Origin of the sequence: Paenibacillus sp. L3-i20, from assembly GCF_022180385.2 — a bacterium.
Lineage (GTDB): Bacteria > Bacillota > Bacilli > Paenibacillales > Paenibacillaceae > Pristimantibacillus.
Genome location: NZ_BQME02000001.1, coordinates 2,407,636 through 2,465,306, shown reverse-complemented (window position 1 = coordinate 2,465,306; position 57,671 = coordinate 2,407,636). Strand labels below are relative to the sequence as shown.

The following is a 57,671-nucleotide window of genomic DNA, read 5'->3' as shown; positions in this document are numbered from 1 at the left end:
CTGGAAGAAATGATCGGAAGCACTTGGCTCCGGAACGCCAAGCACAGCTCGCCATAGCTCAGATAGCACTTTTTCCGTCACGCTGCTAGGCTCTCTTCCACTTGCTGATTCAGCAAACTGCGGCTGTGGAAGTCGGTTGCGATCGGTCTTGCCGCTTGCATTAAGTGGTAGCGCCTCCATAATGACGAACAGCGATGGAACCATGTATTCGGGCAGCTTGCGCTTTAGCGAATCCTTCAGTTCTCGTTCATCTAATGAACTCCGGGTTGCAAGGTAAGCACATAATACTTCATCCCCTGCACGATCCTTGACCGCCACGACTACAGCATCAGAAATTGCATCCATCTGTAATAACTCGTGTTCGATTTCACCACATTCGATACGTAGTCCTCTGATCTTAACTTGATAGTCGAGTCTCCCCAAATATTCGATTGTGCCATCAGGAAGCCATCTTGCGCGATCCCCCGTCAAATACATGCGCTCGCCCTGTAGGAAAGGATCATCAACAAACTTCTCGTTCGTTAACTCCTCACGATTCAAATAACCTCTTGCTAGACCTACTCCAGCAATGCATAACTCTCCAGTCATGCCAATAGGCTGAAGTCTGCGCTTCTCATCCACAATATAAAGTCTTATGTTATGAATCGGTGATCCGATAGGCACAGAGCCTTCCGTATAACGAGCGCAGTCATAGTAGCTGACATCAACTGTTGCTTCCGTTGGACCATATAGATTAATAAGCTTTGTATCCGCTTCTCCATCGATGAGCAATTGATAAAACTGGGTTACATGTGCTGGCTTAAGTGCTTCTCCGCTCGTAAATATGTAACGCATGCTGCTGAATATACCCTCTGGGTTTGCTGCAGCTCTCTTCGCATTGTCCGCTTCCCCAGCGTATTGCAGAAACACGCCCAACATCGATGGAACGAAGTGCATAACGGTTACACCTTGCTCCTTCATCGCCCTCAGCATGACTTGCGGTTCCTTCTCACCATGCGGGTCTAGTAAATAAACAGAAGCACCGATGAAGCTCCACCAGAACAATTCCCATACCGATACATCGAATGTAACTGGTGTCTTTTGCAAAATGACATCCTGCTCGTCAATCGGATACGCTGTTTGCATCCAATTCAAGCGATTGATGACTGCTCCGTGCTCGATCATTACCCCTTTGGGCTTGCCCGTAGAACCAGAAGTATAAATGACATAAGCTAAATTATTCGGACCAGCAACAGGCACAAGTAGCGAGCCATTATCAGTCGTCAATGAACCATTAGCTGAATGCCCTGCTTCTCCATGCTTATCTAAATGATCAAGAACGATAAGTTCACCTTCGAACGGAAGGTTATTCTGCCACTTCTGCTCCGTACATAATAGAGTTGCACCACAATCGTCCAAAATATAGCGAATACGATCTTCCGGGAACTCTGGATCGATCGGTAAATAAGCTCCTCCGGCTTTCAAAATGCCCATAATACCGATCATCATCGAAAATGAGCGCTGCGCTGCAATTGGTACGATGGTATCTGCGCAAACTCCCTTAGACCGAAGGAGTAAAGCAAGCTGGTTCGCACGATCATTGAACTGACCGTAAGTAAGCGTCCCTTCACTTCCTCGCACAGCAATACGATCTGGTGTCTTGCTCGCCTGCAGCTCGAACCAACTATGGATCGTTTGGTCCTTCGGAAAGTCATGTGCAGTCTCATTCCATTTCGTAAGAATGAGAGACTCCTCCTGCTTCGTTAACAACGCTATCGTTGCACATTCCAAAGCGGGATCGCCCGCTGCTTGCTCTAGCAAATGTAGCCATCGCTCCGCCAGTTGCTCCATTGTGCTCTTTTGGAACAGACGGGTATTGAACTCAAGTTCGCAACGAAGCCCTCTTTCACCTAGAAGATACAGGTCTAGCTTGAAATCCAGCTTAGACGTTGTATTTCGGCCAATTGTAACTGGCTGAACTCCCCATGCTTTACCTTTATCCTCAAAATCATCTTCGAATTGGTTGTGCAGAATTAGCATCGTATCAAATAAAGCATTCCTCGAAGGATCAAACGAAAGCTGTGCCGCTTCCAACATCTTGTCGAAGGAAGCATCCTGATGCTCGTAAGCGTTTAGCAAATGATGGTGTGTTTCTTTTGCAAATTGTGCAAAGGTTGTTTCGCCATTAACGGTAAGCCGAATAGGTAGGAAGTTGTTGAACATACCTACCATTTTTTCCGTATCAGGATGAGTTCTTCCCGCCGTCAAAGCCCCAATAACTAGTTCATTCTGCTCCGAATACTTCTGCAAAAGTAAAGCATAAGAAGCAAATAATAAACTGTTTAAACTTAGTCCCATCGTATTCGACAACTCTTGTAAACGAGCTGTAAGTGCCGGGGACAACGGAAACGTAATCGTTTCTCCACCGAAAGATTGACGATCTCCCCGTGGATAATCAAGCGGCATATTTAACAATGGGAGTGGTCCAGCTAGTTGCTCACTCCAATACTGATTGCTAGCAACCATCCGTTTCGTTTCTTCTTGCGAAGCACGCCATGCCGAATAGTCCTTATATTGAACGAATGACCCCTCAATTGAGGCCCCCTTTAGAACTTGGGCTAGCTGCTCTATGATGAGTCCCATGGATATACCATCAGCAGCGATATGATGCACATTTAGAAACAGATAGCTCGTCCCCGCTACACTTCTAACGAGAAGCGCATCGAGCATGGGCGCCTTGTGTAAAGGCAACGGCTGAACAAAAGCTGCAAAGAGCTCCTTTAGGTCAGCTTCCTCATCAGCTACATCACTTACATTACTTACTTCACTGAGCTTAAAGGTAACCTCTTCATGCACAATTTGACGTACTTCACCATCAATGAGATGAATAAATGTTCTTAGCGGCTCATGGCAATTAATTATGGTTAGTAGTGCTCTCTCAAGCTCTTCATGACTAACAGGCTTAGTCAATTGCAGAGCAAGAGGAACATGGTACGCAATGCCGACATCACCAAACTGTTCAATTAAGTAGATTCTCTGCTGAGCTGGGCTAATCGGATAGGAGATGGCATTAGAAATGGGAATAATCGGCTCATAACTTTCAGTTACGGCCTTATCCATCCATTCAGCCTGTTCTCTTACTGTAGGCCGTTCGAAAATTGCCTTAATCGGCATTCTAACTCCACATTGCTTATAAAGCTCAGATACTAACACTGAAGCTTTAAGCGAATGTCCACCATGTTCGAAGAAATGATCGCAAGCTCCGACCCGCTCTACCCTCAGTACTTCTTGCCAAATTGCAGCAATCTTGACCTCTGTAGAAGTTGCAGGTACAACATAAGACGCAGACTTCCATGCACCATATGCGGCGAAATCAGGTTCTGGTAGCGCTTTCTTATCTATCTTTCCGTTCGAAGTTAGCGGAAGCTTCTCCAGCCTGACGATCGTTGCAGGTATCATAAATGACGGTAGTTTACTACCCAATTCTCCTCGCAGTTTATCCGCTGACAACTCACCATCCGCCACAATGTATGCACATAACAGCGGATCATTATCCCTATGCTTCAAAGCGACAAGCGCCTCTCTAACTCCTTCGCATTGGAGCAACTTGCTTTCAATTTCACCAAGCTCAATTCGGAAACCGCGCAGCTTCACTTGTGAATCTCTTCGGTCAAGAAACTCTAAGTTACCGTCCGGCATCCATCGCACTAGATCGCCTGTTTTGTAAATAAGCTCACCTTCCCAGAATGGGTGTGGAACGAATTTATCAGACGTCATATGTGGTAGATTTAAGTAACCAGCAGCCAAGCCATCACCAGCAATACATAACTCTCCACCTACAAGAACAGGGAGAAGCCGACCCTTATCATCCAAAATGATTGCTTCCGAATGTCCGATTGGCCTGCCGATTGGAATAACTGTGGCATCCCGATCAAGTGTCATAATAGGATAACAAGTTGCAAACACGGTTGTTTCCGTTGGACCGTAAACATGCAATAATACACCTGGGCCAAGCGCCAGAAAGGCTGTTCTAACATGGGATACAGATGCACGCTCACCGCCGAATAACACATGCCGAACGGACGACAGCTCCTGAAGACCATGATCAACTAATGTATTGAACAGCGCTGTCGTTGCAAAGAAAACAGTGACACCTTGTTTAACAATAAGCTCAAGTAAGGCATGAACATCCAGCACGTCAACCTCACCCGGCATAACAAGCTTCGCACCATTTAGCAACGCACCGAACAAATCAAATGTAGAACCATCGAAAGCATAGTTAGAAAGTTGTAGCAGTGCATCTTCTTCTGTCAGTTGAATGTAGTCTGTATCCACTGCCACTCGTATTACATTGCGATGCGTTGTAATTATCCCTTTTGGCTGTCCTGTCGAGCCTGATGTGTACATGATATAAGCCGGATCAGTAGCAACTGCCTGTGAGGGCAAATTAGAGATATCCTCCTTCAGCCATTCCTCTCGACTTGCGTCCATATCAATCACTTCAACAGATAGCGACATTCCGCTAACGAGCTCACGACATATCTCTGCTGTTGATCCGCAAGCTAGTAGAACAGCAGCACCACTATCCTGCAGCATGAAGCGAATACGCTCCGCTGGATATTGAGGAGAGATAGGCACATAAGCAGATCCTGTTTTCAAGGTGGCAATGATAGCGACAGGAATTGCTATCGATCGTGACAGCACAAGTGCAACACGTGAACTTGGATGTACACCATGACGAAGCAGCAAATGCGCCAGTCTATTCGCCTCTTCATTTAGCTCCAGATAGGTCATCACATCGTTGTTGAATACTACAGCAGGAAGATGTGGAGTCCGATTGGCTTGTTGTTCGAATAATTGACTCAGCGTTATATCCCTCGGATATCCCGTTCGAGAAGCCGTTCCTAACTCTTTAAGCAATTCCATCTCTGCTAAATCATGCAATTCAACCTCAGCAAGCGGCATTTCCGAATACCGAACGATATTTCGTGCTAATGTTACATAATGGCGAGCGAGCTGGCGTATAGTTGACGAACTATACAAGTCCAACGAGAACTCAACGGATACAGCAATTCCGTCCTCTTTCTCCACACACTCCCACGTCATGTCGAATTTAGCTGATCCCGTATCCATCGGTACAGATCGGAACGTAACATCCTTCGCTCTGAAATGAGGCAGCTCCATATTTTGCAAAGTAAATACGGTATCGAATAATGGATTGCGTCCATATTCCAACTTCGTCCCTGCAAGCTCTACAATTTCTTCATACGGAATATCCTGATTTCCAAGCGAATCCAGCACTTTAGCACTGACTTGGCTCATCCACTCGGACAAAGGCATCTCGTTATTTCCCTGTAGCCTGAGGGGAACCATGTTCACGAACAGTCCGACAATTTGTCCCATCTCTGCACGGGTTCTACGTGCTGCTGCAGTACCAATTACAACATCCTGAGCACCTGTATATTTGGACACTAATGCGTAATAGATTCCGATTAAAACCGTATATAAAGTGCCTCCAGTGCGTGAAGCGAGTTCCTTAAGCTCCGCTGTGAGGTCTCTATCCAATTCAAATCGTTCTATCTCTCCACGATAGCTGGCATTAAGTGGTCTAGAGAAATCGGAAGGTATGTTCACTACCGGCGCACCATCTTGGAACTGCTCCAGCCAATAGGAACGTTGTCGCTCCATACGATTCGAATGTTTCGTCCTTTCTTCCCAGCCGACGATATCAACGAATTGCAGCGGCAATGGTGGAAGTTTCTTGCCATCGTATAGGTCAACAAATTCACCTATGAGTAGTCCCATAGAGGTGCCGTCCGTAATGAGATGATGCATATCGAACAATATAAGGTGACGATCCTGCCCCAATGAAACCAGCTCCACTCGGAAGAGTGGAGCTTTCTCAATGTCGAATGGTTTTAGAAACGAGATCTGTCTGTCCAACAATTTATCTTCTGAACACTGACTTCCGTCAAAGTAGCCTATCGGCAACGAAACTTCCTCAGCTATCGTTTGCCGGACTCCATCCTCCGTCATCACAAATGAGGTTCTTAGAGCATCGTGGCGCTCAATTAGATTCCGCCAAGCTTGCTCAAACTTCTCCTGATCGAGTTCACCCTCTACGTGAATGGAATGCGGGAGATGATAACTTAGCAACCCGGGATTCATTTCTTCTAAAACAAACAATCTCTTCTGAGCTGAGGAAGCCATGTAGTTTTCCATAGATGGCAACTTCTCAATTCGCTGGCTTCTTAGTGGTATTGAGGTATTCTCACTTATTGACTTATCAATAAAAGCTGCCAACGTTCGGATCGTCGTATGCCTAAATAAATCCCCCAGTGTGATATCTGCTCCTAATGAGTCTTCGAGCCGAGCAGCCACGTATGCAGCTTGCAATGAATTGCCGCCAAGCTCTAGGAAGTGATCATCAATTCCAATCGATTCCTTCTTGAGCACATCTTGCCAGATTGAGTGCAGTACACGCTCGGTGGCAGTATCAGGAGGTACAAGACTTTCAGTCATAACTTGTGATACAGAAGCAGCGACAAGTTGCTCTAACTCCGAAAGTATGGAGGCAAATTCTCCTTCTCGCATACTTTCCGCAAGTGCATACCGTTGAATTTTGCCAGACGTCGTCTTCGGAATGCGCCGTACAGGAACAATAAGGCTCACTTGAAGACCTGTCTTCCGATTGAGCAGCCGCTGGATATTATCCTTGATAGATAAGAAGTTAATGAGCTTACCTCTGTACTGCACAAATACAGCAATTTCATCCTGCTTTGTCGTTTCATCTTGTACCGCACAAACTGCTGTCTTACCAATTTCAGCGCCTTTGATTTCACTAATTAAAGCTTCAAGGTCATGAGGATACACGTTCTGTCCATTAGCGAAAATAACATCCTTCATTCGCCCAGTCACATATAACCGACCCTCTTGCATGAAGCCGAGATCACCCGTATTCAACCAACCTTCCGGTGATATGATGACCTCATTAATATCAGGACGATTAAAATAACCACTCGTAACATTGCTGCCTCTTATATGCACAATGCCAACTATTCCATCGGCAACTTCTACTCCGGATTCACTACAAATCTTTAATTGGCATTCCGCTACAGGAAATCCAAGCTCCACGATTTCAATACTATCGGATTCGCCGGCTGATGCCGTTTGTATTGAATTTCCGATCCCGACACCTTTTCTGTTCAGAATCAGCGAGTGGAGCCGCTCCTCCACATGAGGGAATGTCACAGCCAAACTTGCTTCGGCTAGTCCATAAACAGGAAAAATACATTGCTCACGAAGCCCGTAACGTTCCATTTGACCCGTAAAATCTCTACAATGCACCGCAGATATTGGTTCAGCACCGTTGAAAATTAGGCGTACACAAGACAAATCCCAGTTTAAAGCTCCCTCAGGCTTAAAGTGCTGAAGAAAGTGTACATATCCAAAATTCGGCGAAGACAGACAAGTAATCCGATTTCGATTTGTTATTTCCATCCACTTCATTGGATGAAGGACAAACATCGATGTCGGCATCTGCCACTGATTCATTCCTCCAAGAATAGGTGTCAGGTGGAAGCCAATCAAGCCCATATCATGTGTAAGCGGCAGCCAGCTTAAGGACGAATCCGCTTCAGTCGAATGTGCACCTTCTATGATCGCCCGCATATTGGAGAGCAAATTTCCATGTGTTAGCACAACACCTTTAGGGTCACCTGTAGAACCTGAAGTGAACTGGATAAATGCAACATCATCTTCATTGGCATCATACATGATTCCCGGATAATTAGGGTCAACATCGCACTCCATTAGTTCTTGAATAGGCAACATATTCTGCCCGAGCTGTTCCGCAGCAGAATCCTCACCATTCTTCTTGCAATAGGTCAATATCGATTCCAATATATCCGGCTCACAGAGTAAATAAGGCTCACCAAGTTGACTCTTAACCTGCAGCAGCTTCCTCCGGCCTTCATCAGTACGACCAGCTGTCAGTGGAATAGGAATAATTCCACCTAATACGCAAGCCCAGAAAAGCACAATAAACCGTTCGTTATCTTCGGTCTGTAATATGACGAAATTCCCAGTACCCACACCTCTATATTGCAATTGGCCAAGCACCTTTTGCGCCTTTTGCAGCAACACGCTATATGACATAAATCGTTCGTTACCCGCTTCACAAAACGTAATTCCAGCTTCGCCTTCAAAACGTGCGGACAGTACTCCCGATAGATTTCGGATTCGGTTCATAATAGCTCCCCTACTTCCCGTCTCTTTTGTTAAAGCGTCGTAGAGTGCAGCTCTTGATAGGAATCTGTTACGATACGATTGTTGTCGTCCATAATGACGACATTAGGTTTATACCCTCTTGCTTCCTTCTCTTCCATCATTGCATAAGAGATAATTATTACCCGATCCCCAGGTTGTACAAGCCTTGCAGCCGCCCCATTCAAACAAATTACACCGGAACCTCTAGGTCCCGTTATTGCATATGTTTCGAGTCTAGCACCGTTGTTGATATTCACAACTTGCACCTTTTCATTTTCCAATATATTAGAAGCCTCTAATATATCCTCATCAATTGTAATACTACCTACATAGTTTAAATTTGCCTCGGTAACAACTGCACGATGGATTTTGGATTTGTGGATTTCTCTGAACATAATGACACGCTCCTCTTGGAATAGTGGTTTTTTAATAGACGAAATAAAAAAAGTAAAGAAATTTCACGCCCTTATCTTCTTAATTGTTTTTTTCATGAAATTGGAATCCAGCTGACAGGAAAGAACATAATTTGACATTTTTTTAAATCGATGTATAGTAAGTTCCATAGTTGAAAAGTTGAGTATACAAAAATGAGAGAGTTGAGAGATCTGAAAGTTTGGAAGTTTGAATGTAGTAATATCATAGGTGGGTTGAATGAGTAGTCTGACATGATGAAAACAATGATGTCTTGAGCCAAGGGGAGAAAGCAACAGTAAATCCTAAGTTTAGACGAAGTTGAAATTGGAATATTTTATACTATTCTGTTATCAAAGAACAATAATATTGGGATTGATGTCACATTTCTCTTATAGTTTATAGTAATCAATGATTGGGTCTCCTTCATATACTAGTTGGATTAACGCTTTAAAGTAAGGGAGATTATCCTACAAAAAGGGGGAAAATTTAATTTTTTTATTGCGATAGTCATTTCAAAGGGGGATCAAACATTATATTAAGAGGTCGATTATCATTCTGCATTTCACTAGAAAGTGTGCCGACATGCGTAATGTCGGTGTTATTTCTGTTTTCGTTCACATCATAGGCATTTACTTATTTATTAATAAACTTTATATAAACAACATAATTAATCTACTTTGTCTATTCCAAATCGTTCTTCCTCTCATATTGTGTTTAGCATGCCGGAAAAATTCCGGTTATTCGAAATTACCGCTACTATAAGGAGGATAAATAATGAATATAGTACAACAGGCAATTATAGCGCCGTACTTGCATGTTAAATGGTTCGTTCGCGATTCCGAGTGGACGCCTCAGTCATTAACACATGTCATTACTCCAACTTTTGTATTCTGGTTCGGCTTTACATTAGCTATTCTTCTACTGATATCGATCTGCGACCCTCTAATTAAGCGAATCGCGTTTGTTCAGAAGATTGAAGGATTTATGAGTAGGCTAGAACCCTTCCAATTTCCTATTTTACGTATCGGCTTAGGTATAGGACTACTGCTTCAGCTGGGCACAGGAACTTATTTAGCACCCGATTTAATTCCCAACGATTGGGGGACAACTGCACTGCTTGTCATTGCTACCTTAGGTCTACTGCACAAAAGAACTTTAGTTGTAAGCGGTTTCGCTCTATTAACACTGTTTATTATCGCATCTATCACATACGGACTGTTCCACTCCCTTGATTATATGTTCTATCTTGGAATCATTTATTATTTATTAGTTTCTGCAACACGGTTTCATAAAACTTCATTAACAGTATTGTATACGTTTACAGGCTTGTCACTCGCATGGCTAGCTATGGAGAAGCTTACTCTTGCAAAGCTTGCATGTTCTCTTATGCACGAATACGGTATTGCATCGCTGGGCTTCTCCGTGGAAGACTTTGTACTCATAAGTGCTTTTATCGAAGTTGGCTTAGCTTGGGCATTTATTGTAGGTATATTGAATCGCTTCACTGCACTTATGCTAACAGGTCTATTCCTCACTACAACTATGGTGTTTGGTATTACAGAAATTATCGGGCATATGATCGTTCACACTCTTCTGATCATTTTTTTAATTGGCGGGCGCAAGAACAAACCGTTTATTCTTCGCTTAAACTGGTTCCCCGTACTTCGCCATGCACTCCTACTTATCCTTTTCTGTGTCTTTTTATTTGGATTTATGCTGCTATACGTATGGATGGGTCAACCCAGTAGTGGGTTAAGTATTGGAATCACTCCACTGCTTTAAACTATATCAGTAAACCTACAATATAAACTTGCTAACCAGTTCCTTATGTTCATGTGCTTACTTGCTTTAGAGAATCCGTTGATTGATAAATCGTATCCCTCGATACGATTTGCTCGGAAGCAACCTTGGATTGCCAGCTTCTTCACTTCATTCGCCACTATGCCAAATCCAAGGCTATGCTCCCCTGCTCTAGCTGCTTCAATAGTAGCATGCAGCGCTAACAAGTACGTCGATTCTGCCACGCTGACAGATTCGATTTATGAAAATAGCGCTCGCAATAAATTGAATATTACACTTGCTCCTAATTTCTGTAAAGCGACCAAAACTACAGAAGTTTGACTGGAATTTCAACATAAATCGAAATGAAAGCGTTTAATAGAACCTCTCACATACAATACCTTCATTTTTCTACGTCTATCTTAGCTGCTCTCCTTAACTATCTCTTATTCTGAATATAGAACCTCCATTTTTGCTGTAAATATTATTAAGTTATCCCTTCACATGAATGACTTTAGAACTACTTATGAACAGAGATAAGTAGTAAAATGGACCTAAGTTTCAATTGACTTAATCTATAAACCCGACATATACTCTATGAATAAGACATTTCCATATTTAGGGGACATTGAAGTATAGCTACTATCTGGGCACTTAAGCTATATGGAGTCAGTAGTGCAACCCACCTGAAATTTCAAACATTTTAGGAGGCATTTTTCATGTTAAACAAATTGTTCAAATCAACAACTGCACTACTTACTTCTGCACTTCTTCTAACGGTCTTACTCGTTCCAGCAGCAAGCGCACAATCGACGGACAAGCTGCAAGTATCTGCAAAAGGTAAAGCATGGGGAATTGGCACAAAGTATGAAACAGCTCAATTCGATCTACAAATCAAAAATAACTACACAGATTCATCAAATGGAAACACAATTAAATCTTGGGTACTGGAATTTGACTTTGCTGGTCAAATCAAATCAGTAGCAGGCGCTGTTGTTACTAAGCAAACAGGTAACCGCTACAAACTTAAAGGAACGAATAAAACAGACCTTGCTAACGGTGAAACGTTACATTTAAAAATTGAAAGCACATTAAATGGTGCTAAATCTGCAACAATTAATAACATCACATTACGTCCAGAAATTTCAGCTAGCAAATGGGTATTATGGGATACCTATAAAGTTGATGATGTTGTTGAACATAAAGGTAAGTTTTACCGCGCCATTCAAGCACACCAAACTCATGTTGCTAACTGGACGCCTGACCAAACTCCTGCTCTTTGGAACAAAGTGAACATTGAGGGATATAACTTCTCAACTTCCATTCAATTGAATCTAGATGTGACTGATTCATGGAAACTTAACGGCACTTACAAATCAGGTCAAATTATATTCCACGCTGGTACATTTTATAGATGTGTAACTTCTCACACTGCATATGCATTCAATTGGGCTCCTGCTCCTTACACAGCAAGTCTTTGGAGCAAAACAAAACTAAAATAATCGTTTGTACACAAATAAGAGGCTGTCCCAAAGTAGATTACTCTGCTTATGGGACAACACTCTTTGCTTTATCCTTCTATCATAATCAAAGACTGATATGTCTGATCAAACAGCTTCATTCTCCAATAGTTCCTCTACTATCTGCAATAGCTGCATTGGACTAAATGGTTTCGGGATAAAGCTGTGCGCTCCCGCTTCCATCGCACCCTTCCGATCTGACTCCTGAGCTTTCGCTGTTAACATTACGATCGGCATATGAGCTTTCTGCTCTTCAGACAATCTTTGCAACACTTCCAACCCTGTAAGCTCAGGCATCATGTAATCAAGCAGCATTAAGTCATAATTAGTGTTGCTAAGCTTCTCGAGCGCAACTCGTCCATCTTCTGCAACTTCAATTTCCACATCTAAATCTTCCAATGTATCTGCGATCAACATTCTTAAAATGTCGTCGTCATCAACAATCAATACTTTTTTCATAAATCCTCCACCAATAAGTCCCTTTATTTATAAAGCTTCTGCACTAAACGCTCCACTCGTGACAATAACTCCGGTATTTGAAAAGGTTTAATAATATAGTCATCTGCTCCATGCTGAAGCGCATAAATAATGTCTGTTTGATTCGTTCTAGCCGTCAGCATAGCTACTACAATATTACGTTCTGGGTAGTCATTACGAAGTTTCGTAAGCACCTCTACCCCATCCATCGTCGGCATCGCACCATCAAGCAAAATCATATATTTATGCTGCTCCAAATACCAATCCGATTCCAGAAATTGAACACCATCCTCATAGCTCTTCACAGATACTAACAAGTTACGGTTTGGCATCCACTGTTGTAGCTGAGAGACCACTAGTTCACGAATTAATGGATCATCGTCCACAATGATGATGTTTAGTATTTGTGCTTTTCCTTCGCTATTCATGTTCGGAGTATACAACACTGTCATGTTGCGGCCAGATTCTTTACCCCAATAAAGTGCTTGATCGGCTTCTTCAACCAATTGCTCAGGATGTGCATTTTTGTTATCAATATCCGTTACACCTGCCGTAAATGTAACATTAAATGTTGTGTCCCCTGATACAAAAACATGTGATGAAAATCGTGCCCTAATCCGCTGAACGAAATCGGTTATTTGTTCTTTGCCTGTATTCGGAAGGAGCAATGCAAACTCTTCGCCTCCATAACGGCATAAAATATCCCCTTCTCTTTTCGTTTCCATGACCGTTTTGGCGAATACTCTTAAAACCTCATCACCCATAACATGACCATATGCATCATTGACCCCTTTAAAATGATCAAGATCCATTAATATAATAGTAAACCGCTGGCCTGTACGCTGGTAGGAAGCGATTAGCTCCTTCATCATACGGTTAAAGTGTTTTCGATTATATGCTCCTGTCAGCTCATCTATAATGATCGAGCGTTCCCATTGTTGTTTAGTTTGAAACCGATTTTCGATTAAGGCGAGAAACAGCTCTTGATTGATTGGCTTAGGAAAAAAGTCCATTGCACCAGTGCGATAAACATGAATCCGCTGCTCTATCGTATCTTTGGTGCTCATCACAATAATTGGCGAATGCTCTTGATGAGACTTCTCAACAATTTGTTTAAGCACGACTAAACCATTTTTATCTGGAAGAAGAATATCAAGCAATATCATATCTGGTTTCCAGTCGTAAAATAGTTTTAATCCACGCTCAGCAGTGAGGGCTATATGTACCGGATAACCACGTTCCTCCAAAATCCCTTTTAAGTAAGCAGCTAAATCAACATCATCATCAATAATTAATATCCGTTTTCCAAATGGATCGCTTGAGCCAATTGATTCTGCGGAAACTTCACTGCTTCGGGCAGAGACATTAACCGCTTCTTGATCGGAAATATATACAAACAGAGACTTCAATAACTCATACCAATCAGGAAACGTAAATGGACGAGTACTAACATCCGAAAATAAATGAAGCTTATGCTCTGCTTCTTGTTCAATTTCAATCAAACCAATCGTCCCTGCTGTACCTTTGAGATTATGCAGAAACCGATAGATTTCCCGTTCCTCTACATAAGCTTTATTCGTCCATTCGTCGAAAGAAACCTTCATCCGCTGCGTTACAAGCTGTTTATATTTGTTATTTATCAATGGCCTGCTCCTTATGGATTGACATAATATCTTCTATAGCTTCGATCAATTTGAAAGGCACATACGGCTTAATTAGGAAATGGTTAATCCCTAGCTGCGCTGCCCTTTCCTTCTCCTCGAACGCACTGGAGATAATGATCAGAATATCCTTTAACTTAGGAGAGGACTTCATTCGTTCAATAACTTCCCAACCACTCATATCTACTGCCAGCTTTAGATCCAGTATAATAATATCTGGTCGACGCGCCTCCATAGCATCAAGCGCACTCATTCCATCTGTAAATAAGGTAGTGCGATAACCTCTCTCCACTAATTCATCTTGCAGCATAACGGATAAGCTATAATCATTTTCAATAAGCATAACCTCTAATGAAGAAGCTTCCTGTGAGTCATTCATTAAGACATCTTCGCTATCTCTTACACTGGACTTTTGATGACTAGGAAGCATAATTGAAAAAGTACTTCCTACCCCTAGCTCGGTTCTCACACTGACTTGACCTTGATGTCGGTTCACGATCTCTTTGACAATGGCAAGACCTAAACCTGTCCCACCTATTTCACGTCGATCGGAATTGTCTACACGGTAAAATTTAGTGAATAAATTAGGGATCGCTTGTTCCGGAATACCTAAGCCTTCGTCTGACACATCCACACACAGATCATCACCAACATGTTGAGCAGTTATCTGTATATGTCCACCTTTTGGTGAATACTTGATTGCATTGCCAACCAAATTCACCAATACTTGCAGAAGCTTATCCTTATCACCAAACACAATTGAGTTCTCATTATTTGAATGCAATGTAATGGTGTGCTGTGCGGTAATTGCTTGTTGCAGTTCCTGCACTTCTTTAATAAGAGATATCATGTCGACTGGCTGTAAATTATAATATTGTATCCCTGTCTCCATACGTTGCAGATCAAGAAAATCGTTAACTAATTGGGTTAGACGCTGCGCCTCTTGATGAATAGTAGCCATATATTTGCGCTGACGCTCAGGCTTTAATTCGCGATGGAGCAATAACTCGGAAAATCCAAGAATGCTAGCAAGCGGCGTCCGCAATTCATGACTAACCGTGCTCACAAACTCTGACTTCATACGATCTACTTCATGCTCCTTCGTCATATCTCTATGAACAAGCAATATACCGATTTGTATATTGTTTCGGAAGATTGGCTCCCAATAAATACCGATATATCTTGTATCTTCTCCCTTTAATACATAGCTCATGCTTTGAGCTTGATCTGTTTCTCCGCTTAGTGCATGATCGATGAAAATAAATAATTCCTCTGGATCATCAACTCTCGACTTTAATAACTGTTTAAAGTTACTCAGGGACATGCTCTTAAGCTCCGAACGATCATAGGAAAGATCCATGAGCTCATATAACTTTTCATTGATCTGAAGAGATTGTCCATCCAAATTCATAAGCTGAACGCCTTCTTGAATCGTATTCAACATATCTTGAGTCATCTGCCTCTGACTTTCAATCGCTTCAAACATCTCAAGCTTCTCAAGTGATAATGAAATTTGTCCGGCTAATCCGATAATTTCTTGCTCTTCCCGCCTATGAATGACCATACCTACACGCGTCAGTACCATAAAAGCAGCAGCTTCGCCGTTGCCTTTCATAATAGGTACGAAAATATCATAAGCACTGAGCTCACCCGACAAATAGCCCTTTTCATCCGTTGTAGCGGCCCTTTCACGTACATACACCTTTTTCGTCTCTATAGCGCGAATAACTGCACTCCCGCCGATATGGTCTCGGAATTGTTGCGCTTCCTCTTGTGAGATACCATGAGCGGCATAATTATGGGACTCGTTCATTAAAACGAGTATTCCTTTTTCCGTACGGGAGATTTCTACAACGCTTCGAATAATACTGTCCAGCAACTCTTTTTTGTCGAGCGTATTCGCCAAGGATTGAGCTAATAGATTCCGTTTATTCAAATACACTTCATTTTCTTCCATCTTTCCAAGTGCCTTTTGCAATTCTTCTTGCTGTGCTTGGAGCTCATCTTGCTGTGCTTGAAGCTCCTCATTCTGGGCGAGTAGCTCCTCTTTTTTCTCTCTTATGTCATAAATCATGTTATGAAGCGACCTGGATAACAATCCGATCTCATCTTTGCGCTCCAGCATAGCTCCCTCTATACTTGAATCCCTTGTATAATTCAACGCATAATGTGATAACTCGCTTAGCGGTATTCCAATATCCTTAGCCATCTTTCGAGTTATAATAAGTGAAAATAATAGCACAAATAAGCTATAAATTACGAAATAAACACCTTGCAGCAATAATGATTTAAACAGTTTTTCGTTTTCTAAAACTAACTGCTCTCGAATAACTTCTTCCGAGTTCTGCGCATAAAGAATGATTTCATTTGTTGGATTGCTAGCTCCTAGCGTAATTAATTCGCGTAAAGACTCATAATCGCCCTTCTGTGCAAATGCTGCACCTTTAGGCAATACATCGTTTATATAATTTTCAAAATAACTTTCAATACGCCGAACAAGCTCCTGCTCATCTGCAGTTAGCGCCGTACTTTTAAATGCCGTTAATGATTTCTCCAGCTCGTCTTTTGCAACAAAAATTTGCTCATATTCGTAATTATCTAGGTAGGCAAAGTAACCTCTTACTCGCAAAATAATTTCATTTGTATGATTAACGATACTTGTAATATGCTCTTGATTTTCATTCAAATGACGTGCAGCATTGTCATAGTCCTGAACATTTCGAAATGTGCTCCACGGCATAATAATTGCACCGATCAATATGAGCAGAAGACTGCCCATCATCATTGACACCATTCTTCTTTTGATACTATGTCGAAAATATTCAAGTACTTTAACCACAACTATATCCTCCTAAACCATATCTCTTTATCTGATATAATTCGACAAAATATGTGTTTTCCCTTCGTAGTGGCACTGTTAATTTTGTATCTGGTAGAATACGGATATATGTATATAGAAAACGGATATATAGAAGCGAAATTGCGATGGTTCATATTTCTATCTACACAGAAAGTGATCATGCACAGGATAATCTGTGGATGCAAAAAAGCGGACTCTACAACCTGATTGGGCTGTGAAATCCGCTAATAAATTCGTCTCAGTCTTCATCTTATATAACAACTAATTCCCCATCACGGAAATAATAAATATCCTCTCTTTTAAAGCCGTATTGGCCATTTTTGTGCTTAATATGTGGCTCGAATGTAAAGAGCTCTACTTCGTTCAGCTTAGTCTTATTTCCTAACTCAAAATATCGTCTGTGATCCTTATTAAACTCTATCGTATGTCCCAAATTTCCAATAAAATCAAGGTTAATATAATCGTGTTGGCTTATAGCCTCATTCATGTATAAGTATACCTCTTCAAAAGTCATCTCGGGTTTGACATGATTCTTATAGATATGATGAAGTTCTACTCCTATTTTTACACCATTTATAAGTTCAGATTCGCACTCATGGTTGTTATTTACTAGTTCATCTTCCCCTATTGCCTTCCCATTTGTAACTAACAATGTTCGAGCGTAGTCTCCCCAATACGTATTAAACTCGGGACTAAGATCCACAGTCACAATGTCATTACTGCCAACTACTTGATCCGTGGGCCTGTAGAGTATACCCTTACCATCATGCGAAATAAATGGAGAGAAATGATAGAATATATAGCATGCACAACAAGGGGGAAGATTCGAATGTCAGAACGATTGGATTGGAAAAATGGTGCTAGCGGGCATTCCTTTATAGCTTCTTTTAGCGGTGGAAAGGATAGTACGCTCGCTCTATATAAAGCAATGAAGGTTGGACAAGCGATGGGACTTATCGTGATGTTAGAGGAAGAAGGGCAACGTTCCAGATCCCATGGGACGCCGCCAGCTCTCATGCGCGCCCAAGCTGAATCCATTGGTCTACCCCTGTATACTGCTGCCTCAAGCTGGGCAGATTATGAACAACATTTCGTGCGTCTACTAGAAAACGCTAAACAGCAAGGAGCAGAAGTTTTAGTAACTGGAGATTTGGATATGCCTGCTCACGGCTGCTGGCATGATGAAGTAACTCAAAAAGCTGGATTGAATCTTGCAATGCCTCTTTGGGAGATGAATCATCGTGATGCCGTAGAAGAGTTTATCAATCTAGGATTCATAACGATTGTTGTCACAGTAAACCGTTCTTTAGGCATGAGCGAAGATGATTTAGGGCGAACGTTAACTCTTGACTATGTAAAAGAGCTTGAAGATCGTGGAATTGACCCCTGCGGAGAAGGCGGAGAATTCCATACGACAGTTATCGATGGACCTATCTTCAAAAACCCAATTCCTATTCGTACTTGCGACATCCTCAGAGACGGTGACTATTCCTTTTTGCCATTAGAGCTGGATTCAATCAAGTAGATAAGCTATGGCTGTCGAAATGATCGACAGCCTTTTTCAATTTAGAAAATTTTCGCAAACAGTTTTGCTTGCTTTTTTATCACTTGAGTAGTAAAGTGATAATATACTTAAAAACAGGGGAGGCAAACGCGATGCGTAACAATACATTAGGTTCGTTGATCTGGTTACGTTTAATGCGTTTTACGAACCAAAGTAATGGCATGTCAGATGCTTTTCTAAAACGATTCGACTTAACGACTGCTCAATTTGATGTACTTGTACAAATTCATGTATATCAACCACTCACTCAAACGGAATTAGCCAATAAAGTGACGGTTACACAAGGCGGCATATCACGTATGCTCGCTCGTTTAGAAAAAGAACGTTATATCGTTCGAAAACAGGATTGGAAAACAAAAACGATCAGCCTTACAGAAAAAGCTGAATCTATTTTGGAACAAGCATTGCCCGAACAAATTGCATTTCAAACATCCTTTTTTGATGAAGTATTAAATGAAGAAGAACAAAGGATACTATATAAACTAATGACACGTCTTCACAAGCACAGTCAAATTAAAGAAATACCACCTGAGTAGTATTTTTTTACACTATCACTTGACTAGTCAACTAATAAGAGGAGGAACATAAATGTACACCATTCAAGGACATCACCATATCTCAATGCTTACAAAAAGCGGCCAACTCAATAATCACTTCTACAAAAATGTATTAGGGCTACGCAGAGTAAAAAAGACAGTCAACCAAGACAACCCGAGTATGTATCACTTATTTTACGGAGACTTAACAGGCAGTGCAGGAACTGAAATGTCCTTTTTTGAAATGCCTCGTGCAGGCAGTACAGTTCGTGGAACAAATGCTATTACTGGGATTGGCTTGCTCGTCCCCTCTTTTGAAAGTTTGGCCTATTGGAAAAACCGATTTCAGTTATTAGATGTCTCCCATGGCGAAATAACAACTTATGCGGGACGAGACGCTCTCCATTTTGAAGATCAAGAAGGACTGCGAATGATATTACTAAATAACAATGGCGAAAACATTCCTGATAACTGGGCCGCATGGGAAGATTCTGATGTCGAGCAAACACATCGTATATTAGGACTTGGTTCAGTAGAAATGACCGTGAAAAATCTGGATCGATTAACAGAAACGCTCAAAGACATTTTCGGTTATAAGGAAGTTTCTCGCTCTGAGCAGCAGGCTATTTTGCAGTCTATGTCAGGACATTCTTACGGTGAAATTGTTATCCAGCAGGAAGACGGACCTAGTGAGAAACCCGGTAAAGGAAGCGTTCATCATTTGGCAATCCGTGTTAAAGATATCGACGAGCTGCGCTATTGGGATGTAATCCTGAAGAAACGAGGATTCCACACATCAGGAATTATCGATCGCTTTTACTTCCAAAGCTTATACTTCCGGGAATCAAACGGAATTTTATTTGAAATAGCAACGGATGGTCCTGGATTCACCGCTGATTCAACCGTCGACGAACTAGGCAAAGCGCTGGACTTGCCACCATTTCTAGAAAAGAAACGTGCAGAGATTGAAGCGAATTTAATCCCGCTCGATTAATAGGTAATCCACATCATGGAAAAAGGAGAGATTAGACATGGAACAATATCGTATTAAAAAAGAAAAAGGTCTCGAATTCGGCTTATATTCAATTGGGGATCATTTGCCTAATCCGCATACAGGAACGATGATCAGTGCTGAACAACGTATTCAAGAATTAATTGAAGCTAGCAAGCTAGCAGATGAGGCAGGACTTGATGTGTTCGCGGTGGGCGAAAGTCACCAAACTCATTTTACAACTCAGGCTCATTCGGTCATATTAGGTGCAATTGCTCAAGCGACAAAAAACATTAAAATTGCCAGCTCAGCAACGGTGTTAAGCACATCCGATCCCGTTCGTGTCTATGAGGATTTCGCGACTATTGATTTAATTTCTAATGGACGTGCTGAAATTGTCGCTGGTCGTGGTTCACGTGTAGGGGCTTATAGCTTGCTTGGCTATGATGTACGTGATTATGAAGAATTATTTGAGGAAAAGTTGGAGCTTCTGATGAAGCTAAACAACGAAGACAAGGTTACGTGGGAAGGTCAATTCCGCGCACCACTTAATCAAGCCTCCATTCTACCTCAACCTCAAAACGGTCACATGCCTATCTGGCGTGCGGTTGGAGGACCGCCAGCTAGTGCGATTAAAGCCGGATATGCAGGAGTACCGATGATGCTGACAACGCTTGGCGGTCCTGCCATTAGCTTCAAAGCTTCTGTTGATGCATACAGAGATGCAGCGAAACTAACTGGATTTGACCCAGCAACGTTGCCAATCGCAACTACGAGCTTGCTCTATACAGCAGAAAATTCACAGGATGCACTAAGAGAGTACTATCCACATGCTAATTCCGGTATGCAGGCTTTACGTGGCGGAGGTTATCCTAAACAACAATTTGCACAATCTGTTGATTACCGAGATGCGTTAATGATCGGCAGCCCACAGCAACTGATCGAAAAAATGCTCTACCAATACGAGTTGTATGGTCATCAGCGCTTTATGGCACAGATCGACTTCGGCGGTGTTCCTTTTGATAAGATTGCTAAAAATATCGAGCTTATTGCTACACACATTATGCCTGCCATTAAGAAACATACTTCCAATAAATAAGGAGTGATTATAATGAAGATTGTTGGTATCTCAGGTTCCAATGTCGGATCTAAAACACGTACAGCAATGGATTATACACTCAAAGCAGCACGTGAAAAATATCCAGATGCACATATTACTTTACTTGATCTTGCTGAATATAACATGGTTTTCAGCGATGGCCGCAACTATTCGGACTACGAGGGCGATACAAAATTCGTCACCGAAACAATCATGTCAGCCGATGCCATCATTATTGGGACACCTGTATTCCAAGCATCAATTCCAGCCACTCTAAAAAATATTTTCGACTTATTGCCCGTAAATGCTTTCCGCGACAAAGTGGTCAGTATGCTAGTTACCGCCGGCACTTCTAAACATTATTTGATGGTGGAGCAACAACTAAAGCCGATTCTCGCTTATATGAAGGCTCATATTGTACAAACTTTTGTATTTATCGAAGAAAAGGATTTCCAGCGCAAAGAAATTGTTAATGATGGCATTCACTTCCGCATAGAGCGATTAGTAGAAGATACCGTGATGCTTGTAGATGCCTATGCAAAAATTAGGCAAGCAAAAGATGAAGAATATGACTTTTAATCATCATTCGTTATAAGACATAATTAGGGCGGTGCAAGGATAACAACCCTAGCACCGCCCTTTATGGTTTTTGAACCTACAACACCTTGGTGAGGTGTTCACCGATCGAACAAATCTACTTTTGGCACAGCCCCGTGACACAATAAATCATAAAACTAAATTTACTTTTTAAATATGCCAAATGGCTTGCCCACTGGTAAAAACTCGCGTTCAAAATGCGTATTAAGTACGGCAGCTGCTGCACCATAGAAGCTAAGCAGTGCAATACACAATTCAGCAATCCCGGCTAACATTTTCATTGAATCAGCCGCAATACCGAAGGCATTCAAAGTAAGTCCTACAAACAAGAAATCGATAAACACAAAGATCATAAACAATACTTTATGTGTCTCCATCGCTCCGATTGTCATAAACAGGGTGAAAATGAGATACCCTAGGAAAGCAAAACCTAACTGATGGGGATCTACTCCCGCTGCTAAAGATTCACCGAACACGCCATCTTGAATCATCCATGAAGAAGCTACTGCGAACCAGAAGAACGCATAACCTCCAAATGCTGTCGTACCAAACGTATTGCCCTTCTTAGCATCGTGGATGCAAGCGAATAGCTGTGCGAACGCCCCTAGGAAAATAGCCCAAGGGATAATAAATGAGGTGCCTTCCGTTATGCCGAGCTTTTGTGTGGAGGCAACCAATGTAACCATGGCGAGACCAAACAATCCTATCGCACTTGGATCTGCCGTGGCAATTTTAACTTGCTGATAGTCCGACTTCATTGTGAAAATATACTCTCCTTTAATGTTGAACTTAGCTGTTGAGATCTTATATTAGCACAACTTAGCCCAAACAAGTAACCTTAAATCTAACATTTTATCGTCTTAATATAATCCAATTGGTGACATTCCATTCTACATTGCAAAATGTAAACGCTGCGCACAGTGTGGCGATAGGCGATATCTATTCCGAGTAGAAGCGAATTTCTAAGCTGAATTCAGCCCCTAGAATGATAAAGGATCAACCTTACGCTGGATCATCATTTTAACTATCGGCGTTTGGCTCGATCGATGGAATCGTAAAAAAACAAGGATTATTGCAGACAGTACAATTGCCTTCTTTAGCTTAGGTCTTGGTTTATACTTCTTTTTGGGTGAACCAAGTTTGGGTTATGTATATTTGATATTGATCATACGAACCATAGCATCAGCTTTTCATGCACCTGCATTCCAAGCGACAATTCCGCTTATAGCTCCTGAGGATCAGTTAACTCGAGTTGCCGGTTGGCATCAAATGATTGACCATTGGATTCGATGATTTGCGGAATTTTGTCTCTAACGAGTTTATTGTACATAGGCATGTTGGTTGTTCCTTTCTCGTTGGTTTGGCTTCAGCTGGATGTAATACCAGCCTCAATCCTTATAAGGATCAAACTCATTCGCACCTGCCATACATACTCCAATTGGTTTCAGAACATGTAGAACATCAATCGTATCCTTATGTGCATCCAACACCTCTTGCAATTTCCGATAAACAAATGGACTTTCGTCAGTTCCTGCCCCACGAAGCTCGATGCCAAAACTCCGAACGGCTGCCATCATTTGCTCAATAGAAATTTGTCCGCCCGTACGTTTTCTTGTTTTCCAGTTCATCTTGCCTGCTGCTTGTGTACGGCTCATTGTGCGTCCCGCTCCATGCACGGTGCTATAGAACGAATCCCGATTTTCGATAGAGTCCTTTCCCTTCACAATAACGGATATGTCACACATGCTGCCTCCAATAAAACCTAACTGACCTGGAGCAGAAGGTGTTGCACCTTTACGAACGACGATCGTATCCTTGCCATTATGGTTTTCCTTCCATGCATAGTTATGATGATTATGCACTTCAAAATCTATTTCCGCTCCAATAATAGAAAGAACTTCATCGATGACGTAGTCTCTTCCAGCATAAGCATATCTGCCAGCAAGCTTCATCGCACGGTAATACATGTCGCCTAGCTCACTATCCATATTAAGCAATACGGGTGGTTGGTCCATACTCTCACCGGGAGCATTAGCTAAAAAGCCCCTTCCAGCAGCTAGATTCAAAAATCCGCTAGCTGTTTTGTGACCAAATCCACGACTCCCAAAGTGATTCCCAATCCACAGTCTGCCCGTTGCTTCTTCCTCAAACAAATCTACATAATGGTTCCCGCTTCCGACTGTTCCTAGTTGATCCCGAGCTAGAGTCTTCAACTTATCCAGTTCATGCCGACCAATAGCCCCATAGACACTCCAATCTGGATCATCAAACAAGTCGTGATCAACTTTATCTTTGTTCACACGGCCTACACCAAATGACACCTTCCTTGCTATCTGATCCATCAATCCAGAGAGCTTCGGCCCAATATCTTTTGCCATCAGCGTAGTCCGAACAGCCTTGTTGCCACATCCAATATCGTATCCAACGCCCGAAGGCGATATTTGCCCATCATAAGCTACTACTCCACCTATCGGTTGACTGTAGCCTTTATGATGATCAGCCATCAGTAAAGTTTGCACTACATTCCCATGCTTCGCACATGTTTCAGCTTGCAGCATTGCACCCGGATCTGGATTGCCCCAGACTCGGACGCCATTAATCGTTTGGTAAGCCATTTTATTACAACCTCCTACATTTCCATTTTTATAATCTAGGGATAATCTCTTTTCCTTAGCAAGTAAACGTTGACCCATGTGATACTCCTTAGCTGAGTTTCGCAGCTTTGGGGTAATCTTCCTCCCATGATCTCATTTACTTAGCTAAAGTCTACTAGCCCCATACTTCTCGTAATGCTGTTCTGAACAGAGCATCAAGATGTTCATCATGATTGCTTTTTGGCGACCTCATAGAACCTGTTATTCGTTCAAAATACGCTATTCTTTCCTCCAAATAATCATTGATCGGGCTTATACGGCGCTCGTAGTCTAATTCATCGCCTGCTTTTTTCCGGACTAGCAGTTGTTCTATTGATTCCCGAAGTTTACCTCCTATAGGGAGTAAGTTCTCTACCAGCTCATCAAATTCCATTGGGGGCATTTCGTTATATTGTTCGATCCACTCACATGCGAGAATTGGGCGCAGTACATAGAAGTACTTCTTTATTTTCACTCGATCGCCTTGTAAGTAATCCCGATAATTTCCGCGAGCCATGTTCAAGTAGTGATACATGCAAGATACTGGCGAGAAAGTTAGCGGTGATAGCTCTCGAATTTGCTGAGCTACACTATATTTTTCTTCATATTGAATAGGTGATTGCAGCCACTCCAGCAACGGTGGGTTTGACTTGCGGAATAGATTTAGTGTCTTCTTTAAATCCCAACCGCTGATGTCGAGCATGTCATTGATCGGTCTCTCGATCACATCCCGCTGTTCGAATATCGACAAATACCACTCCGGTCTTCTTACATATATAAAACGAACATCGTAATCACTATCTTTTGAAGGAAAACCCCACGCCCTGCTGCCCGATTCACAGGCATAAAGGATGCAAACTTGCTCATCGTTTTCTAATTGTTTCAATTGTTCCTTGATTAGTTGTGTCATGTCTTTCATGATGATCAGCCCCTACAATTCAAAATAACTCTTCCCAATGCCCCAACAATACTATTTGATACGGTTTCAGTTGCTGCTTTCTGTTACTATCTTCGCTCATATATAGCTATTCGAACATGGCGAATGTATGGCAACGAATAAAAATATCCATTCAATTTACTATTCATTGGAGCTACAATGGAGTTTAGCGTGTTAATACATTTTGCTGGAGGTGGTCATGTGGCCCGAGAAAGCTTCGATAAAGAAATTCAATTTCTCCGTATGCTCTCATTAGCGGGAGGAGCTTACAATAGGCAACAGTTTGCGGCTCGACTTGGCATTTCTGTGCATACTTATGACAAAACGCTACGGCATCTGAAAGACATGATGAGCAGTTTGAAGCAACATCTTCCTTCCTATCAAGCTACTGAGCTAACAGAAGGAATAAATTATAGCTATTATGAGTCGGCAGACCCGCTGCTCCTATTCCTCTTTCGGGCAAAGTCATTAAAGGAATCGGAAAGTATTCGGCTGTCTTTATTATTAACTTTATTACAATCTCAAGAACTTACAGCTAAAGAAATAATGGATTATTGCAGCGCACAAATGCCCGCCGAATTTCCACCACCTGATGAAAAAACGATACGTAAAGACCTAAAATATTTAGGTGATATAGGCGTTGTTATTCGGATAGATAGCACTCGACCTTATACATACAGGGTTGCTAACGATTTAATCGATCAATTATCAGATGATGAGTTGCTCGATCTCTACGATTTCGTTGACGTGATGTCCAATACACAAGTGCCTTCTGTCCAAGGCTATCTGCTGCGAGATACGCTCAAGAAAGCATTGAGCAACCGATCGTTCAAGTGGGATGTTGAAGATACCCATCGATACAAGTACCACTATCATTCACGAATTCTTGACGAAGCTCATCTGCATACTATTTTTGGCGCCATAAAGCAGCGGAGAAAGCTACGTTTTCTATATTTTTCTCCTAAAAAGAATAATAGCTATGCCTCACAAAACACGAATCCCCTCTTCGAACGAGAGTCAAACGGGGTTACAGAAACTATTCTTCCCATTCAGGTTGTATATGACCATCAATACGGTCGCTGGTATTTAATCGGACATAAAACTGGGAAAGGTCTTATCAAGTTTCGGATGGAAGGGCTAACTCAGATGGAAGAAAGTGATCCCGCCTCGGAAGAAGAGTTTATACGAGCTAAAAATCATGCTGACGAGCAGCTTAGAAACAGTTGGGTTACAGATACACTCCGTCCCTCTAAAGTTGTGGCACGCTTTTATAACCCCGATAGATCTGGCGTGAATTTTGTTAGGGAGCGAGTTGTTGCACAGGGACAATGGGGTTCAATTATAGAGGAATCTGAGTCAACATTCCTGTTTGAAATTACGGTCAATGGCATCTTTGAAATAAAGCCGTGGCTGCGAAGCTTCGGATCAAGCTGTGAGGTACTTGAGCCTGCTTGGCTGCGCCAAGAGTTTATTAAAGAATGGAAGGAGATTCAAACGTACTATGAATCCCTTTGAAAAAATATTTAATTACCAAATCATCTCTCGTCTTGATGAATCAGGAACGATTGCACTAACCAGTCAGGAACGCTCATGGGTGAAAACCATGTTAGGCCTCCCTGCCGCTAGAGAAGCTTTTGCCCCAGAAACTCTACTTAAACTTCAGACGTTATTGCAAGATGAAGCCACTGCTGAAGTTAGCAGCATCATTACAGAAAAGGCTAAAAGTATTGTGCGGCATGTTTATCATCCACTTCTCCGCCAGCTTCGGCGGATGATTATGATGGACAAGGGAATTGTTCTCTCTTGCAACATCAAGCATGGCGGGGTCAAAGAAAATCTGTCAGGACTCCCTTATAAGCTCGAGTATTCTATGGTAAAACGTGAGTGGTACTTACTCTGGTACAATACTTCTGGACGTTCTCTCATGTCCACCAAGCTGCAAAATATTGTATCTATTGAAGAGAAAGATCTACCTATGCATCGAATTACGGATTTAAAAGCACGTATTGCTAGATTACAAGAACAGCGTAAAAAACATGCCGTCATTGAGATCATTCAAACATATAACGCAGAATTATCACGAATATTATATGCTTTTTCTTGCTTTGAGAAGTCCGTCAGCTATAACGAAAAATTAAATGTCTATCATATTAGAGTGACCTATCCCTCTGATGAAAGTGAGTTTCTCTTGTCTAAGATACGTCTTCTTGGGCTGCGAGTTAAGATCGTTGAAGGGAACTATCTACAGCACCGAATGCGTGAAACATCTTCTAAAGCGCTGGGTCGTTATAGTGTGGGTGAGGAGTAACAGTAAAGGAGCTATTCCTGGTGATGGAATCACCTCGAATAGCTCCTTTTGTAAGTGTAGACTTTAGAGGAACATTTTCATAATGAGCTACCCTACTCTTTGAATTGTTTCACATTAAACTTGGAGAAATATCCATTCGCTGAGCCTAAGTAAATGCTATCTCCTTCACGATTGAATAGTCCGTCACTTATAGATTGCCCTCTCCCATCCGGGTAGCCTAGAAGTACGTTCTGAAACCGGCTATTCATGCTCCCATCGGCTTTGTTTAATCGTAATAAATCTCCTCCCACCCAATATAACAACGGCTCCGCTAACAGTGCACTTACCTGAGCAGGCGGGTGTTCAACTATGGTCGTTTGCCACTCAACGGCTCCAGTCCTTTTATTAAGGGCAGAAGGTATACCATCTATAGCTAGATATATTCGATCACCTTCTATTACTGCTCCTGAAGCTCTTCCGGGTATTGTCCATATCGACTTTTCTCGGATTACATCATAAAATGACGTTTCGAACGTTGTTCCATCCCCGAAGTCAAATGCATCGGTCGCTGCTTGAACGAGCAAATACTTATCGTCCACAATAGTGATTTTTTCCTTCAATCGCAATTCATAACTAGCTCTAACATTACCCGATGCTAGATCAATTAACATCATTTGGTTGCCAATCCCCACCCACCGATAGGATTTATCGGGATCAAGAGGGTTTCTACGTTGTTCTTCATAAACATTCCTATACGCTTCCTCATCAGCCAGAACTTCCTTCGCATTCGCATTCATCTCCCATTCCAACTTTCCTGTTTGGGGATTGAGTGCGTACACTGTATATGGCTGCTTTATCAAAATAAAAGGTTCTTTTTCACTATCATTCAACACTCGAAAAGGTTCTTTAAATGGTTTCTCCCACAGTAGCCTTCCAGTCTCCATATCCAGCGTAATAATTAGACCGTCTTCTTCTAATGACTTCCTGTAGAAAATAATTACCCCCTCTGCTCCGGTCATCATCCAATTGCCTTCAGTCGGGAATCTATAGTTCCACAGCGTCTTCCCATCCGAAAGTCGCACATTCCGCACCTGATGACGGTAGGTTTTTTTGTTTGGATCGTATGGTGTATAGACGGTAACCCGCCCTCGTTCTTCGTCCATCTTCGTATATGCCCAACCAAAACCAGCATCAATTTGCCAAAGCGTTTTACCACTTTGTTGATCAATAGCGTAGATGCTTGAATCATCATGCATACCACTATAACCTCCATCGTCACCTCTTACGAGTACAACGTCATCAGTAGCTCCCTCTAAATACGTAAAGGGTAACGTTCCTTTATTTCTCCAGCTCCAGTTGACCTTAGCAGAGGCAGGTACTGGAAAGGAATGGAGCAATGCATCATCCCCATGGTTGTAATCTATTTTGAGCGGATCTGTGAATGGCGACCAAGTCCAACTTTCGAGCTTTTTAGCTTTAGAGAATGTAAGTGCGAGATGCATGCTTTCATGCTCATAACGCCATATCGTACCAAGATGCATAGGTTCACCTGTAAAATTCAAATTGCTCGATGTTTCGACATTACTGGGTGATCCAAGCAACTGCTCCACGAATGATTGCTGTATTCCCTTTTTGAGTTTGTCCTCTATAAGGTCCTGAATAATATTTACTGGAATCACTGCGCCTACTTCCCATAGATCGTCCTCTACCTTTTCCAACCTATCTACTTCAGATTCATGGATCCAAAGTAACACAGGTGCATAAATCTGCCCCACTTCATACCAAGACTTAGAGGTACCAGAAACACCAAACCATTCTTTCCACTTATGTACGCTGTACAGTGGCTGTTCACCGCTAAAGATCTCTTGCTTTAATTCACTCGATGGAAACAGGGATAGTGTAGCATTCTTCTTTAAATTAAGTCGGGTCAAAGACTCTTTGCGAATGTCATTCGCAGCTTCGGTACTATACCAAACAGGAATCCAAGCCTGCTCCTTGTCACTTTTTTCTACAGACACCCAGTCCCCATCATATGCAACAAGTTCGAAGGAGTCCTTCAATAAACCATAGTCAAACATCCCTAATGGGGCTTGCAAATCTGTTACTTTTTCTTTGAAAATAGGAGCCGAATACTTTAAATTCACTCGCTCTTTAGCAACTGTATGCATTATTTCTTCTGGATTTAAAGACGGTGGGGAGGTCGTCCGGACTTCCTGAGCATACGGTTTTTCAGTAGACTCTATCTTTTCTGATTGTTTCGTACACCCTGCTAATAGAATAACTACACCAAGCACTATGACTAAATATTTGCTAAGAGATAGACATGAATTAAACAAATTACGCACAAGCATACCTCCACTCTTTTCCAATTAGACGGATGAATGAAGTGAAATGTTTCTATTTTGGATTGTCCAACCAACAATAATCGGCGGGTGTATTAAATAGACCGCATAGGCGTTATCCGACAACCATTTTGAAAACGAACGGCTCCCACATTGCATATAAAAATGCTTGCATATTTGGATCGCCGCTAAAATTAAATTCCCCCTTTAAGGCATTAACTTCACTTTTATCGGCACCCTCCAAAATCCATAATGAGAAAAGAAAAAGGATGCCCCTTTGGACACCCTTATCCATTTTAAATGGCAACATATCACCAAAGTATTTAGCCAATAAACTGCTGCAACAATGTATTAAACTTATCGCGTTCCTCCCAAAAAGCAGCGTGACCACTATATTGGAACGGAACAAGCTGTGAACTTTTTATTAACTTATGTGTTTCTTCAGCTCGTGCGAACGGAACGACTTTATCATGAATGCCATGAATAATTAATGTAGGTGCAACGATTTTGCCAAGATCATTGTACACATTTTCATCTCTTAACATTGCCATAATAGATGCGGTCGCCCAGCTTGCTGCTTGCAAACCAAGTTGTAAAAACCAATCAGCGAATGGGCCGGTAACATATTGGAAAAAGAAGATATCCGTTACTTCCCGCAACATTTTGGGTCGATCATTTAGCGTTCCGCTAATAAACTTTTCTGCTACTTCTGGTGTGACCCCTATTGGGGATGCAGCGTCAATAAGAACAAGCTTCGATACGCCATGACCTTGATGCCGCGCCATATATCGAATCGATATTGCCCCTCCTGTGGAGTGACCTGCCAATGTGATATTTCTTAGCTGCAATGCATCAATAACCGCCCGGACATCATCCGCTAACCTGTCATAATTATAACCTGTGTATGGCTTATCCGAATTGCCGAATCCTCTCCAGTCAATGCCTATACAGCGGAATCCCAATTTAGGAAGCACGTTGAACTGATACTCAAATTGCTTATGACTTAAAGGCCAGCCATGTATAAAAAATATCGTTTTGTTCCCTCTAGGATTTATATCTTCTACAAAAATATTTACACCTGGCTCAACAGTAACAAAGTAACCCAAGCACCCATTCCCTCCTTCAACAAAAACAGTATCTATAACAAGATACTCTCCTAGGGAAACTTAGGTGATGAATTCACTTCTAATGATTCGTATATTTTCTTCGTGACAAAACTCTGTAAAAGAAGACAAATAGGCATGTTCCTTATAAAGTGCGTCTATTGTGATATCATCGCTCAATAAAACTGCCTCGATAAGTCGGTTTAAATAATCAGCAGCCATTTCCAAACGCCTTTTCATCTCAGCTGAATCGTCTGATACTTGTCCATGACCCGGCACGAGCAGGTTAATCGCATGTGCAGAAAAAATTTGCTTGGCTTTCTCCAAAGTCTGGACATACGCTTTTGCGCTATCATAAATAAAAGGCAGCTCAAAATTCGATAGATAGTCACCTGCAATCATAACTCCGAGCGACTCTACTACTGTAATCAATCCATCTGCCGTATGACCAGGAGCCAAATAGAACGTTATCGAAGTATTTCCCAACTGAAGTTGCTGCCCATCCTCATGTATAACGATATCCACCATTGGAAATTCGATCGGATAATTTCTACTAATATAATTTTTGGCATCGAACTCTCGGATCATCTCAAGCTTCTGCTTTTTCTCCGGATGATGATGTAGTCCCGCGCTCCCAATCACTTTTGCATCTGGAAACGCTTGATATCCGATAATATGATCAAAGTCTCCATGCGTAAACAAGAGATAGGTATCCCGCTCCCTTTTTATCGTATTAACATATTGTTTAATCGCTTCAACTTCACCCGCAAGCCAGTTAGGATCTACAATAAGTACAATTTCATTCGTTTGAATGACCGTCGAGGTCGTCTGAAATAGTTCGCTTTGAAATACCGTTACTTGTTCACTTTGATATTGAATCATAAGTATCTATCCTTTCAAATCAACCTTTTATTGAAAATGTGGAACGTTATTTCATTAGACTATATAGAAATAATATCATGTTGAAACGCTCACTGGGCTAATCTTTCATTGCTACCTTAATTGACTTAACGATGTGTGTTATTCTATTTAGTAACTAGAAATGGAAGGAATACGGACGATGTTGGAGCTTATATTTGACCCTACTAATTATATCGTTACCCAAGGTGTGAACCACCGGGAGTTACTGGCCAAAGAATTTGCATTGCTGCAATTTTTATATGAAAATCGCAATCGAACATTTACAAGAGGTCAGCTTCTTGATAGGGTGTGGCCACTTGAATATCCGGTAGAACGTACGGTTGATGACCATATTTACAGACTGAGGAAAAAGCTAAAGCATTGGGAAGGTATCACGATTAATACAGTGAGAGGCTACGGTTATAGTCTGACTATCGCTCAGCCAAACCGGTTAGACAATCCTTCAATGAATGATAAAGGCATGAAAGAAACGATCAGCAGCTTGTTTAAAAAATATCAGCGCTTCGGGCAAGGGAAATCGATGCTGACATTATCTTCTCAACAGGATATACTCGGCTTCGAAATCGATCCTTTTTATCGCATCTATATCCATTTCATCCAAGGCGACATCTCATGGTTTACTAACTCTGAAGATATTCCAGTTCGTGAACGATTGTACTGGATGTTGTTATTATATCGAGCAGCTAGACCCCATCCAGAGCAAATGTTGAACTTCTGTAAGAGAGTGCTCTCTGCAAATCTACTTCCATACGAACAACATAGAGAACTAGACATCCTTAATATTATAGATGTATATGCAGAAGCAGATAAAACAGCTGAAGCAATAGAAAAATTTGCTCATACGCACCTAGTTGTTAGAGAACAAGGACTCGACGGATTTGTTATGGCTGTAGAGCTTGCAGAAATGTATGTATATCTATTAGCTGGAAATCTGTCAGAGGCGGAGCAAAAAGTCGCTAAGTTAGAGGAATTGCTCCAACAAACTCCCTATTTACGAGAAATCGGACGTTTTCTAGTGCTCAAGGGGCTTTGGCTCCTTACAATCGGTGAACGAAATCAGGCGATTGTTATACTGGATGAAGGCATAGATGTAATAAAAATGACCTTGAACATTCATCTTCTGCTGATCTCAGTATGTCAGATCATCTTTTATTTGGAACAACAACAGTTCGAATCTGCACTCCTCGGCAAATATAAGACAATATACGAAACTCTAGACAAGGAATATGGATTAACCAAACATAAAGCAAGCTTGGAAAAAATGATCGAAAGTGCACTTTTGTCCGTCTGATATTCCTCTGACATTGATCCTCTATGATTATTCCATCATCACTTTGACGGAGGAATAATCTATGGGCAAACAAAATCATGCACTACTCAAGGATCGAAAATTTAGACTTCTATTTTCTTCTTACTCCCTCGCTTCATTCGGAGAATGGTTCGACATGCTCGCTATTCAAGTATTGGTAGCCTATCAATGGGGCGTCGACCCACTTATGATTGCTTTAATACCAGTCGTAATGGCATTGCCAGGGCTTCTATTCGGCTCTTTCGCTGGGACAATCGTCGACCATGTCCAAAAAGCTCGTATTATGATGGTGTGTGATGTTATTACGGCAGGTTTAACATTATCCATATTAACTATTTCGAGTATAGAATGGCTGCTGCCTCTACTTGCACTTCGCGCTGCTATGAGTGTATTCCATGTACCCGCCCAGCAAGCTCTCACTAAACAAGTTGTCCCCTCTGACCTACTGCTTCAAGCTACTTCACTTAACGGATTAGTTAGCCAAGCGTCCAAGGTGGCAGGACCTCTTTTGGGTGCAATTGCTTTAGTCGTACTAACGCCACAAGCATGCATAATATTTAATGCGATTACCAAGACGCTGTCGGCACTGTTGTTATGGCCACTTCGCCTTATGCGGGAAGAGTTTGTCGCTACTAGCGAAGAACAAACACAGATACATCATACGTTTTGGGCTGAATGGCGTGAGGGCTGGCGATTCATGTATCGTACAAAAAGGTTGCTGCACACATTGATATACGGCTCCTTCGGCCTGTTGTCCATTTTAATGATTGACTATCAATTTGCGACGGTATTACGAGGAATTGATCCCACAAATGAGCCATTACTAGGTTGGTTTGTTTCAGCAATAGGTGTAGGAGCTGTTGGCATCATCTTATTTTTAAACCGCCTTAGTACTATAAACAGCGGATGGGGATTTGGCGGTGGCTATCTGTTGATAGGTGCAGGCATCATCCTGCTTGGCAGCTCCAAGCCCGGAATAGAACTTGGCTTTTTGCTTTGCTTCGGGATTATGATCGGCATTGGAAACGGGCTCTACATGGTAACGCATAATTATACTTTGCAACAACATACACCTCCCAACATGACTGGACGAATATTCGGCATCCAAAATACAATAGTAGGTTCTATTATGCTGACTGCACCACTTGCAGGAGGAATGCTCATTCGTGGCGTCGGAGCTGGTCAATCCTTCATCATAATTGGAACAATAACCGCTATACTTGGTTGTTTGGGCCTGTTACTAAGCCGATTTCTATGGCCAATTGAGGAGAAAAAAGAAGTTGGATTACGTATGAATCCGTAGCTCAGAATACAGCTAATTAACGTTATACACACAATCATGTTGTGAACGGATAGTGATTATTACCTATTTAATGGCATACATAATAAATGACGGTGTCCGATCTTATTCATAAACCCTTTATAATTTCTTCCTAATAGCTGACGAACTCCGGACTACTGTTCAACTACAAAGAGAGAAATAGGGAGGGAATACTGTGGCTAAGCAACAAGATGAGGGGAACTCACAATTGCAGACATCAGAGGACAAAGTTTCAACCAGTAAAAACGTAATTACAATGCTGTTAGGAACTTGGCTAATTATCGGATTTTTTATCGATGGCTATGCACATAACCATGGTGCAGTAGAATCATTCTTCACACCTTGGCATGCCATCCTGTACTCTGGTTATTTAGCTACCGCTACATGGCTATTGTGGATCGTGTATCAGAACAAAAGGAGTACTGGGTTAGGCTGGTTAAAAGCGATCCCCGAGGGCTATGGCCTTGGTGTATCTGGCGTACTCGTATTTTTTATTGGTGGACTAGGCGATATGGCTTGGCACATCGTTTTCGGCATTGAGGAGAACACTGCTGCACTTCTAAGCCCAACACATCTACTTTTATTACTTGGTTCTTTATTGATTCTAAGCAGCCCCTTCCGAGTTGGTTGGAGAAAGCCAGAGCAGGCACCAACATGGAAACAGTTTTTCCCCACATTAATGTCTGCTACTTTATCCGCGACGATTGTTGCTTTTTTCTTAATGTATGCGTGGGCATTTTTCGAGAACATTCCGGCTAAACCAAACGTCGATCAACTGACAGAGAAGATGCCTTTTTTAGTTGAAATAGAAGCTATTCGCGGCTTGATTACTATATTGCTTGATACGATATTGATGATGTACCCGATTTTCCTTATATTAAGTCGTTGGAAAACACCATTCGGTGCATTCACGTTTTACATGACATTCCTTGGAACAGCGATGGGGGCACTTTACGGATTTGTATCATGGCCCTCAATTCTGTTTTTGCTAGCAGGTGGCTTTGTAGCTGATGTGTTAGTCCATACACTGAAACCAAATCAAACCCGAATATGGACTTACAGACTAATCGCACTCTTAGTGCCGCTTGTCGTTTGGGGCTTGTATTTTATAATCGTGCAAATTGATGTTGGGGTCGGCTGGCCTCCAGAATTTTGGGGTGGTGCGCTTGTTCAGTCTGCACTAGCTTCACTCGCATTGTCTATATTAGCCATTCCCCCTGCGCGGGAAGGAAGTTAAGCCAATGGTCAAGAAAAGATTATTGCTTGTAGGTTCATTAGTGCTTGCAGTTATTTTTTTTCTAAATGGGTGTACAAATGGGGCATGGGATGACTTAGGACGCAATCCACCGGATCGTGGTTTGCTGCATGAGCTCAGAACGTCGGGAATGAAAAACCCCACAAGTAATGGCTATGTCGTTGAAGTAAGTACTAGTGACGGTGAAATAGTGAGTGGTCAATCTGAAACGTTGCTCCTCGCAGTTAAAGATGAGGCAGGCAAGCCTGTAAACAGGTTTACCGAAGATATGACGAAGCTGTTTCACTTCATCATTGTAAGCCGTGATCTTTCGATTTTTGCACATATTCACCCTGAATTTAATGAGAATGGGACATTCGAAATCCAACATCAATTCCCGTTCGCTGGAGACTTTCTACTCATTTCCGAGTTTATACCTGCGGGAAAAGAACTCACTGTCCATAAGCAATGGATAACGTTGCCGGGAACATCTCGTGCAAATTCGTCCGTATCTCCCGATTCATCATCCACCAAAACAATTGACGACGTGGTCGTCACTTTATCAACGATGCCTGACTCAGATGAGTTAAAAGCTGGGCAAATGGTTATGCTCAATTTTCAACTCACAGATAAAAATTCTGGCAAGCCTATTGCTGATGTAGAACCTTTCCTTGGGACACGCGGTCATGCGGTCATACTCGATTCTTCTGCGGATCGTTATTTGCATGTTCATGCTATGGACGGTATGGGCGGAGGTTCAAATGTTATGTTCCATACTGAATTCCCCGCAGCTGGCCTGTACAAAATTTGGGGACAATTTCAAGTCAACGGCAAAGTGATAGTTGCCCCTTTTGTCCTACAAGTGAAGTAACGCAAATAACGCCATTCCCATACATCACTTCATAGATGTATGGGAATGGCATTTTCTTTTTTGCACATTCTACTTGAAATCATTACTCGTCTAATGCTTGATTCACCGATTCAATAGCGTGTATGACAGTGGTATCAAATAAAGGCACTTCCGAATCCTCTTGAGTGATCAACAATCCAATTTCGGTACACCCCAATATGATCCCTTCTGCTCCACGTTCAACTAAACGCCCAATAACTCGCTTATAATAGTCCCTTGATGACTGCTCTATCTTCCCTAAGCACAATTCATCATAGATAATTTTATTAACCGTTTCTCTATCTTCAATTCCTGGCACCAACACATGAATGCCCGCAGATTCTATTCTAGATTTATAGAAATCTTGCTCCATCGTATATTTGGTGCCAAGCAGCCCAACCGCACTTATCCCTGCTTGATTGATTTGGTCCGCTGTTGCGTCAGCAATATGCAAAATAGGTATACTAATTTTCTCTTCTATATATTCGATTACGTTATGCATTGTATTTGTACATATGACAATAAAGTCTGCCCCGCCCTTCTCCAAAGACAGCGCGACTTCGCCTAACAACTTACCCGCTCCTTCCCAATCTCCTTCAGCTTGATAACGTGCAATTTCTGCAAAATCAACGCTATACAACAAACATTTCACTGAATGCAATCCGCCTAATCTTCGTTTCACTTCTTCATTAATAATTTGATAGTATTTCACGGTAGATTCCCAACTCATCCCGCCAATAAGACCAATAACTTTCATAAGCCAATCTCCTTCATTTGCTTGATTGCAGTATTCAAGCTTTTAGTAGAGAATAACGCTTAACCTAATTTTTGGCTATCATTTTAATAATCAGAATCTAATGACCGTCTTCATAAGGAAATTTCACCTCAGGGAACTTTGGATTGGAGCCTTTAATGATCTCTCCTTCTGTACCTTTTAAATGTTTATTGAAGAAGTCCAGTACATACTGGTTCACAATAAATGCACCTCTGTTTCCATCAAGTTCGCCTGTAATACCCATGATTGAAGCTAGCGGCGTATACATTTGGAGATCTGTAAAATTAAAGTGTTTTGTACCCTCTATATAAATCATAGTGCCACCACGATCAACGATATGGTCAATAATTTTATATTGCTTGTTATTATCTTCTATAATCCCATTCATCTCTTCACGGGTTAAGCTTATTTCCTTCAGCTCCTCGTCTGTAATAAACTTTTTGCTTTTCTCCCTAATCTCAAATGTATTCTCAGCCTCCATAATCATAAAAGGTTTCGTAATATCATATGTTTTCTCTAATTCGAACATCGAACTGTCCATTAAAACTCCCGCCTTTAGGTCGGGATTGGAATAATACGATTTGAATGCTGTTGCTCCGCCAATCGAATGACCCATAACACCCACGTTCCCCATATCGAGCTTCCCCGTAAACTGACTCGATAACTGACCCTCATTTATTTGTTTTAGTTGCTTTAGAACAAATTTTACATCATTTGCCCAAATATCTAACGTCACGTTGGAATTCGTATTTCGATCCATATCTGTTTTGGCATCACTAAACTTTGTTATATTCCCATCTGGAAAAGCAGTAGCCATCGTATTGTACGTATGGTCAATAGCAACCACGATATATCCATGACTCGCTAAACTTTCGGCTTGCCCTGCATGAATAACTTTGCCTGTGCCAAAGCCATGACTTAACATAACAACCGGGTATGGTACTGCTGAGGTCACTATTTTGGCATCTTTATAGGCATTACTTTTTGCATATTTCCAGTAATCAAGCGTAATCGCTGGAACTTTGAATGTTTCTGCATAAGCACCTATAAACTCCTTAAATACAGCATCTTCAGTTGGGAAGATTGGACTTTGTTTTTTGTCAGCAGTTGCCTCAGCTGGGTACCAAAGTTGGACCATTAATTGCCTCTTGTCTTCTTTCATTGTTGTAAAAGTCTCATCTCTATTAACATCCATAAAGTGGAAACTTTCAGTGCCTACCGCATATTGACCATTCGGCTTTGGCAAATTAAATACCGGCAAATATATCGATAGCACCGCTGAACCTAATGTGAAAATTACCATTATTGAATAGAATGCAAATTTTATTGGTTTCCACACACGGGAACGGTTATTTCGTCGTCTACTTCCGACTCCTACTATAATACTGGCAAGTACACTACTCACATAAATAAAACCCATCTGCCATCTATAGCCCTCAACAACTACATGTAAAGCCAATGCCGCTACACTCGCGGCAACTGCCGCAAGCCCAGTTTTTTTCATCAATTTCCCACTGAACAAATGAACAAGCAAGCACAAACATGCGATAACAAGTATGATCTCTAATGGTCTCAATGTTGCCTCCACCTCTCTAGCTATATTTAATTGCAATCAATCTCTTGATTACTATGTTAGAAGATGGAGGTTAAAGGAAGTTATCGCTTTGTTTAAGTTTTGTTTAAGCATTTTGTTTAGCGGATTACGTCACCGCTTGATTCCATTTAGAAGCAGCTCGGCTACTTCTGAGTTTTTTATTAACAATAAACAAAAATAAGGCTGTCGAGACTATATCTCGGCAGCCTTAACTTTCCTTTTCAGCTAATCTTCTGACTTTAGAAGTCCAGCATTATTTAATATGGTTAAATAAAATTCATACTGCTCATTTCCTAATTTACATTCCTTACGGTCGATACCTTTTAATATGATTAGATCATATAGCAATTTTTCACATAGCCCTTGTAATGTAAATGCCGTCATACTCTTCTGATCAGCACTCTCAATAACAACATTTATAATTTTCCCCCTTTGAATATCTCTCCACATTAATTCTGATTTAGGGATACTTTCAGAGCTAGATGCATACATTTCTGAAAATTGAATATGCATTTCAATTTCACTTTCGTTATATATTGATTCTAGTACAGTTTTATCATCAATTATATAACAGGCTACTATGTTATCGAAATTTACTGAAGGATCTAATTTCAAATCAATAAAATTATTCTTATCAACATTTCTAGCGTTATATTTTGTCTTAAGAAACTTCTCTACTTCTGCTAGACTATAATTTGTCGGTATTTGCTTTATTTTAAACTGTTCATCCAATTGTTGCATTAACATATTTAATCCCTACCTTCATGTAGATATTACTGTTATATACATATTCTCAATAATAAAAAAGTATTTATATAATGCTTAGTCGCATCTTATCCTTAAGATATAATTATGATGGATTGTAATATGAAGTGCGACATATAAAAATGACCCATGGCTGATTCGTGTGTAGAATGAAGTTACCACACCACATCCCTACACAGGAGAATCAGTCATGAGCTATAGTCATATTAACACAAGGGAACGAAGTCAGCTAGAATTGCTCCACCGATTAGGATGGTCCGCTAGAGCCATTGCATGTGAACTAGATCGCCATCATTCGAGTGTATCCCGTGAACTGAAGCGTCAAAAGAAGGATGAGACTTACTGTGCAGTCCGTGCTCAGAAAATCTATGAAATGAAACGAAAGAACTGTAAACGTCCTGAAAAATGGAATGCAGTACGGCAGCAATATATCACTTCTAAGCTTGTAGAAACATGGTCACCTGAACAAATTGAAGGCAGAATGAAACAGGATGAACCTCTTCTACAAGTGTCATTCAAAACCATTTACCGTTGGATTTATCAAGGAAGACTAGTCAAAGGAAATACAAGCTTTCTAAGACACAAGGGGAAGCGTCGTAAGCTGCTAGAGAAACGAGGTCGCTTTACTATTGGGCAGTCTATTCACGATCGTCCGAAAGAAGTACGTACGCGTAAATCTTTTGGGCATTGGGAATTGGACACAATGGTTTCAAGCCGTGGTAAAAGCAAAGCTTGCGTCTCGACCTTTGTTGAACGCAAAACAAGATACTACCATGCCATAAACATGATAGACCGAACAGCAGATTCAATGGAAGAATCGTTTAAGCAAATTGTCCGTTCGTTCTCTGCTATTGCCTTCAAAACGGCTACTGTTGACCGTGGAAAAGAGTTTGCTTGCCATGAACGCTTAACAGCATTACATGGTATGAACGTGTACTTTGCTGATCCCTATTCATCCTGGCAACGAGGAACAAATGAGAATGCAAACGGACTGCTGAGAGAATTCTTCCCAAAAGGTAATGATTTCGCAGAAGTTACAGAAGACGAACTAACATGTGCATTGTTTCTCATTAACAATCGCCCTCGTAAATGTCTAGGTTGGAAATCGGCACACGAAGCCTTTATGGAAGAAGTGTCGCACTTGAGTTGACAATCCGTCAAATAACATATATTAATGTTCTTTTTCAGTGTTCCATAATCCTTAATAAAGTTTTTATCTAATAATTCAGATATTTCTAGATAATAAATCCAAAAAGATGAACTCCTCTTAAAAGTCGTTCCCTAAAATGAGATACTCCCCTTAGGAGCCAGCGATTGCTACCATACTGAACACTTCTTTTGAGAACCGATCCGTTTACCTTACTGTCTACTGGGGTCTCAACAATCTTCAGAAGTTCAATAACCGTCACCTCCAACAACTTATTGACTCTCCAGTTTCTGGGGAATTTATAATGAAAATAGAAGAAGGTGATAAGTAGAATGATTGAAAAAAAACTATTCAATCGGAAAAGTTTCGAAGCTTACTGGGGCAACAGTCAAAACAATCCGTTATTACGATGATATTAATTTGTTATCCGCCTCTCATGTTAGTCATACAGGCTATCGATATTACAATCAACATGATATTGAGCAGTTAGAGCTTATTTTGTTTCTACGATATCTTGATTTTAAAGTTAATGATATTAAAAGAATGCTGCAGAACGAACAGCTCATATCCTCCTCAATAAAGTGGCAGCTTGAAGCCATCGAGCAGCAGCTCGAACACCTTCATCGTATTAAAGAAATACTTATCAGCTCTGATAAACAATCGCAAACAAACTTACAGCTGAGCTATTTGCACGACATCGCAGAAATAATTAATAAAAGCACGAAAGATCGTCAAAACTTTATTGCCGCAAAGATACATGATGCATTCGTTGAGCCTCTACATCCAGATGAGTGGCAGAGTCAGTTACTCGCCGCTTATATAGGTTTTGTTCCAGATCAGCAACGCTTAACAGAGTCTCAGCTGTAAGCTTGGTCACAAATGAACGCTATGTTGGATGACGTTTCTTTCAATCAAGAGATAAAGGGACAGTTAAATCCATTTAGGCAAGCTATACAGGAACAGCACATTGATGCTTCGCCGTGGCAAGAGAAATACAAACAAAATACAACAGAGTCATTTATTTAATGGATGCGGGAGAAATGGAAAGTAGTGTACCTATGCAAAAAGCAGCTCTTGATTATGTCTCTTTATTCATGGGTGAGAAGTCGCAGCCTGTGATAGAGGACTTGAAGCTATTTATTCATAACGCTAACCAAATGACATCAGATCGCATGCGCGAATGGTGGAAGTTGCTGCTGGTGCTAAACCCTTTGCTCACCCCCTATGCCCATTCACAAAAAACGATAAAACAAACTATTCAGTGGTTAATCTACAATGCTGATCAATTTCATTCCCGGGGTGACACGTAATGAATACATCTGCACTAACCATTCCCGTTCCAGATGGAAACTTACATATTGCTGTATATGGTGCACAGAATCTCATCCCAGTCGTTTTATTGCATGGTACTGCTGCCTACGGACTGAGACGAGGAGTCTCTCCCCCTATTAGATGGGCGGCACGTAACGGATTGATGAATGGTATGTTCATTGGGGCAATGCGAAACCAAATGAAACCGAAAATGCTATCAAAATTATTAGGTATTCCCCGTGATGATATTACTCCCGATTTTATAAAAAATTGGACAAAACCATTTTCTCATCCAAACTTACCCTATATAATCGCAAAAACATTAGCCGACGATGATACGGGGATTCTATCTAATGAAATTAGTAGTATTATTGCTCCCACCCTATTAATTCATGGCACAAAGGATAGATTTATCCCGAAACGTGTTTTTGAACAGTATCAGCAAAAGCTAACTGCTCTTCAGACAACGGTTTACGAAGGTTATGGTCACGTATTAATGGAACAATGCCCCGAGCGATTGGCTGCTTCAATAAAGGCGTTTGTTGAGAAAAACGTATCGTTTTAACAGAAAAACACAACCCCGTTTATATTCGAACTGGGTTGTGTTTTATCTATTCGTTGTATTTAGCTTTTATATCAACACTAGCATTGATTTCCCCTTACAAAACAGCAACCGCTACAAGCACCCAGCCAATCATAAAAGAAAGTCCGCCTAGTGGGGTAATAGGTCCAAGAAATCTAGCTTTTGCAACACTTAGCACATATAGACTTCCCGAGAATAAGACGATTCCCGCTACCAAAAACCAGCCTGCTGTAATAATAAGCTGCTCTTCTGGATAGAGACTAGCGAGTATTCCGATTAGTATCAAGCCCAAAGCATGTGCGATGTGATACTGCACACCTACCTCATATACTTTCAGCTTATCTGGTGCGATTCTACTCTTAAGCGCATGTGCGCCAAATGCACCGATAGCAACCGCGAGTACCATTAAAATACTGCCTAACATAACAAACGTTTGCATATAAATCCTCCTTCATCGTTCATAAGTACGTTAAGCATATCATGATTATACGAGCGATGGAATGATAGATACGTTTATCACGCTCCGTGACAACTTTTGGTTGCTTTACGTCTGCTAGAGGAGTATGGTTGGATTGAATAGCATCAGGAGGCGCATATATGAAAATCCTTCAATCTACCACTGCGGAGTGGCAAGGCTGGTCCCAAAACATCCGTCTTTTCTTTCTAGCAAATATGTTATTTCAAATCGGCACAGGCATGTTCTCGGTATTGTACAACTTATATATTCACGAGCTAGGTTACGCCGATGCCATGAGTGGACGAATCGTCAGTATGCAGTCACTTGCAACGGCACTTTGCTTTATTCCTATCGGTCTGTTTGGTGATCGCACCAGCCGCAAACGATTGCTCGTGATCGGTGCTTTATGCAGCGGCATCGTACTTGCTGGTCGCTCGTTGTTTGAATCTGAAGGAAGCTTGCTGACGATGGCTGTTCTTACAGGCATTTTCGCAGCTGTGTTTCAAGTACTCGCCATTCCCTTCCTCGCCGAAAATATATCCAAAGCAGACCGGTTGCGCGTTTTCAGCATCTATTCTGCTTTTGTACTTGCTTCCCAAGTTGCCGGCAGCCTTGGCGGGGGAATTATTGCGGATATTATGCAGGCGGTCGGATTAAATAAGCTGCTTTCGTTTAAAATTGTTTTACTTATAGGAAGTCTAGCAACTGTTGCAGCCTTTATACCTTTACAAGCGATAAGAGAATCGAAACGTTCCCAAAATGCTGAAGCGGAATCATCTAGTGAGGAAAGTACTACAAACCAAGCAGTTCAATCAAAAGGCGAAATTTCATTTATCGTAAAATTTGCTGCTATACAGCTATTGATTGGTATTGGCTCTGGACTTGTCGTTCCTTATTTAAACCTGTATTTCACAAATCGATTTACAATCTCACTTAGTGCAATGAGTTTCTTACTCTCGTTAGGGCAAGTAATGACTATCCTTTCTATGCTCATAGGTCCAACGTTAGCAAATAGAGTCGGACAAGTTAAAGCTATTGTTATTTTTCAAACACTTTCGTTACCATTCCTTCTATTAACAGGATTTACGAATTTACTGCTTGTCGCTTCCATCAGTTTTCTCTTCCGACAGGCGTTAATGAATGCAGCTAATCCATTGCAATCAGCTATTCTAATTGATCGGGTGTCGAGTAAAAGGCGCAGCCTAGCTAATTCATGTATGCAAACGGCCTTTATGCTTGGATGGGCAACAATGGGACCGGTTCATTCCTATCTCATATCAACCTACGGCTACTATTGGGGCTATGCCATTACATTCAGCATTACAGGCGCATTATATGTTACCGCTTCAATGTTATTTTTTATATCATTTCGTGAAAAGCGATTAACCACTGCCGTAACTTAATTCCATTAATTAAAAACGTAAAAGCCTCCATCGTCACTTTTAAAAGTGATTTTGGAGGCTTCATTATTAGCTTACAAGAGGGCAAATTAGCTACAATTCCCCATCCTGGAACAGTCTCTTTCCTGCTTAATCTAACCAGCCTTTTCCGCGAGCCATTTCAATGGCTTCAATCCGAGTATTAGCCCCTAACTTGCTGATGGCTTCCGACATATAGTTACGAGCAGTACCGTAAGATAAAAACAGCTGCGCCCCAATTTCTTGAAGGGTTAGACCTTGGGCTGCTAGCTTCAAAACATCCTTCTCACGTGGAGATAGTGGACACTGCTCCTCCCAAACTGCGAGAGACAATTCCGCATTAATAGCACGTTTCCCCTGATAGACTCTTCGAATCGCATCAGATAAATCATCGCTGCCCGTATCTTTGAGCATATATCCGTATACCCCTGCCGCTATAGCACGCTGGAAATAACCTGGTCTCGCAAATGTCGTTAAAATAATTACACGGCACTCTATTCCCATTTTGTGAATAAATTCGGCAACATCCAATCCCGTTTTTAACGGCATTTCAATATCGAGAACCGCGATATCCGGTTGTACCTGCTGAATAACTGCAATGGCTTCTTCCCCATTCTCCGCTTGACCAACAACTTCAATATCATCCTCCAATGAAAGTAAGGTCGCCAAGGCTCCCCGTAATAACTTCTGATCTTCTCCCAAAATAATTCGAATCATCTATGCTGTCCCTACCTTCACAGTTCTAATTACTCTAGGAATATGTATCGTCACTTCCATCCCCTTGCCTGGGGACGAAGAAAGAGACAGATTGCCATCTACCAGCATAAGTCGCTGACGTAATCCAGCTATACCATTGCTGCTTGCATATGCATCATTTAAATCTACCCCAATACCATCATCACTTACAGATACGGAGACTTCTCCCTCTTCAATAACAACTAGAACCTTGCAGTTTTTTGCCCTGCTATGCCGAACTAGATTCGTAGTCGTTTCTCGGAAGCACATTGCCAATATCGTTTCCTGCAGCGTACTTAGTGGCAAAGTAATTTCCGCTACTGCATCTCGTTCCAAACTTTCGGCTGATTGATCAGTCGTAACGGATTGATAATAGCAAGATAAAGAAATATCAGCTGCTGAACAAAGTGATATAGCATGTTCATATTCATCCACAAAAAACGCCACTTTCATCTCTGTAACCAATTCGCGCATTTGCTTAAGTGCAGCACGCGCCGTTTCCCTTATTTCACGAGCTTCCTGAATAGCTCTTTCGGGATTACGAACGACCAGCTTCTCTACAACTTCACCCTTTAACGCAATTAAAGATAACGTATGACCTAAAGTATCATGTAATTCACGCGCTATACGCTGGCGTTCTTCCTGTTGCGCCATTCGTTCCGCCGCCTCTGCTCGCATTCGTGAAGACTTCTGTTGAACTTTTATGGTGCCTCGAATCAGATATGGCATAACGCTAATACCAAACACAGGTGTCAGCAGCCCAATCCATAACTGAGGACCTGCCTCTCCTATAAGCGGAGCACTAATTGCCCCCATACCAATTGCAAAAATAATAGTGGAAGAAATTAATACAGGCAGTTTTTGTTTACTGAGCGGACCAGCAATCATAAATCCTAGAAATGTAAACATCGGATGAAATAGAGCAGCTAAAGCTAACAATAAGCCCAGCTGAGTTAACAATATGGGTGCGGCCCACTTCGTATTGAAATAGAATTGACGAAACAGAATGATGAATAAGCCAAGAATAACAAAGCCAAGCCACCTAATAGTAGGCGGCTCAAGAAGAAGAAAGTATGTTGGAATGAACATATTTGATAATAAGAGGTAAGGGATGAATCCCTCAGATTTTGGAAATAGGAACCATTTCTCTCGGTTGATTTAAGCCACATCCCGTCGATTGTATATGTACACAGATAGTACCATAAATGATAGACCACTTCCTGACAAAATTATGTAATCCATCATTTCAGGAGCTTTTCCAGCTACTAAATTCCATGCACCATTTGCAAATCTGTGGGATGGAAGCCATTCACCAATTGCTTGCATCCACTTAGGCAATACACTTAGAGGCATCCATAGTCCGCCAACAATCGCAAGACCCATTTGAATGACATTTCCGATTGCAATAGCTGAGTTTGCATTTTTTAGTGTTCCTAGCAATGCTCCAAGAGCTAGTAGAGACAAGCTTCCAATCCACAACCACATGCCGCAAGAAATCCATTGTCCCACAGTAAGATTAATATCATTTACAACAGCAGCCGATGCGAAAATAATAACAATTACAACGAGATGAATAGCCATTTGTGCAACGATTTTGCTTCCCAACCAAACACCTGGAGTCAGAGGCGTTAGTTTAAGCAAACGTACCCAACCTTCTTGGTGTTCGAACGAAAGGCGAATGCCGAACTGACTTACAGCTGTACCAATTAGAGCGAATGCTGTCATCGACATTAATGAAAATACTGCCCAAGTTGTTGATTCCACCGATTTATCAGCACCATTGAGACTTGTGAACAAGAAGTAAAATACGAGTGGCATTGCGATTGAGAAGAGTAAAAAGAATGGGCTACGGACGATTCGTAAGCTTTCTGCTTTCGTTTGTGCAAGAAACATATGTGTCATATCAATTATCCCCTTAGTATGTTTTATAGTTTATGGTTTATCGTTTAATCGTTGGTTAATTTTTAGCAGTAAGACTTTTGAATGTGTCTTCTAAACTAGCGGATTGTACGTCGATATCTGTGACACCCCAGCTAGATTGCATGAGTGAGAATAATAATACATCCGTGTTCTCAGCATGTAGACGAATTCTTTCACCGTTGCATTCTGCCTTTTTGACACCAGGCAACTTTATCCATTCTTGCTCGTTAGGTGCGTTTGAAGCGCGGAATGATACAGTTCGAAGTGCGGTTTGCGACTTCAGTTTCTCTGGTGTTCCTTCGGCTACTACACGTCCGCTGGCTACGACAGCGATATGGTCTGCAACCGCATCAGCTTCATCTAGATGATGTGTCGTTAGTAGAATCGTACGTCCATTGCCTGCTAGTGCCCTTACCGTTTCCCAAAAGCGGTCACGAGATTGAATGTCCATTCCAACCGTTGGCTCATCTAGCAAAATGAGTTCTGGATTTCCTGCCAAACTTTGTGCAAAAGCTAATCTGCGACGTTGTCCCCCTGACAGGGAGGATGCTCTTCTCTTTGCATCGCCGTGAAGACCGGAAATGTCGAGCAGTCGCTCAAGTGACATCGGATTACGGTAATAACTGCGGAACAACTCAAGCACTTCTTTGACCGAAAGCCCATCTGCTGCTTTTACATCCTGCGTAAGTGCTCCTACACGCTGTCTTAATTCCTTTGTTCCTGCGGGTAGTCCAAGCATTTGCACTTCTCCTGACGTTGGTTTCATCATCCCAAGCATCATAGAAATTGCTGTAGTCTTGCCAGCCCCGTTCGGGCCAAGCAGTGCTGATATTTTGCCTTGCTCGAAAGTCAAGTTCATATGATCAACGGCGCGGAAATCACCGAATTGCTTCACTAGGTTTATACATTCAATTGCATGTTTCATTTATAATCATCCTCCGTTATGTTTGTGTGTTCGCTGCTATTTGTGTTCGCTACTTGATGTCCTTATTGTAGCAACGGAACGGAACGAGCAATTAGTGTAGGATGTCACAAAGTCATTATGACAAATGTCAGAAAGCAAAAATTATTGAGAATGGAGTATCACCACAATAAAAAAAACACCCATAGCAACAACTTTCGCTACAGGTGGTATTTTCGTTACAATTTAATACGCGAGCATATTTCACCCTAAACCCGATTTCTTCACCACTAGCTGATACAAGTTTAAAGTACGTTTTTTCCAAACCAGCTTTCAGTTCATAATAAAGCAACGTAAAAACAGGCGAAGCAAGCATTTTTTCTATTTTCACTTTTTCGCCGTTATAGAGATTAATCGTTTTGTACAATTGAACTGTTTTTGTTTCCCCTCTAAGCTGAGTTGGAGATACTAGTACATCAAATATCCAAGGATCATCTATAGCATTTGTACTAATTGTTGAACGTGGTGTACTGAATTCATCATATGAAATCGTTAAGTGAAATTGCTCCTCCATCGGCATCTCGCTGAGCTTAATTTCTCCATAGATGGTATACGTATTATCATTTTCTTTAACTGTCTTTGTTCCCCTTGTAACTTCAACATTTTTCCCATCAATAAAAATATGTGGATGTAAAAACGTGAATTCATCGAACTTAACACCTTTGTTAGGCTCGAAGGTCGAGCTTATAAATAGAAAGTCCGCATCAACAAGTACTTCATTTAATGTTAACTTGCCAAATTCATTTTCAGCAGTTTCCCCGACTGCTGTTTTGTAAGCGGAATAATCGAGATTCTTCTCTTTATCTATGAACTGCTCAATAAGTCCCGCCACAGCTGTCATCTGTGCAAGTGCCTCTTTTCCAAGAGGAGAGGTTACACCAATTGCGAGCACTAATGCAGCTGCAATCCCTAACCACTTTTTAGATTGTTTTTTAGGTTTGGCAAGCCTTGATTGTACACGCTTTTCCCACCTTTTTTGCTCCACTTCAGATAAAGTCTCTTCCTTGTAAACGGATAAATCTAGCTTCACATCGTTTAACTCTTTATATAGGGACATCAATTTACACCTCGTTTTTTGGAATAAAGGCCTGCTTCAACTTTTTACGTCCTCTTGATAGCTTGTTATGAATCCAAGATTCCTTCACATTCATTTGTTGTGCCATTTCACGGGATGACACACCTTCTAAATAATATTTTTCAAAAATTTTCCGCTCGTTTGCTGAAAGATGATTTAATACATTCTCTATATCTTGTTCTAGTGACTTATGTTTCGTATTGAAAAGATCATCCGTTATTTCTACATTTACATATTTCTGCCCATTTCTTATCATTTTTCGTTGATAATCAATTGCACGATGTTTGGGAATCGCGGCTATCCACTGCTTAAATGTATTTTTCCGTTCATCGAATGCTCCAATATTCTGCCAGATTGCTAATAGCACATCATCCAAGCATTCTTCATATTCCTGCTGATTGTAGTGCACGTGATGTTTAATAATTGATGAAAGCAACCCCCGTACGTTTGAATAATAAATGAAAGGGTCTTCTCATTTCGACTAATCATTTGTTGTACAACATTATCTTCTGTTATTTTCACACATGCTGCGCTCCCTTATGTTATTGGCTCGAACCTACTAGTTAATACGAATGAAAAGACTTAAATCTATCAGTACGATCATAAAATTTGCATAGACAACATAAACAAAACAAAGTAAAACCGCCAAACGGGGTTGTTCAGCGGTTTTCTATTCTTTATGTTTATATATTATACCGCTATCCCTTCCCTTTTGTACCCAAGAAAAAAAGACACCATGGAGGTGTCTTTTGTTGAAACGAACTCTAATGTCCAAAGAAAACAAGCTGGACAAAAAATAAAACTGCAAACACATAAAAAATCGGATGAACATCACGCCATTTGCCTTTTAATGCTTTTAGAATTGGATAAACAATGAAACCAACACCAATCCCTGTTGCAATACTATAAGTCAAAGGCATAAGCACGATAATCAAAAATGCAGGGAAAACAACTTCGAAGTCGCTCCAATCAATTTTTGACACTACGCTTATCATCAGAAACCCTACAATAATTAAAGAAGGTGCAGTAATGGCTGGAATAGATGCCAGCACCGAAACAATTGGTGAGAAAAATAGCGTTAGCCCAAGAAGCAAGCTTACCGTTACTGCCGTTAACCCCGTCCTACCACCTACTGCAACGCCTGCACTCGATTCAATATATGCCGACGTTGGGCTTGTTCCGAGAACTGCACCTGTCGTCGTTCCCACAGCATCAGCAAGTAGTGCTCCTCTTGAACGAGGGAATTTCCCATCCTTGCCTAACAATCCTGCTTGTTCTGCTACTCCAAGCATCGTTCCTGTTGTATCGAATAACGTGATCAGCAAGAAAGTGAAGATGATCGCATACAATCCGTTTGAGAATACACCGCCGATATCCATTTGGAACATCGTCTCAGAAAGACCGGTTGGCAATGAGACCACTTTCTCCGGCATTTTCAAAATCCCCATAAAACCTGCAATGATCGCTGTAATTAACATCCCAATAAATAAGTAACCTTTAACTCGATAGGACATTAGAACAAGCGTTATAATAAGCCCGATTATTGTAAGCATCGTCATAGGCTCGGATAGTGAACCTAATGTAAGCAACGTCGCAGGAGAGTCAACGATGATTCCTGAGTTTTGCAAACCGATAAACGTGATGAACAATCCAATACCAACCGTAATTGCATGCTTCAAGCTTGAAGGAATCGCATCAAGCAGCATATATCTGAATGAAGTTAGCGAGAGTAGAATGAACAGCAATCCTGCAACGAAGACAGCTCCAAGTGCTGTCTGCCATGAAATACCTTCGCCACCTACAACACTAAACGCAAAATATGCATTAAGCCCCATACCAGGTGCTATAACAATCGGATAGTTTGAAGCTAGTCCCATAATGAGTGTACCAATAATGCTTGCTAGCACCGTTGCTACGAATACTCCATTAAAGTCCATTCCTGCTTGGCTAAGTATGCCGGGATTCACGATGACGATATACACCATCGTAAAAAACGTAGTAATACCTGCTAAAAGCTCAGTTCTAATTGAGCTATTCCGTTCTTTGAGTTTAAAAATTTTCTCCATTTCCTACATCCTCCAAAAAAATAAAATAAAATCCTAGCCTTAGTATAGGATACGCTAAATGACACGCAGCCCATACTCGTAGTTAGGATTCTTTGGCTCCTAGTAGAGACCCTCAAACCATATTATTGAGGATATACGAGATGTTCGTTTCCTTGGTTAGAATAATCAATTTTCGATGGAATGTCAACGATTTTTCGTATTTATCGCTATATTTCACGAACTATCTACAAATATTCCAATTAAATATTCGGAAAAACCGAACATTACGTGTTTTAGTAACCTCAAATGAAGACATCAAAAATAATAGTTATTCCTCATATTGCTTCTCATTTATTTAATTTGCCCATATTGATTCATATTCAGTTCACAATTAGAAAGATGCACTATGGCTCAATATCCGTCCATAGTAAGCTTGGTGAGGGTAGTTAATTCACTGTCATTTTGCCGCTAAGGTGAGCCAAATCTTCTATTGAAAAGATAAAATCCACAACCGCATTCAGTTGTGGATTCTCTTCGTGGAAGCGATTAGCTCCCACTAAATGATCTTTGGAATACTATAGGATTAAACCTTACTATCCAACGTTTTTCGATACTGCCAATATGCTTTGGTTGAATAAAAGATACACGCAACAATCATGACCGGAAGAATCGCCCATAAAAATGCTCTCATTAAAGCAAACGGTGTTTCAAATAGAAAGGCAGTAGTAAAATCATCGCCTGATCTTTCCCATAATCCTGGTGTTAAATACAATAGTTTCAGATTGAACAAAGCTTTCAAAGACATGATGTCCTTCCACACCATTATTGGATAAATAATTATAATCGGAATTAATGTTCTTAACCATAAGATAGACATTCTATTGTATCTAGCTGCTTTTGAGTCAGTATCTGAAAAAATATCTTCCCTTGCAAAATTATCTGTTCTTCGGAAATACTGAGAACCCGATCTCTTAGTCCCAGCAATATGCTCCCAACCGCTATCTTCATACAAGGTACGGTAATCTTCAAACTCTTCCCCATCTTTAAAAGTACGATAATCGATTTTTATTTCTGTCTGCTTTGGCTCTCCGGATTGAAACGTATACCCATATGAGTTCTTCACCAAAGTATACCCTTTCCTTTCCATATCAGTTAGCCACTTTTCTTCCTTATCGAAATTCATAAAAATTTTATACTTTTTCATTTCATCCCCTCCTGCTTGTTATTCTAATTTTTCTTTCGCAACCTCAAGCATGCGCTTCATTCTTTCTACATCTTGGCTCAAAATATCTTTCCCTAGCTCCGTGATGGTATAGACTTTACGCCGACTATCCTCACTTTTGACTGGCAGTATAAACTTAAGCTTAAGCAAGTTTTCAATTGCGCCATAAAGTGTTCCTGCAGCCATTCTTACATGCCCGTTACTTAGTTCCTCCACCTTCTGCATGATCAAATATCCATGTGCTGGTTCCATCAAAGCTAATAGAATGTAATACACGGTTTCTGTCAGCGGTAAGCTTTTATCTCTTTTCATGTGTTCCTCCATAATTCAACTCGATGTATCGTCTAACTGTATAGTTATACTATATATAGTTAGACTGGATAAATCAACAACAAAATCCTTTTATTACATTTATTTCTCTCGCCTTAATAATTGGCTGCCTAAAACAAGTATCGAACTTTGGCCCCGCATAAAAAAAATAAGGAGCCTCCCCTCGACTAAATCGAAGTTCGACTCCCTACCGCCAATATTGCAACTTATATTTTAAAATCCACTACTACGCCCAGTTCCCTTTGCGGAATACAGGCTCAATTGTGCCATCTGGCAATTCACCGTCAATATCAAGATCAGCACAACCAATCATAAAATCAACATGCGTAAGACTTACATTTGCTCCTCGTTCCACCAGTTGTTCATTAGAAAGTTTCGTACCGCCTTCAAGATTAACAGGATAGGCACTGCCAAGTGCAAAATGACAAGAAGCATTTTCGTCGATACCCGTATTATAAAATACTCTGTTCAAGTTCGATATTGGAGAGTCATGTGGCACTAATGCCATCTCCCCGAGATAAGATGCTCCTTCGTCGGTTTCGAGCAACGATGTTAGATGTTCACGACCTGACTCAGCATCATAGGCTACTACTTTGCCATCCTCAAACGTAAACGTAATTCCTTCTACAAGTCTTCCGTTCAAATTAAGTGGCAACGTACTTTTGACCGTTCCATTCACACCAGTGCGATGCGGCATTGTGTACACTTCTTCAGTCGGCATATTCGCGACAAAATATACACCCTTCTCATTCTCTCCACCGCCGCCACGCCAAATGTGACCATCAGGCAACTCAACTCGTAGATCTGTTCCTGGCGCACGATAATGCAGACTCTTATAGCGCTTTGCATTCAGTCTATCCTGACTCGTCTTCAAATGATTAATATGCTCCCGCCATGCGGCAATTGGGTCTTCTTTATCGACACGTACCATTCGGAAAATAGCTTCCCACATTGCATCCACTCGCTTCTCCTCAGGAAGATCAGCAAACACTTTATCTGCCCATGCACGAGTTGGCGCTTTAATCAGCGACCAGCTAATTTTACTATTGCGCGTATATTTCGAGTATTCCTTGTTTGCGATAGCCGCAGATTTAACTGCAGTTGATACTTTAGAAGAATCAATGCCACGGAACAGTTCAGGATTCGGCACTTTAATATGCAAAATCGCTCCGCCCTCTTCCGCAAACTGCACTCTGCTATCTGCTAACCACTGTGGATAATAATCAAATGTATCATCAGATGCTTTCTCATATCGAACGCGAGTAATCGCCTCATCATCCCACTCCACGATGACATACTTAGCTCCTGCCTCATAAGCCTTCGCAACAATTAACCTCGTTAATTGGGCCGTTTCAATCGGCGCATGAACGATTAGAACTTGTCCAACTTGAACATTCACCCCAACCCTAACAACTAATTCAGCATATTTATTCAACATTTTCTCAAAAGTATCCATTGCGCAAGCTCCTTCCTAATCTACCCTTATTGTATCTTAACTTCTGCTAGAAAGTAAAAAAGGAAATCCACATTTAATCATTTTCCACCGAGAACAGTCCCATATTAAACAAAAAAATCCGACCAATAAGGATCGGATTTCTTGTATGATAGGAGGTCCTTACAATTCTTTTACAGCTATAGTAGTCACTATCCCTAGTACTTATTTCTTCTTCCACGTTGTACCATCTGTATAATGAACAGCCGTAACAACTACCTTCACTTTTGTTGTATTATCAAATAAATCTAATGTCCAATAAAGAGATTCCTCGCTACCTGACGGCATGTAGATGTCTTGTGCAATCCCACCAAACACGTTGCCATAACCAGTAAAGGTAACTTCTCTATCAAAAGTGTCATAACAATAAATATCAACCTCAAATGCATCTACCGTTTTAGTAGATAGGTTCTTAAAGCTTATATGTGACTCAGGATTATCAAGTGAATCATATTCTATCTCACTACCTGTAACTTTAATTGGTGCATTTTTGTTCGCTTTGAGTTCCTTTGCTAGCTCTGCCTTTCTATTCTTCTCCAACATGTGAGCATACTCTAAATATTTTGTTTGAATATATTTCTGTTCCCCTTTAAAGTTCTCAGACTTTATAACTTTATAATTATGATCTTCAATCGACTTTATAGCAGATCCAATAAATATGTATTTCCATTCATTATCCTCAAAGAAATAATCTGCATAATCTACGATTTCAATATGTTCCTTCTCTTTACCACCTGGAATAAAATAATCTCTTGTAATGGTCTCAATTTTTTTAGTTTCCCGATTGTAGAAGTATAAATTATATTCAACAGATGCTATACCTTCAGCGGAGCGATCCGTTATAATAACTCCCACACCTCCAGAGTTTGTTTTTAAACCTACCGGAAGATCATTAATGGAATACTTGGATAACGTCAATCGCTGTTCTTTTTTTTTCGTATCATAACTGATAGAACCATATCGGAATAAATCATCCGCATAAATAGCTGTACCATTATCAACATAGAAAGTCGGAACCATACGATTGTCTAAAAACACCAATATATCCGTATGCGTTACATCTACAAGCTTTGTACTAGTTGTATCCTTCACTTTAGCAAATTTAGTTATTTTCAAATCTCGCCGAATCGTCAGATCACGTAAATCAGAATCCCAATTTGCTACAAATCCAAAATTTTTAAGATCTTTTGTCAAAACGATTATTTTTCCGTTAAATGACATTGTAGGAATCTGTACATCATTAATAAACATCTTTGTTGCCGCTCTTTGAGCCTGACCCAATACAAATCCTGTTTTAGTCTCATCAATGTATGCCGCTTCTGCTGAAACAGGCATCATCCATACTAGAACAATTAAAATTAACATAAGTACTTTTTTTACTCTCACCATTTCTGCCTCCAATTAATCATATTTCTACATCTTTCTACTTTAAACTTCGTTTTTTGCTAACAAATCATATACTAATTGATATTCCGATATTTGTATATATTGGATTTAATATTCCTCTCTATATGAGCATTTTATTAGTCATCATAGATTAGAATGTTTTTTCATAAATAAGATACTAATTTACAATCAACAAATCATACATACTTTCTAACTTCTATAAATAAAAACAAAAAAGCTCACAACCTTTTGCTGTTGTGAACTTTTTAACGTTTGTTGTAGCTATTTGATTCATTGTCATGCAAAGTAAACACAAGAATGCATCTTATCAAATCTTCTCAGCAACAATTTGATCTATCTCACTTTTCAATAGCAGGTAACGGTGTACACTTCTTGATATCGGAATTTTAGTTACTTTATTCTTATCTACATAAGCCTTCATCTGATCTTTAGTAAGGCCTAGCAACTTACCAGCTTCCGTTACCGTGAGTACCACTTCCCTGCTTGTTTCATTAAAGGTATGCTTTAACTTCTGATCCCAATCCTCAAACTCCTGCATTAAATGCTTCCTTTCACATCCATCTTCTTGCTGAACACACTTCATTATAACATGTTTATTGGACTCAAAAAGTATTGTTGCCTATTATCTCCTTTTTAACACCAAATTTCTATGAAATAGGTATGTAAATTAAAAAACTGATCCTAGTACTGTATTATGCTGCCTCAGCAAATCTTGCTTTAAGTGAACTACGAGTATGAATTAATCTCATCGGCACAAGCTGATTTTTCCTACGCCCTATTCGTTTGTTACCTTCCGGATGCAGTACAGATAAAAGTATGCGTAAATACAAAGTAGTAATGCTTCTAAAAAAACTTGATTTAATTCCTTGTTGTTCGAATCCTAGCCCATGCACAATACCACGATGCAGCAACGTAATACCCATCAATGCCTTTACCCCTGAATACTCCGCTTTATTATTGTCTATATCGACATGGATTTCCTCCAAAGAATCTCGAACCATGCGCGCTATTACGATTGCAGCACGGTTTGCACCACCTGATTTAAGCTGGTCTATAATTTGAACATTATCAAGGTGTAGTTCTCCAATATGATCCCCAGCCACTATTATAGTGCCATCTTTGCACAAAATACTTTCACCTTGATGTTTTCTAATCATAACCTTACACATTCCGTAATCTAACGTATGCAGGTTGCCTCTCTGATACATTGACGCAAAAATCTTCTCCCACATCATCCAAAGTGATCTAATTATGCCTTTATAAAATGCTCCTAGCATGTTTCTACCTCCTGTAGCGCTAATTACAATGCATCCACATAATATTGATGTAACGTGTTCCATCCACATATTTGTTAAGTTATCAATAATTCCCTAAATACAAGCTCACTTCTTATATTAGTCGATAATACACTCTTTTTCCTTACCCAATTGTTACTAAATTCTTACTTATTGCCTAAAGATGATTAATACGGTTGCTGAACGTCTGTATCTCAATTTCGTTCATCAAAAAAGTTCATCTAATTGATTGTATCAAAGTGTTGTTATTTTTTGTCGTTTTATTAGCTTAAAACACAAAAAAACATTGTTCAATATGAACAATGCTAACTAGTGGCGTATTATGCCCTGAAAACTGGATACGAAAGAAATTGCTTGAATTGCTTTAGCTGTTGTTTGTAGGTTGTATGACCCAGGTAATTTTCTCATTGTCTTCGAC

General features: G+C 40.9%; 49 protein-coding genes, 2 pseudogenes and 2 riboswitches (1 of these 53 running past the window's edge). Of the genes and pseudogenes, 20 read left to right on the top strand and 31 right to left on the bottom strand.

Features of this window, described 5'->3' with window-relative positions:
* Window positions 1-8,229, bottom strand: the 5' portion of a protein-coding gene (locus MFF31_RS11505; protein WP_238188123.1) for a non-ribosomal peptide synthetase. The gene continues 3,924 nt to the left of window position 1, outside the view; 8,229 of the gene's 12,153 nt are visible here — the first part of the coding sequence; the start codon lies at window positions 8,227-8,229; the stop codon falls past the left edge of the window.
* A gap of 29 nt (window positions 8,230-8,258) precedes the next feature.
* Window positions 8,259-8,642, bottom strand: a complete 384-nt coding sequence (gene panD / locus MFF31_RS11500) for an aspartate 1-decarboxylase (protein WP_238188122.1) — start codon at window positions 8,640-8,642, stop codon at window positions 8,259-8,261.
* 793 nt (window positions 8,643-9,435) lie between these two features.
* Here panD and MFF31_RS11495 point away from each other — a divergent pair.
* Complete coding sequence (locus tag MFF31_RS11495) at window positions 9,436-10,443, top strand: hypothetical protein (RefSeq protein ID WP_238188121.1); 1,008 nt, start codon at window positions 9,436-9,438, stop codon at window positions 10,441-10,443.
* Window positions 10,444-10,567: 124 nt separating this feature from the next.
* On the opposite strand, the pseudogene MFF31_RS25315 reads toward MFF31_RS11495, so the two are convergent.
* Window positions 10,568-10,688, bottom strand: a pseudogene (locus MFF31_RS25315) (methyl-accepting chemotaxis protein); the annotation flags it as partial.
* Between the two features lie 364 nt (window positions 10,689-11,052).
* Window positions 11,053-11,136: riboswitch (cyclic di-GMP riboswitch) on the top strand.
* 23 nt (window positions 11,137-11,159) lie between these two features.
* On the opposite strand from MFF31_RS25315, the gene MFF31_RS11485 reads away from it, so the two are divergent.
* Window positions 11,160-11,942: a carbohydrate-binding protein gene (locus MFF31_RS11485; protein ID WP_238188120.1), complete on the top strand. Its 783-nt coding sequence runs from the start codon at window positions 11,160-11,162 to the stop codon at window positions 11,940-11,942.
* Between the two features lie 105 nt (window positions 11,943-12,047).
* Here MFF31_RS11485 and MFF31_RS11480 read toward each other — a convergent pair whose 3' ends face one another.
* The 4 genes from MFF31_RS11480 to MFF31_RS11465 form a co-directional block, all read right to left on the bottom strand.
* Window positions 12,048-12,419 carry a response regulator transcription factor gene (locus MFF31_RS11480; protein WP_238188119.1) on the bottom strand — a complete coding sequence of 124 codons (372 nt, stop codon included), beginning with the start codon at window positions 12,417-12,419 and terminating at the stop codon, window positions 12,048-12,050.
* Between the two features lie 23 nt (window positions 12,420-12,442).
* Window positions 12,443-14,080, bottom strand: coding sequence for a GGDEF domain-containing response regulator (locus MFF31_RS11475; protein WP_238188118.1), 1,638 nt, complete (start codon window positions 14,078-14,080; stop codon window positions 12,443-12,445).
* A complete protein-coding gene (locus MFF31_RS11470; protein ID WP_238188117.1) occupies window positions 14,070-16,937 on the bottom strand; it encodes an ATP-binding protein in 2,868 nt (955 codons plus the stop codon). The genes MFF31_RS11475 and MFF31_RS11470 overlap by 11 nt, the downstream gene beginning before the upstream one ends.
* A 271-nt stretch (window positions 16,938-17,208) precedes the next feature.
* On the bottom strand, window positions 17,209-17,712 hold the full coding sequence (locus tag MFF31_RS11465) for a M24 family metallopeptidase (RefSeq protein WP_282570471.1): 504 nt from the start codon (window positions 17,710-17,712) through the stop codon (window positions 17,209-17,211).
* Between the two features lie 75 nt (window positions 17,713-17,787).
* On the opposite strand from MFF31_RS11465, the gene MFF31_RS11460 reads away from it, so the two are divergent.
* The 5 genes from MFF31_RS11460 to MFF31_RS11440 all read left to right on the top strand — a co-directional run bounded on the left by MFF31_RS11460 (window position 17,788) and on the right by MFF31_RS11440 (window position 21,727).
* A complete protein-coding gene (locus tag MFF31_RS11460) occupies window positions 17,788-18,483 on the top strand; it encodes a Dph6-related ATP pyrophosphatase (protein ID WP_238188116.1) in 696 nt (231 codons plus the stop codon).
* Window positions 18,484-18,614: 131 nt separating this feature from the next.
* On the top strand, window positions 18,615-19,058 hold the full coding sequence (locus MFF31_RS11455; RefSeq protein WP_238188115.1) for a MarR family winged helix-turn-helix transcriptional regulator: 444 nt from the start codon (window positions 18,615-18,617) through the stop codon (window positions 19,056-19,058).
* Window positions 19,059-19,110: 52 nt separating this feature from the next.
* Window positions 19,111-20,052: a ring-cleaving dioxygenase gene (locus MFF31_RS11450; protein WP_238188114.1), complete on the top strand. Its 942-nt coding sequence runs from the start codon at window positions 19,111-19,113 to the stop codon at window positions 20,050-20,052.
* 37 nt (window positions 20,053-20,089) lie between these two features.
* On the top strand, window positions 20,090-21,148 hold the full coding sequence (locus MFF31_RS11445; RefSeq protein WP_238188113.1) for an LLM class flavin-dependent oxidoreductase: 1,059 nt from the start codon (window positions 20,090-20,092) through the stop codon (window positions 21,146-21,148).
* Between the two features lie 12 nt (window positions 21,149-21,160).
* Window positions 21,161-21,727 (top strand): NADPH-dependent FMN reductase, encoded by a 567-nt coding sequence (locus tag MFF31_RS11440; RefSeq protein WP_238188112.1) that lies wholly within the window; start codon window positions 21,161-21,163, stop codon window positions 21,725-21,727.
* A 161-nt stretch (window positions 21,728-21,888) separates the two neighbouring features.
* Here MFF31_RS11440 and MFF31_RS11435 read toward each other — a convergent pair whose 3' ends face one another.
* Window positions 21,889-22,503, bottom strand: coding sequence for an acetate uptake transporter (locus MFF31_RS11435; RefSeq protein WP_238188111.1), 615 nt, complete (start codon window positions 22,501-22,503; stop codon window positions 21,889-21,891).
* Window positions 22,504-22,756: 253 nt separating this feature from the next.
* Here MFF31_RS11435 and MFF31_RS25410 point away from each other — a divergent pair, with 253 nt between their 5' ends.
* A complete protein-coding gene (locus tag MFF31_RS25410; protein WP_375541313.1) occupies window positions 22,757-23,038 on the top strand; it encodes an MFS transporter in 282 nt (93 codons plus the stop codon).
* 95 nt (window positions 23,039-23,133) lie between these two features.
* Here MFF31_RS25410 and MFF31_RS11430 read toward each other — a convergent pair whose 3' ends face one another.
* Window positions 23,134-24,360, bottom strand: a complete 1,227-nt coding sequence (locus MFF31_RS11430) for an RtcB family protein (RefSeq protein ID WP_238188570.1) — start codon at window positions 24,358-24,360, stop codon at window positions 23,134-23,136.
* Window positions 24,361-24,514: 154 nt separating this feature from the next.
* A complete protein-coding gene (locus MFF31_RS11425) occupies window positions 24,515-25,297 on the bottom strand; it encodes a nucleotidyltransferase domain-containing protein (protein ID WP_238188110.1) in 783 nt (260 codons plus the stop codon).
* A gap of 219 nt (window positions 25,298-25,516) precedes the next feature.
* On the opposite strand from MFF31_RS11425, the gene MFF31_RS11420 reads away from it, so the two are divergent.
* Together MFF31_RS11420 and MFF31_RS11415 are read left to right on the top strand one after the other, a co-directional pair.
* Entirely contained in the window at window positions 25,517-26,830 is a 1,314-nt protein-coding gene (locus tag MFF31_RS11420) for a helix-turn-helix transcriptional regulator (RefSeq protein ID WP_238188109.1), read from the top strand.
* A complete protein-coding gene (locus tag MFF31_RS11415; protein WP_238188108.1) occupies window positions 26,817-27,623 on the top strand; it encodes a WYL domain-containing protein in 807 nt (268 codons plus the stop codon). The genes MFF31_RS11420 and MFF31_RS11415 overlap by 14 nt, the downstream gene beginning before the upstream one ends.
* Before the next feature lie 92 nt (window positions 27,624-27,715).
* Here the strand turns inward: MFF31_RS11415 and MFF31_RS11410 are convergent, their stop codons facing one another.
* The 4 genes from MFF31_RS11410 to MFF31_RS11395 all read right to left on the bottom strand — a co-directional run bounded on the left by MFF31_RS11410 (window position 27,716) and on the right by MFF31_RS11395 (window position 31,929).
* Window positions 27,716-29,947, bottom strand: a complete 2,232-nt coding sequence (locus MFF31_RS11410; protein WP_238188107.1) for an outer membrane protein assembly factor BamB family protein — start codon at window positions 29,945-29,947, stop codon at window positions 27,716-27,718.
* Window positions 29,948-30,059: 112 nt separating this feature from the next.
* Entirely contained in the window at window positions 30,060-30,275 is a 216-nt protein-coding gene (locus tag MFF31_RS11405) for a hypothetical protein (protein ID WP_238188106.1), read from the bottom strand.
* Window positions 30,268-31,050, bottom strand: coding sequence for an alpha/beta fold hydrolase (locus tag MFF31_RS11400; protein WP_238188105.1), 783 nt, complete (start codon window positions 31,048-31,050; stop codon window positions 30,268-30,270). The genes MFF31_RS11405 and MFF31_RS11400 overlap by 8 nt, the downstream gene beginning before the upstream one ends.
* Before the next feature lie 60 nt (window positions 31,051-31,110).
* A complete protein-coding gene (locus MFF31_RS11395) occupies window positions 31,111-31,929 on the bottom strand; it encodes an MBL fold metallo-hydrolase (RefSeq protein WP_238188104.1) in 819 nt (272 codons plus the stop codon).
* Between the two features lie 178 nt (window positions 31,930-32,107).
* On the opposite strand from MFF31_RS11395, the gene MFF31_RS11390 reads away from it, so the two are divergent.
* The 4 genes from MFF31_RS11390 (at window position 32,108) to MFF31_RS11375 (ending at window position 36,703) form a co-directional block, all read left to right on the top strand.
* Window positions 32,108-33,259: a winged helix-turn-helix domain-containing protein gene (locus MFF31_RS11390; protein WP_238188103.1), complete on the top strand. Its 1,152-nt coding sequence runs from the start codon at window positions 32,108-32,110 to the stop codon at window positions 33,257-33,259.
* 61 nt (window positions 33,260-33,320) lie between these two features.
* Window positions 33,321-34,580 carry an MFS transporter gene (locus MFF31_RS11385; RefSeq protein WP_238188102.1) on the top strand — a complete coding sequence of 420 codons (1,260 nt, stop codon included), beginning with the start codon at window positions 33,321-33,323 and terminating at the stop codon, window positions 34,578-34,580.
* 193 nt (window positions 34,581-34,773) lie between these two features.
* Window positions 34,774-35,835, top strand: coding sequence for a hypothetical protein (locus tag MFF31_RS11380; protein ID WP_238188101.1), 1,062 nt, complete (start codon window positions 34,774-34,776; stop codon window positions 35,833-35,835).
* A 4-nt stretch (window positions 35,836-35,839) separates the two neighbouring features.
* On the top strand, window positions 35,840-36,703 hold the full coding sequence (locus MFF31_RS11375) for a hypothetical protein (protein WP_238188100.1): 864 nt from the start codon (window positions 35,840-35,842) through the stop codon (window positions 36,701-36,703).
* An 82-nt stretch (window positions 36,704-36,785) separates the two neighbouring features.
* Here MFF31_RS11375 and MFF31_RS11370 read toward each other — a convergent pair whose 3' ends face one another.
* The 3 genes from MFF31_RS11370 to MFF31_RS11360 all read right to left on the bottom strand — a co-directional run bounded on the left by MFF31_RS11370 (window position 36,786) and on the right by MFF31_RS11360 (window position 39,837).
* Window positions 36,786-37,478 (bottom strand): aspartate/glutamate racemase family protein, encoded by a 693-nt coding sequence (locus MFF31_RS11370; protein WP_238188099.1) that lies wholly within the window; start codon window positions 37,476-37,478, stop codon window positions 36,786-36,788.
* 97 nt (window positions 37,479-37,575) lie between these two features.
* Complete coding sequence (locus MFF31_RS11365) at window positions 37,576-39,072, bottom strand: alpha/beta hydrolase family protein (RefSeq protein ID WP_238188098.1); 1,497 nt, start codon at window positions 39,070-39,072, stop codon at window positions 37,576-37,578.
* A gap of 243 nt (window positions 39,073-39,315) precedes the next feature.
* A complete protein-coding gene (locus tag MFF31_RS11360; protein ID WP_238188097.1) occupies window positions 39,316-39,837 on the bottom strand; it encodes a hypothetical protein in 522 nt (173 codons plus the stop codon).
* Window positions 39,838-40,045: 208 nt separating this feature from the next.
* Between MFF31_RS11360 and MFF31_RS11355 the strand changes: the two genes are divergently transcribed.
* The 5 genes from MFF31_RS11355 (at window position 40,046) to MFF31_RS11335 (ending at window position 42,878) form a co-directional block, all read left to right on the top strand.
* Window positions 40,046-41,005 carry an IS30 family transposase gene (locus MFF31_RS11355; RefSeq protein ID WP_238188096.1) on the top strand — a complete coding sequence of 320 codons (960 nt, stop codon included), beginning with the start codon at window positions 40,046-40,048 and terminating at the stop codon, window positions 41,003-41,005.
* 333 nt (window positions 41,006-41,338) lie between these two features.
* Window positions 41,339-41,869 (top strand): MerR family transcriptional regulator, encoded by a 531-nt coding sequence (locus MFF31_RS11350; RefSeq protein WP_238188095.1) that lies wholly within the window; start codon window positions 41,339-41,341, stop codon window positions 41,867-41,869.
* Between the two features lie 12 nt (window positions 41,870-41,881).
* On the top strand, window positions 41,882-42,028 hold the full coding sequence (locus tag MFF31_RS11345; protein ID WP_248565465.1) for a hypothetical protein: 147 nt from the start codon (window positions 41,882-41,884) through the stop codon (window positions 42,026-42,028).
* Window positions 42,029-42,042: 14 nt separating this feature from the next.
* The gene (locus MFF31_RS11340; protein WP_248565464.1) at window positions 42,043-42,312 is read left to right on the top strand and encodes a hypothetical protein; all 270 of its coding nucleotides are present in this window, start codon (window positions 42,043-42,045) and stop codon (window positions 42,310-42,312) included.
* Window positions 42,312-42,878: an alpha/beta fold hydrolase gene (locus MFF31_RS11335; RefSeq protein WP_238188093.1), complete on the top strand. Its 567-nt coding sequence runs from the start codon at window positions 42,312-42,314 to the stop codon at window positions 42,876-42,878. The genes MFF31_RS11340 and MFF31_RS11335 overlap by 1 nt, the downstream gene beginning before the upstream one ends.
* Before the next feature lie 94 nt (window positions 42,879-42,972).
* Here the strand turns inward: MFF31_RS11335 and MFF31_RS11330 are convergent, their stop codons facing one another.
* Complete coding sequence (locus MFF31_RS11330; RefSeq protein ID WP_238188092.1) at window positions 42,973-43,335, bottom strand: DUF423 domain-containing protein; 363 nt, start codon at window positions 43,333-43,335, stop codon at window positions 42,973-42,975.
* Window positions 43,336-43,493: 158 nt separating this feature from the next.
* On the opposite strand from MFF31_RS11330, the gene MFF31_RS11325 reads away from it, so the two are divergent.
* The gene (locus MFF31_RS11325; protein ID WP_238188091.1) at window positions 43,494-44,756 is read left to right on the top strand and encodes an MFS transporter; all 1,263 of its coding nucleotides are present in this window, start codon (window positions 43,494-43,496) and stop codon (window positions 44,754-44,756) included.
* Between the two features lie 126 nt (window positions 44,757-44,882).
* Here MFF31_RS11325 and MFF31_RS11320 read toward each other — a convergent pair whose 3' ends face one another.
* The 13 genes and pseudogenes from MFF31_RS11320 to MFF31_RS11260 form a co-directional block, all read right to left on the bottom strand.
* Entirely contained in the window at window positions 44,883-45,488 is a 606-nt protein-coding gene (locus MFF31_RS11320; protein WP_238188090.1) for a response regulator transcription factor, read from the bottom strand.
* Window positions 45,489-46,664 (bottom strand): sensor histidine kinase, encoded by a 1,176-nt coding sequence (locus MFF31_RS11315; protein ID WP_483874649.1) that lies wholly within the window; start codon window positions 46,662-46,664, stop codon window positions 45,489-45,491.
* Window positions 46,665-47,408 (bottom strand): ABC transporter permease, encoded by a 744-nt coding sequence (locus MFF31_RS11310; protein ID WP_238188088.1) that lies wholly within the window; start codon window positions 47,406-47,408, stop codon window positions 46,665-46,667.
* Window positions 47,409-47,463: 55 nt separating this feature from the next.
* Window positions 47,464-48,351 (bottom strand): ABC transporter ATP-binding protein, encoded by an 888-nt coding sequence (locus MFF31_RS11305; protein ID WP_238188087.1) that lies wholly within the window; start codon window positions 48,349-48,351, stop codon window positions 47,464-47,466.
* 127 nt (window positions 48,352-48,478) lie between these two features.
* Window positions 48,479-49,444, bottom strand: coding sequence for a DUF4179 domain-containing protein (locus tag MFF31_RS11300; protein WP_238188086.1), 966 nt, complete (start codon window positions 49,442-49,444; stop codon window positions 48,479-48,481).
* Window positions 49,445-49,448: 4 nt separating this feature from the next.
* A pseudogene (locus MFF31_RS11295) lies at window positions 49,449-49,984 on the bottom strand (sigma-70 family RNA polymerase sigma factor).
* A gap of 242 nt (window positions 49,985-50,226) precedes the next feature.
* Complete coding sequence (locus tag MFF31_RS11290) at window positions 50,227-51,528, bottom strand: NCS2 family permease (protein ID WP_238188085.1); 1,302 nt, start codon at window positions 51,526-51,528, stop codon at window positions 50,227-50,229.
* 59 nt (window positions 51,529-51,587) lie between these two features.
* A riboswitch (purine riboswitch) is annotated at window positions 51,588-51,687 on the bottom strand.
* 403 nt (window positions 51,688-52,090) lie between these two features.
* Window positions 52,091-52,711 carry a DUF2812 domain-containing protein gene (locus MFF31_RS11285; RefSeq protein WP_238188084.1) on the bottom strand — a complete coding sequence of 207 codons (621 nt, stop codon included), beginning with the start codon at window positions 52,709-52,711 and terminating at the stop codon, window positions 52,091-52,093.
* An 18-nt stretch (window positions 52,712-52,729) separates the two neighbouring features.
* Window positions 52,730-53,041 (bottom strand): PadR family transcriptional regulator, encoded by a 312-nt coding sequence (locus tag MFF31_RS11280; protein ID WP_238188083.1) that lies wholly within the window; start codon window positions 53,039-53,041, stop codon window positions 52,730-52,732.
* Between the two features lie 244 nt (window positions 53,042-53,285).
* Window positions 53,286-54,515, bottom strand: coding sequence for an aminopeptidase (locus MFF31_RS11275; protein ID WP_238188082.1), 1,230 nt, complete (start codon window positions 54,513-54,515; stop codon window positions 53,286-53,288).
* Between the two features lie 201 nt (window positions 54,516-54,716).
* Entirely contained in the window at window positions 54,717-55,940 is a 1,224-nt protein-coding gene (locus MFF31_RS11270) for a hypothetical protein (RefSeq protein WP_238188081.1), read from the bottom strand.
* A gap of 325 nt (window positions 55,941-56,265) precedes the next feature.
* The gene (locus MFF31_RS11265; protein WP_238188080.1) at window positions 56,266-56,496 is read right to left on the bottom strand and encodes a helix-turn-helix domain-containing protein; all 231 of its coding nucleotides are present in this window, start codon (window positions 56,494-56,496) and stop codon (window positions 56,266-56,268) included.
* A 154-nt stretch (window positions 56,497-56,650) separates the two neighbouring features.
* On the bottom strand, window positions 56,651-57,235 hold the full coding sequence (locus tag MFF31_RS11260) for a YkoP family protein (RefSeq protein ID WP_238188079.1): 585 nt from the start codon (window positions 57,233-57,235) through the stop codon (window positions 56,651-56,653).
* Between the last annotated feature and the right edge of the window lie 436 nt (window positions 57,236-57,671).

Coding starts and splice junctions, on each gene's coding strand:
- panD (WP_238188122.1), bottom strand. CDS start 8,642: ATGTTCAGAGAAATCCACAAATCCAAAATCCATCGTGCAGTTGTTACC.
- MFF31_RS11495 (WP_238188121.1), top strand. CDS start 9,436: ATGAATATAGTACAACAGGCAATTATAGCGCCGTACTTGCATGTTAAA.
- MFF31_RS11485 (WP_238188120.1), top strand. CDS start 11,160: ATGTTAAACAAATTGTTCAAATCAACAACTGCACTACTTACTTCTGCA.
- MFF31_RS11480 (WP_238188119.1), bottom strand. CDS start 12,419: ATGAAAAAAGTATTGATTGTTGATGACGACGACATTTTAAGAATGTTG.
- MFF31_RS11460 (WP_238188116.1), top strand. CDS start 17,788: ATGTCAGAACGATTGGATTGGAAAAATGGTGCTAGCGGGCATTCCTTT.
- MFF31_RS11455 (WP_238188115.1), top strand. CDS start 18,615: ATGCGTAACAATACATTAGGTTCGTTGATCTGGTTACGTTTAATGCGT.
- MFF31_RS11450 (WP_238188114.1), top strand. CDS start 19,111: ATGTACACCATTCAAGGACATCACCATATCTCAATGCTTACAAAAAGC.
- MFF31_RS11445 (WP_238188113.1), top strand. CDS start 20,090: ATGGAACAATATCGTATTAAAAAAGAAAAAGGTCTCGAATTCGGCTTA.
- MFF31_RS11440 (WP_238188112.1), top strand. CDS start 21,161: ATGAAGATTGTTGGTATCTCAGGTTCCAATGTCGGATCTAAAACACGT.
- MFF31_RS11435 (WP_238188111.1), bottom strand. CDS start 22,503: ATGAAGTCGGACTATCAGCAAGTTAAAATTGCCACGGCAGATCCAAGT.
- MFF31_RS11430 (WP_238188570.1), bottom strand. CDS start 24,360: ATGGCTTACCAAACGATTAATGGCGTCCGAGTCTGGGGCAATCCAGAT.
- MFF31_RS11425 (WP_238188110.1), bottom strand. CDS start 25,297: ATGAAAGACATGACACAACTAATCAAGGAACAATTGAAACAATTAGAA.
- MFF31_RS11415 (WP_238188108.1), top strand. CDS start 26,817: ATGAATCCCTTTGAAAAAATATTTAATTACCAAATCATCTCTCGTCTT.
- MFF31_RS11395 (WP_238188104.1), bottom strand. CDS start 31,929: ATGATTCAATATCAAAGTGAACAAGTAACGGTATTTCAAAGCGAACTA.
- MFF31_RS11390 (WP_238188103.1), top strand. CDS start 32,108: ATGTTGGAGCTTATATTTGACCCTACTAATTATATCGTTACCCAAGGT.
- MFF31_RS11385 (WP_238188102.1), top strand. CDS start 33,321: ATGGGCAAACAAAATCATGCACTACTCAAGGATCGAAAATTTAGACTT.
- MFF31_RS11375 (WP_238188100.1), top strand. CDS start 35,840: ATGGTCAAGAAAAGATTATTGCTTGTAGGTTCATTAGTGCTTGCAGTT.
- MFF31_RS11370 (WP_238188099.1), bottom strand. CDS start 37,478: ATGAAAGTTATTGGTCTTATTGGCGGGATGAGTTGGGAATCTACCGTG.
- MFF31_RS11360 (WP_238188097.1), bottom strand. CDS start 39,837: ATGTTAATGCAACAATTGGATGAACAGTTTAAAATAAAGCAAATACCG.
- MFF31_RS11355 (WP_238188096.1), top strand. CDS start 40,046: ATGAGCTATAGTCATATTAACACAAGGGAACGAAGTCAGCTAGAATTG.
- MFF31_RS11345 (WP_248565465.1), top strand. CDS start 41,882: ATGAACGCTATGTTGGATGACGTTTCTTTCAATCAAGAGATAAAGGGA.
- MFF31_RS11340 (WP_248565464.1), top strand. CDS start 42,043: ATGGAAAGTAGTGTACCTATGCAAAAAGCAGCTCTTGATTATGTCTCT.
- MFF31_RS11335 (WP_238188093.1), top strand. CDS start 42,312: ATGAATACATCTGCACTAACCATTCCCGTTCCAGATGGAAACTTACAT.
- MFF31_RS11330 (WP_238188092.1), bottom strand. CDS start 43,335: ATGCAAACGTTTGTTATGTTAGGCAGTATTTTAATGGTACTCGCGGTT.
- MFF31_RS11325 (WP_238188091.1), top strand. CDS start 43,494: ATGAAAATCCTTCAATCTACCACTGCGGAGTGGCAAGGCTGGTCCCAA.
- MFF31_RS11320 (WP_238188090.1), bottom strand. CDS start 45,488: ATGATTCGAATTATTTTGGGAGAAGATCAGAAGTTATTACGGGGAGCC.
- MFF31_RS11310 (WP_238188088.1), bottom strand. CDS start 47,408: ATGACACATATGTTTCTTGCACAAACGAAAGCAGAAAGCTTACGAATC.
- MFF31_RS11305 (WP_238188087.1), bottom strand. CDS start 48,351: ATGAAACATGCAATTGAATGTATAAACCTAGTGAAGCAATTCGGTGAT.
- MFF31_RS11300 (WP_238188086.1), bottom strand. CDS start 49,444: ATGTCCCTATATAAAGAGTTAAACGATGTGAAGCTAGATTTATCCGTT.
- MFF31_RS11290 (WP_238188085.1), bottom strand. CDS start 51,528: ATGGAGAAAATTTTTAAACTCAAAGAACGGAATAGCTCAATTAGAACT.
- MFF31_RS11285 (WP_238188084.1), bottom strand. CDS start 52,711: ATGAAAAAGTATAAAATTTTTATGAATTTCGATAAGGAAGAAAAGTGG.
- MFF31_RS11280 (WP_238188083.1), bottom strand. CDS start 53,041: ATGAAAAGAGATAAAAGCTTACCGCTGACAGAAACCGTGTATTACATT.
- MFF31_RS11275 (WP_238188082.1), bottom strand. CDS start 54,515: ATGGATACTTTTGAGAAAATGTTGAATAAATATGCTGAATTAGTTGTT.
- MFF31_RS11270 (WP_238188081.1), bottom strand. CDS start 55,940: ATGGTGAGAGTAAAAAAAGTACTTATGTTAATTTTAATTGTTCTAGTA.
- MFF31_RS11265 (WP_238188080.1), bottom strand. CDS start 56,496: ATGCAGGAGTTTGAGGATTGGGATCAGAAGTTAAAGCATACCTTTAAT.
- MFF31_RS11260 (WP_238188079.1), bottom strand. CDS start 57,235: ATGCTAGGAGCATTTTATAAAGGCATAATTAGATCACTTTGGATGATG.